This window comes from Paenibacillus sp. S25, from assembly GCF_019454085.1.
GTDB lineage: Bacteria > Bacillota > Bacilli > Paenibacillales > Paenibacillaceae > Paenibacillus > Paenibacillus polymyxa_B.
In genome coordinates this window covers 915,172-972,842 of record NZ_CP073683.1, presented here as the reverse complement: position 1 = coordinate 972,842, position 57,671 = coordinate 915,172, and the positions used below count along the sequence as shown (strand labels likewise).

Annotated in this window: 55 protein-coding genes, 1 pseudogene and 1 riboswitch (2 of these 57 only partly in view); of the genes and pseudogenes, 15 read left to right on the top strand and 41 right to left on the bottom strand. The window is 43.7% G+C overall.

The genetic code is table 11. From position 1 onward, the window contains the following. A protein-coding gene (locus KAI37_RS04395) for a LysR family transcriptional regulator (protein ID WP_220030792.1) crosses the window boundary here: on the bottom strand, nt 1-666 show its 5' portion. It extends 246 nt beyond the left edge of the window; 666 of the gene's 912 nt are visible here — the first part of the coding sequence; it begins with the start codon at nt 664-666; the stop codon falls past the left edge of the window. Nucleotides 667-882: 216 nt separating this feature from the next. On the opposite strand from KAI37_RS04395, the gene KAI37_RS04390 reads away from it, so the two are divergent. Both KAI37_RS04390 and KAI37_RS04385 read left to right on the top strand, forming a co-directional pair. Then, the gene (locus KAI37_RS04390; RefSeq protein ID WP_071639680.1) at nt 883-2,073 is read left to right on the top strand and encodes an MFS transporter; all 1,191 of its coding nucleotides are present in this window, start codon (nt 883-885) and stop codon (nt 2,071-2,073) included. Between the two features lie 29 nt (nt 2,074-2,102). After that, nucleotides 2,103-2,993 (top strand): shikimate dehydrogenase, encoded by an 891-nt coding sequence (locus KAI37_RS04385; protein WP_071639679.1) that lies wholly within the window; start codon nt 2,103-2,105, stop codon nt 2,991-2,993. A 116-nt stretch (nt 2,994-3,109) separates the two neighbouring features. Here the strand turns inward: KAI37_RS04385 and KAI37_RS04380 are convergent, their stop codons facing one another. The 12 genes from KAI37_RS04380 to desA all read right to left on the bottom strand — a co-directional run bounded on the left by KAI37_RS04380 (nt 3,110) and on the right by desA (nt 14,523). Then, entirely contained in the window at nt 3,110-4,318 is a 1,209-nt protein-coding gene (locus KAI37_RS04380) for an RtcB family protein (protein ID WP_220030791.1), read from the bottom strand. Nucleotides 4,319-4,526: 208 nt separating this feature from the next. Further along, the gene (locus tag KAI37_RS04375) at nt 4,527-5,963 is read right to left on the bottom strand and encodes a purple acid phosphatase family protein (protein ID WP_071639677.1); all 1,437 of its coding nucleotides are present in this window, start codon (nt 5,961-5,963) and stop codon (nt 4,527-4,529) included. Nucleotides 5,964-6,218: 255 nt separating this feature from the next. After that, a complete protein-coding gene (locus KAI37_RS04370; RefSeq protein WP_220031436.1) occupies nt 6,219-7,415 on the bottom strand; it encodes a M20 family metallopeptidase in 1,197 nt (398 codons plus the stop codon). Nucleotides 7,416-7,490: 75 nt separating this feature from the next. Next, a complete protein-coding gene (locus KAI37_RS04365) occupies nt 7,491-8,492 on the bottom strand; it encodes a Gfo/Idh/MocA family protein (protein WP_028542036.1) in 1,002 nt (333 codons plus the stop codon). A gap of 197 nt (nt 8,493-8,689) precedes the next feature. Next, complete coding sequence (locus KAI37_RS04360) at nt 8,690-9,331, bottom strand: deoxynucleoside kinase (RefSeq protein ID WP_013308920.1); 642 nt, start codon at nt 9,329-9,331, stop codon at nt 8,690-8,692. After that, nucleotides 9,331-9,951, bottom strand: coding sequence for a deoxynucleoside kinase (locus tag KAI37_RS04355; RefSeq protein WP_023987130.1), 621 nt, complete (start codon nt 9,949-9,951; stop codon nt 9,331-9,333). The genes KAI37_RS04360 and KAI37_RS04355 overlap by 1 nt, the downstream gene beginning before the upstream one ends. Before the next feature lie 146 nt (nt 9,952-10,097). Continuing rightward, nucleotides 10,098-10,697: a response regulator transcription factor gene (locus KAI37_RS04350; RefSeq protein ID WP_013308918.1), complete on the bottom strand. Its 600-nt coding sequence runs from the start codon at nt 10,695-10,697 to the stop codon at nt 10,098-10,100. After that, a complete protein-coding gene (locus KAI37_RS04345) occupies nt 10,694-11,827 on the bottom strand; it encodes a sensor histidine kinase (protein WP_220030790.1) in 1,134 nt (377 codons plus the stop codon). Before KAI37_RS04345 ends, KAI37_RS04350 begins: the two co-directional genes overlap by 4 nt. Nucleotides 11,828-11,973: 146 nt before the next feature. After that, nucleotides 11,974-12,150 (bottom strand): hypothetical protein, encoded by a 177-nt coding sequence (locus tag KAI37_RS04340; protein WP_220030789.1) that lies wholly within the window; start codon nt 12,148-12,150, stop codon nt 11,974-11,976. Nucleotides 12,151-12,153: 3 nt separating this feature from the next. Beyond that, entirely contained in the window at nt 12,154-12,651 is a 498-nt protein-coding gene (locus KAI37_RS04335) for a hypothetical protein (protein WP_104496658.1), read from the bottom strand. Next, complete coding sequence (locus KAI37_RS04330; RefSeq protein WP_220030788.1) at nt 12,629-13,174, bottom strand: PadR family transcriptional regulator; 546 nt, start codon at nt 13,172-13,174, stop codon at nt 12,629-12,631. Before KAI37_RS04330 ends, KAI37_RS04335 begins: the two co-directional genes overlap by 23 nt. Before the next feature lie 287 nt (nt 13,175-13,461). Next, complete coding sequence (gene desA / locus KAI37_RS04325) at nt 13,462-14,523, bottom strand: Delta(5) desaturase DesA (protein WP_071639671.1); 1,062 nt, start codon at nt 14,521-14,523, stop codon at nt 13,462-13,464. Nucleotides 14,524-14,736: 213 nt separating this feature from the next. Continuing rightward, a riboswitch (ZMP/ZTP riboswitch) is annotated at nt 14,737-14,821 on the top strand. Between the two features lie 110 nt (nt 14,822-14,931). On the opposite strand from desA, the gene KAI37_RS04320 reads away from it, so the two are divergent. Together KAI37_RS04320 and KAI37_RS04315 are read left to right on the top strand one after the other, a co-directional pair. Continuing rightward, a complete protein-coding gene (locus KAI37_RS04320; protein WP_023987125.1) occupies nt 14,932-15,798 on the top strand; it encodes a bifunctional 5,10-methylenetetrahydrofolate dehydrogenase/5,10-methenyltetrahydrofolate cyclohydrolase in 867 nt (288 codons plus the stop codon). Then, a complete protein-coding gene (locus KAI37_RS04315) occupies nt 15,795-16,430 on the top strand; it encodes a cyclodeaminase/cyclohydrolase family protein (protein WP_076293358.1) in 636 nt (211 codons plus the stop codon). The genes KAI37_RS04320 and KAI37_RS04315 overlap by 4 nt, the downstream gene beginning before the upstream one ends. A gap of 218 nt (nt 16,431-16,648) precedes the next feature. On the opposite strand, the gene KAI37_RS04310 is transcribed toward KAI37_RS04315, so the two are convergent. Then, nucleotides 16,649-17,641, bottom strand: a complete 993-nt coding sequence (locus KAI37_RS04310; protein WP_081366803.1) for an ABC transporter substrate-binding protein — start codon at nt 17,639-17,641, stop codon at nt 16,649-16,651. 194 nt (nt 17,642-17,835) lie between these two features. Continuing rightward, the gene (locus tag KAI37_RS04305; RefSeq protein ID WP_025721270.1) at nt 17,836-18,228 is read right to left on the bottom strand and encodes a winged helix-turn-helix transcriptional regulator; all 393 of its coding nucleotides are present in this window, start codon (nt 18,226-18,228) and stop codon (nt 17,836-17,838) included. 143 nt (nt 18,229-18,371) lie between these two features. Here KAI37_RS04305 and KAI37_RS04300 point away from each other — a divergent pair, with 143 nt between their 5' ends. Beyond that, on the top strand, nt 18,372-19,046 hold the full coding sequence (locus KAI37_RS04300; RefSeq protein WP_023987121.1) for an NAD(P)H-dependent oxidoreductase: 675 nt from the start codon (nt 18,372-18,374) through the stop codon (nt 19,044-19,046). Nucleotides 19,047-19,153: 107 nt separating this feature from the next. Here KAI37_RS04300 and KAI37_RS04295 read toward each other — a convergent pair whose 3' ends face one another. From KAI37_RS04295 to KAI37_RS04270, 5 genes are all read right to left on the bottom strand, one after another. Then, entirely contained in the window at nt 19,154-22,054 is a 2,901-nt protein-coding gene (locus KAI37_RS04295) for an S-layer homology domain-containing protein (protein WP_220030787.1), read from the bottom strand. Between the two features lie 383 nt (nt 22,055-22,437). Then, the gene (locus tag KAI37_RS04290; RefSeq protein ID WP_220031435.1) at nt 22,438-23,160 is read right to left on the bottom strand and encodes a hypothetical protein; all 723 of its coding nucleotides are present in this window, start codon (nt 23,158-23,160) and stop codon (nt 22,438-22,440) included. Between the two features lie 800 nt (nt 23,161-23,960). Then, nucleotides 23,961-25,340, bottom strand: coding sequence for an amino acid permease (locus KAI37_RS04280; RefSeq protein WP_028542026.1), 1,380 nt, complete (start codon nt 25,338-25,340; stop codon nt 23,961-23,963). 514 nt (nt 25,341-25,854) lie between these two features. Then, complete coding sequence (locus KAI37_RS04275) at nt 25,855-26,301, bottom strand: GNAT family N-acetyltransferase (protein WP_220030786.1); 447 nt, start codon at nt 26,299-26,301, stop codon at nt 25,855-25,857. Between the two features lie 49 nt (nt 26,302-26,350). Next, a complete protein-coding gene (locus KAI37_RS04270) occupies nt 26,351-26,818 on the bottom strand; it encodes a MarR family winged helix-turn-helix transcriptional regulator (RefSeq protein ID WP_071639663.1) in 468 nt (155 codons plus the stop codon). A gap of 197 nt (nt 26,819-27,015) precedes the next feature. Here KAI37_RS04270 and KAI37_RS04265 point away from each other — a divergent pair, with 197 nt between their 5' ends. The 6 genes from KAI37_RS04265 (at nt 27,016) to KAI37_RS04240 (ending at nt 32,374) form a co-directional block, all read left to right on the top strand. Beyond that, on the top strand, nt 27,016-27,891 hold the full coding sequence (locus tag KAI37_RS04265; protein WP_076293355.1) for an SDR family NAD(P)-dependent oxidoreductase: 876 nt from the start codon (nt 27,016-27,018) through the stop codon (nt 27,889-27,891). 166 nt (nt 27,892-28,057) lie between these two features. Then, nucleotides 28,058-28,738 carry a hypothetical protein gene (locus tag KAI37_RS04260; protein WP_220030785.1) on the top strand — a complete coding sequence of 227 codons (681 nt, stop codon included), beginning with the start codon at nt 28,058-28,060 and terminating at the stop codon, nt 28,736-28,738. Continuing rightward, a complete protein-coding gene (locus KAI37_RS04255) occupies nt 28,735-30,150 on the top strand; it encodes a phage baseplate assembly protein V (protein ID WP_071639660.1) in 1,416 nt (471 codons plus the stop codon). Before KAI37_RS04260 ends, KAI37_RS04255 begins: the two co-directional genes overlap by 4 nt. Nucleotides 30,151-30,162: 12 nt before the next feature. Continuing rightward, on the top strand, nt 30,163-31,425 hold the full coding sequence (locus KAI37_RS04250) for a pentapeptide repeat-containing protein (protein ID WP_220030784.1): 1,263 nt from the start codon (nt 30,163-30,165) through the stop codon (nt 31,423-31,425). Further along, entirely contained in the window at nt 31,422-31,952 is a 531-nt protein-coding gene (locus tag KAI37_RS04245; protein ID WP_199767833.1) for a hypothetical protein, read from the top strand. Before KAI37_RS04250 ends, KAI37_RS04245 begins: the two co-directional genes overlap by 4 nt. A gap of 5 nt (nt 31,953-31,957) precedes the next feature. Next, the gene (locus KAI37_RS04240) at nt 31,958-32,374 is read left to right on the top strand and encodes a DUF4280 domain-containing protein (protein WP_013308879.1); all 417 of its coding nucleotides are present in this window, start codon (nt 31,958-31,960) and stop codon (nt 32,372-32,374) included. Between the two features lie 104 nt (nt 32,375-32,478). On the opposite strand, the gene KAI37_RS04235 is transcribed toward KAI37_RS04240, so the two are convergent. Beyond that, nucleotides 32,479-33,957 carry a protein adenylyltransferase SelO gene (locus KAI37_RS04235; protein WP_220030783.1) on the bottom strand — a complete coding sequence of 493 codons (1,479 nt, stop codon included), beginning with the start codon at nt 33,955-33,957 and terminating at the stop codon, nt 32,479-32,481. 107 nt (nt 33,958-34,064) lie between these two features. Next, nucleotides 34,065-34,511, bottom strand: coding sequence for a VOC family protein (locus KAI37_RS04230; protein ID WP_023987105.1), 447 nt, complete (start codon nt 34,509-34,511; stop codon nt 34,065-34,067). A 112-nt stretch (nt 34,512-34,623) separates the two neighbouring features. Between KAI37_RS04230 and KAI37_RS04225 the strand changes: the two genes are divergently transcribed. Then, on the top strand, nt 34,624-35,562 hold the full coding sequence (locus KAI37_RS04225) for a helix-turn-helix transcriptional regulator (protein ID WP_220030782.1): 939 nt from the start codon (nt 34,624-34,626) through the stop codon (nt 35,560-35,562). Nucleotides 35,563-35,694: 132 nt separating this feature from the next. Here the strand turns inward: KAI37_RS04225 and KAI37_RS04220 are convergent, their stop codons facing one another. The 3 genes from KAI37_RS04220 to KAI37_RS04210 all read right to left on the bottom strand — a co-directional run bounded on the left by KAI37_RS04220 (nt 35,695) and on the right by KAI37_RS04210 (nt 39,432). Continuing rightward, nucleotides 35,695-36,066 carry a hypothetical protein gene (locus KAI37_RS04220; protein WP_233901821.1) on the bottom strand — a complete coding sequence of 124 codons (372 nt, stop codon included), beginning with the start codon at nt 36,064-36,066 and terminating at the stop codon, nt 35,695-35,697. Between the two features lie 159 nt (nt 36,067-36,225). Next, complete coding sequence (gene gnpA / locus KAI37_RS04215; protein WP_220030781.1) at nt 36,226-38,400, bottom strand: 1,3-beta-galactosyl-N-acetylhexosamine phosphorylase; 2,175 nt, start codon at nt 38,398-38,400, stop codon at nt 36,226-36,228. A gap of 12 nt (nt 38,401-38,412) precedes the next feature. Then, nucleotides 38,413-39,432 (bottom strand): glycoside hydrolase family 88/105 protein, encoded by a 1,020-nt coding sequence (locus tag KAI37_RS04210; protein ID WP_071639654.1) that lies wholly within the window; start codon nt 39,430-39,432, stop codon nt 38,413-38,415. A gap of 316 nt (nt 39,433-39,748) precedes the next feature. Between KAI37_RS04210 and KAI37_RS04205 the strand changes: the two genes are divergently transcribed. Further along, nucleotides 39,749-40,690, top strand: a complete 942-nt coding sequence (locus tag KAI37_RS04205) for a helix-turn-helix domain-containing protein (RefSeq protein ID WP_220030780.1) — start codon at nt 39,749-39,751, stop codon at nt 40,688-40,690. Nucleotides 40,691-40,692: 2 nt separating this feature from the next. Here the strand turns inward: KAI37_RS04205 and KAI37_RS04200 are convergent, their stop codons facing one another. From KAI37_RS04200 to KAI37_RS04160, 9 genes and pseudogenes are all read right to left on the bottom strand, one after another. After that, nucleotides 40,693-41,946, bottom strand: a complete 1,254-nt coding sequence (locus KAI37_RS04200; protein WP_258383044.1) for a metal-dependent hydrolase family protein — start codon at nt 41,944-41,946, stop codon at nt 40,693-40,695. Nucleotides 41,947-42,153: 207 nt separating this feature from the next. Continuing rightward, on the bottom strand, nt 42,154-42,771 hold the full coding sequence (locus tag KAI37_RS04195; protein WP_220030778.1) for a TetR/AcrR family transcriptional regulator: 618 nt from the start codon (nt 42,769-42,771) through the stop codon (nt 42,154-42,156). 269 nt (nt 42,772-43,040) lie between these two features. Then, entirely contained in the window at nt 43,041-43,610 is a 570-nt protein-coding gene (locus KAI37_RS04190) for an SF0329 family protein (protein ID WP_220030777.1), read from the bottom strand. 63 nt (nt 43,611-43,673) lie between these two features. After that, nucleotides 43,674-44,666: a tRNA dihydrouridine synthase gene (locus KAI37_RS04185; RefSeq protein ID WP_220030776.1), complete on the bottom strand. Its 993-nt coding sequence runs from the start codon at nt 44,664-44,666 to the stop codon at nt 43,674-43,676. 360 nt (nt 44,667-45,026) lie between these two features. Further along, nucleotides 45,027-45,318 (bottom strand): annotated as a pseudogene (locus tag KAI37_RS04180) (N-6 DNA methylase); the annotation flags it as partial. Nucleotides 45,319-45,337: 19 nt separating this feature from the next. Then, on the bottom strand, nt 45,338-47,134 hold the full coding sequence (rlmD, locus tag KAI37_RS04175) for a 23S rRNA (uracil(1939)-C(5))-methyltransferase RlmD (RefSeq protein ID WP_220030775.1): 1,797 nt from the start codon (nt 47,132-47,134) through the stop codon (nt 45,338-45,340). 206 nt (nt 47,135-47,340) lie between these two features. Further along, a complete protein-coding gene (locus KAI37_RS04170; protein WP_013308843.1) occupies nt 47,341-48,222 on the bottom strand; it encodes a diacylglycerol kinase in 882 nt (293 codons plus the stop codon). A 173-nt stretch (nt 48,223-48,395) separates the two neighbouring features. Next, on the bottom strand, nt 48,396-49,184 hold the full coding sequence (locus KAI37_RS04165) for a sirohydrochlorin chelatase (protein ID WP_220030774.1): 789 nt from the start codon (nt 49,182-49,184) through the stop codon (nt 48,396-48,398). Beyond that, on the bottom strand, nt 49,184-49,474 hold the full coding sequence (locus KAI37_RS04160) for a YerC/YecD family TrpR-related protein (RefSeq protein WP_007428885.1): 291 nt from the start codon (nt 49,472-49,474) through the stop codon (nt 49,184-49,186). Before KAI37_RS04160 ends, KAI37_RS04165 begins: the two co-directional genes overlap by 1 nt. Before the next feature lie 226 nt (nt 49,475-49,700). Between KAI37_RS04160 and KAI37_RS04155 the strand changes: the two genes are divergently transcribed. Next, the gene (locus KAI37_RS04155) at nt 49,701-50,216 is read left to right on the top strand and encodes a tyrosine protein kinase (RefSeq protein WP_075153753.1); all 516 of its coding nucleotides are present in this window, start codon (nt 49,701-49,703) and stop codon (nt 50,214-50,216) included. 6 nt (nt 50,217-50,222) lie between these two features. On the opposite strand, the gene corA is transcribed toward KAI37_RS04155, so the two are convergent. The 7 genes from corA to KAI37_RS04120 all read right to left on the bottom strand — a co-directional run bounded on the left by corA (nt 50,223) and on the right by KAI37_RS04120 (nt 57,075). Further along, nucleotides 50,223-51,182: a magnesium/cobalt transporter CorA gene (gene corA / locus KAI37_RS04150; RefSeq protein WP_071639592.1), complete on the bottom strand. Its 960-nt coding sequence runs from the start codon at nt 51,180-51,182 to the stop codon at nt 50,223-50,225. Between the two features lie 180 nt (nt 51,183-51,362). Further along, nucleotides 51,363-51,533: a GNAT family N-acetyltransferase gene (locus KAI37_RS04145; protein WP_345945617.1), complete on the bottom strand. Its 171-nt coding sequence runs from the start codon at nt 51,531-51,533 to the stop codon at nt 51,363-51,365. 230 nt (nt 51,534-51,763) lie between these two features. After that, nucleotides 51,764-52,492, bottom strand: a complete 729-nt coding sequence (locus KAI37_RS04140; protein ID WP_061830844.1) for an amino acid ABC transporter ATP-binding protein — start codon at nt 52,490-52,492, stop codon at nt 51,764-51,766. Continuing rightward, the gene (locus KAI37_RS04135; protein WP_220030772.1) at nt 52,485-53,933 is read right to left on the bottom strand and encodes an amino acid ABC transporter substrate-binding protein/permease; all 1,449 of its coding nucleotides are present in this window, start codon (nt 53,931-53,933) and stop codon (nt 52,485-52,487) included. Before KAI37_RS04135 ends, KAI37_RS04140 begins: the two co-directional genes overlap by 8 nt. 240 nt (nt 53,934-54,173) lie before the next feature. Next, nucleotides 54,174-55,163: an inorganic phosphate transporter gene (locus KAI37_RS04130; RefSeq protein ID WP_071639590.1), complete on the bottom strand. Its 990-nt coding sequence runs from the start codon at nt 55,161-55,163 to the stop codon at nt 54,174-54,176. A 14-nt stretch (nt 55,164-55,177) separates the two neighbouring features. Further along, nucleotides 55,178-55,792 (bottom strand): DUF47 domain-containing protein, encoded by a 615-nt coding sequence (locus KAI37_RS04125; protein ID WP_007428879.1) that lies wholly within the window; start codon nt 55,790-55,792, stop codon nt 55,178-55,180. Between the two features lie 188 nt (nt 55,793-55,980). Beyond that, nucleotides 55,981-57,075: a DUF3048 domain-containing protein gene (locus KAI37_RS04120; RefSeq protein ID WP_220030771.1), complete on the bottom strand. Its 1,095-nt coding sequence runs from the start codon at nt 57,073-57,075 to the stop codon at nt 55,981-55,983. Between the two features lie 249 nt (nt 57,076-57,324). Between KAI37_RS04120 and KAI37_RS04115 the strand changes: the two genes are divergently transcribed. Then, on the top strand, nt 57,325-57,671 hold the 5' portion of the coding sequence (locus KAI37_RS04115) for a DoxX family membrane protein (RefSeq protein WP_071639588.1). The gene runs 172 nt beyond the window's last position; only the first 347 of its 519 coding nucleotides appear in the window; the start codon lies at nt 57,325-57,327; its stop codon lies off the right edge, out of view.

Genomic DNA, 57,671 nt, shown 5'->3' with positions numbered 1-57,671 from the left:
CTCGCAAATAATCTGTGGCGTAACGCCCGCTTTGACAAACAAATTCTCAATAATGGGCCGAACTCCACTCTTTTTGTTGAAGAAGATCACCGGATAATCCGCTGTATCCTTGAGATCAATTTGGTCTAAAGTCCCCAGTGGATGATCAGGCGAAACAATGACAACCAGTTCCTGCTGAGCCAACGGAATAAACTCCACATCCGGTACATTTTCCATGTGAGAGCAGAACGCCACATCATAATGTTCCTGCTTCAGCCCCTGGATAATATCGTTCGTATTCCCTTGGTGAAACGAAAAGGAGATATCTTTACGGGCATCCAGAGCTGAAAAGGCTTGAATAATCGCTGGAATGAAGTGTGAGCCTAACGTGTAAATGAACGCCAAATCTATATTTCCATGGCTTGGACTCACTAGCTCCCGTAAATTGTGTTCTCCCTTTTCTAATTCATCCATCGCGTGCTCCACATACTTCAGGAAAAATCGTCCGTATTTGTTTAACCGAATATTTCTCCCCTGCTTCTCAAACAGATGAACTCCCAAATCTTTTTCTAATTCTGAAATCGCATGACTTAAACTGGGCTGTGTAATACATAGTCGCATAGCTGCCTGGGTAAAATGCTCCATCTCCGCAAGTACACGAAAATATTGTAAGTGCTTCAGGTTCATAATTATGTAATCTCCTTCTTTAATTCATATTTTAAATTATAGACCCAAACTATGAAAAACGATAGAAATATGCATTGGATTTATAATAACACTCCTTATATAATAATGACATAGAAAGAATGTGAATAATTTCACTTATCTGTAGGCGTAATGTAATACCGCTGGACGATGCCTACCTAGGCCATTGATCTAAAACTTAAGTTGGGAGTTACACTTATGAAAAATCCTTATATCAGAATGGCAGCAGGGCTTTACATCAACTATTTTCTTCTGGGTATGATCAATGTTATTCTCTCGTCGAATATGAGCTTCCTGACCGTCCAATTGAACACGGATAAAGCAGCCATCGGCTATCTGGTGTCCGCGATTGGGATCGGTAAGTTGCTCGCTCTCGGGGTAGCCGGAAAAATGTCAGACAAATACGGAAGAAAACCACTCATTGTTATTGCATCATTTGCTTATTTAATCTTTCTGATTGGCATTCCGCTTGCACCTAACTATTCGTTGGCATTCGTGTTTGCCATTATCGCAGGGCTTTGCAACTCTATGATGGATTCGGGAACGTATCCTGCATTAATTGAAGGCTTTGGAAAAAAAGCCGGATCTGCAACTGTACTGGTCAAAGCATCCATCTCTATCGGTGCTATTGTGATTCCGTTCATGATTGCATTCTTTATTAATCACGATATGTTCTATGGATATTCCTTCTTTATTCCAGCAGGAATTTATCTGCTGAACGGTATCTTCTTATCGATGACAGCTTTCCCTAACCACAAAGCAGAGGAACAAAAGGCTCCAACCGAGGCTGCCCAATCCACAGATATTTTCCGCAGCGAGCCTAAGTTTTGGCAAGAAGGTTTATCTCTAATTATTATCGGTTTTACTTCTACTGTATTGTTCATGATCGTGCAGCTATGGCTTCCTACCTTTGGACAAGAGGCCCTGGGCATGGACAAAGCCAGTGCCATTAAACTGCTGAGCTACTATAGTATAGGTTCATTGGTTTCCGTTATTCTGTTAGCTGTGGTACTTGGTAGATTCATTAAACCGATTACCGTCATGATTGTATATCCGTTTATTGCCCTGCTTTCTTTGCTAGCTTTAATTACATGGCACAATCCTGTCGCTACTTTGATCAGTTCATTCTTGATCGGCTTGTCTACCGCAGGCATATTCCAAATTGCCCTCACGGTTATGACGGAATTTTTCCGCAAGAACAAAGGCACTACGACTTCTCTCGTGAACATAGCAGCCAGTCTTTCGTTCATCCTGATGCCTCTGGCTACCGGGGGCATGTCCAAAAGTTTGGGAATTACCTCGGTATTCATTCTGGATATTGCGATTGCTGTAGTCAGTATTTTGCTGGCCGTGTTTGTTGCTTATCGATATAAAAAAGTATTTCATTAAACTACACAGATTACTTGGAGGCTTATATCATGAAAAATGCTGGACGTATTGACGGAAGAACACAATTAATCGGACTGCTTGCTACACCAATCGGACACTCTTTATCCCCGGCTATGCATAATCTTGCGTTTGAAAAGCTGGGCCTGAATAACGCTTATATGGCCTTTGAAGTAGGAAATGAACAACTTGAAGAAGTGGTACGGGGGATGCGCGCTCTGAACATACGTGGTTATAACGTGTCCATGCCTAACAAAACAGCTATTTTACAGTACCTTGATGAGCTGGACGACAGCGCTAAATTTACAGGTGCAGTCAACACCGTCGTGAACACAGATGGTAAACTGAAAGGCTATAGTACAGATGGATCTGGTTATGTTCGTAACTTGCGTGAACACGGCATTGACCTGAAAGGTAAGAAAATGACACTTGTCGGCTCTGGCGGCGCAGCTACACCGATTGCTATTGAAGCGGCTCAAGCAGGTCTGGCTGAAATTTCAATCTTTGCCCGTAACGATCAGTTCTTTGCTCGTGCAGAAGAGAATGTCCGTATTATTAATGAAGATATGAAACACACCCAAGTTAAGGCGAATATCTATCCATTGGAAAATCAAGAACAGCTACGTGAAGAGATCCGCACAAGTCATATTCTCGCTAACGGTACAGGTGTTGGTATGAAACCACTGGAAGGCAAAAGTGTGATTGAAGATGTGTCCATGCTTCGTTCCGACCTGATCATAACCGATGTAGTGTACAGCCCAGCTAAATCCAAGCTGATGGAACAAGCCGAATCCGTAGGTGCAACTGCCATTAACGGTCTGGGCATGATGCTGTGGCAGGGCGCATTGGCCTTCGAACTGTGGACAGGCCAAGAAATGCCAGTCGCTTATATTAAAGAACAGCTTTTTGCTGATAAGCTGTAAACATAAAGCTACTAACAAACGCATCAAGCAATGAATTCCTTCTATTATATACTCATTTATGTACTCAAAAGACTATGCTCGGCGAATGAACACTTCTACCGGGCATAGTCTTTTTATTAATCCTTATAAGGGTCAAATTCATTAGCCCCAGCCATGCATACCCCAATAGGCTTCAGTTCATGCATAACCTCCACGGTCTCGGAATGAGCGTCCAGTACCTCGCGAAGTTTACGGTAGACGAACGGGCTTTCATCTGTACCAGCTCCGCGCAGCTCGACACCATAGTTCCGAACGGCCTCCTTCATTTGTACATCCGTGATTTGTCCACCACTCCGTGTGCGGGTTTTCCAATTCATTTTACCGGCTGCCTGGGTACGACTCATAATACGACCTGCCCCATGAACTGTACTATAGTAGGAATCCCGATTTTCTACCGTATCTTTTCCGCGTACAATCACCGAAATATCGCCCATGCTTCCTCCAATAAAGCCCATCTGGCCAGGTGCCGAGGGAGTAGCGCCTTTGCGGACCACAATGGTGTCACGCCCATCATGCTGTTCTTTCCATGCGTAATTATGGTGGTTATGCACAGTAAAGTCTGCTTCGGTCCCCATAATACCAAGCACTTGTTCTATCACGTAGTCACGTCCAGCAAGGCGCATCGCACGGTAGTACATGTCCCCCAGCTCACTGTTCATATCCAGCAGCACAGGCGGCTGATCCATATGCTCTCCCGGCGCCTTTCCGAGAAACTCTCGTCCAGCGGCCAAGTTTAGAAACCCACTTGCTGTTTTGTGTCCAAAGCCCCGGCTACCAAAATGATTGGCAATCCAGACCTGTCCTGTCGCTTCCTCCACAAATACATCAACAAAATGATTACCACTCCCTACTGTACCCAGCTGTTCTCTCGCCAAGGACTTCAGTTTGTCATGTTCTTGTTTCCCAATCGCCGCATATACTGCCCAATCCGGGTCATCGAACAGCTCATGGTCTACCTGAATCGCATTCACACGGCCTACGCCGAACGAAATATGACGTGCAATCTCATCCATCACAGCTGAAATACGCGACATAATATCTGCTGCAAACAGCTTGGTTCTTACTGCCTTATTCCCGCAACCGATATCATACCCGACACCTGAAGGCGAAATTTGTCCGTCATACACCATCACACCGCCAATCGGCTGACTGTAGCCTTTATGATGATCTGCCATCAGCAGCGCTTGAATCACATTACCGTTTTCGGCACATGTACGAGCTTGAGATAATGCCCCTGGATCAGGTGCTCCCCATACTCGTACTCCATTGATTTCTTGATAAACCATCGTCGTTTCATCCTCCTGTAAGTCACTCCATGTTTCAACTTGTAAAGTCGTTAATTGCATTATGTACGTTTTACCAGCTTCCGAACAGGGCGTAAGTATTACAAGTACAATAGTAGATATCCCCTAAGAAAATGAAAAAGGATACCCATGCAGCCAAACAGACTGTAGGATATCCTTTTATGATCATTTAGAAACCATTAAATCAATTTTACTGATATTTTTTGATGATTCCGAATTGATCCACAATAAACGGTTTAGCATCATTTTTGTTTTGATCAATTTCGTACGTTACGGCTGTAAGTTTATTTTCGTCTACAGTGATGCCAACAAAATTCTGTACTTGTCCTCGTGTGGGTCTACGATTGTCACTCGGATCTGGGCCATATACTGCCGCATGATTCTCTTCAGCTAGTTCAAAGAGATTATAATACTTATCTCCAAGTTTTTCGCTTGGATTCTTGTAGTAGACTTTGGGGCCAGCGGTTGCTGGGATGACATAAATACTTCCATCTGGATTCACACTATATTCAATCGTCTTATCATTTAATGTATCTTTTAATTTGGTTGACGTTGTTGCTTTACCCTCTTTGTTGATTGGCTTCGTACGAGCGTAAATATGATCGTGCCCTTGCACAACAAAGTCGATATCTAGCTCGGCCATTAATGGCGCGATCTGGTTACGAACTCCGTTATTATCTATGATGTCAGAGTCTGTTGCATGATTAGAGGTAGTGTAGGGACCTTTATGAATGTTAACAATGATCCACTTTGCACCTGCCCTTTTGGCTGCCGCAGCATCTTTCTTTAACCATTCAACTTGATCTTCAGAAAAATTGGCATATTTCTCTGAGTCCTCATTGGAGTTCAGTACGATAAAGTGAGCATTGCTGTAATCAAAGGAGTAGTACGCTCCTGTTTTAGTAGCAGAACCAGCTGGTTCATTGATATTAAAGTGATCATAAAAAGCGTAGTTCTCATCCTCGTGATTACCTGCTGAAGGAACAATGGTTGTATTCAAAAGACTTTTTTGTGAATGTCCCAACAACCAGTCCCACTGCTCTTCTTTGGTACCCGTGTCTACGATATCTCCGTTGTGGACTACAAACTGAGCATTACCTACGGTTTGTAGTGCTTTTTCGAGCGTTTGTGAAGATAATATGGCTTCATCTTCGCTTTTTGCTTGTGTATCAGCTAGATCAATGAAGGTAAATTCGCCGCTCTTAGGAGCCGTTTGAAACGTGCCTGTTTCGCTCCATATCCCGCGCGCTGCATCACCCACACGATAATAATAAGCTGTGTCCGCTTGAAGACCTGTAGCTACAGCTTTATGGACAAGCTCTTCTGCAGAATTGGTCGATGGAGAGGAAGTGCCTTCAAATGTAAGAGCACTCGTAAAATCAGCTTCAGAAGCCGTTTTCTTGATTACTTGAACAGTGCTCTTCGTGAAAAGTTTTGAAGTATACCAAGTAAATCCTTTGGAGACTTTTGTGTCTCCATAAAATGTAGCTGTAACTTTACTAATCCCTTGACCTGTATTCCCTGATGACTCCGCATGTACAGGTAAGGCTGACATGCCAGTAATCAAACCTAGTGCAAGAGCAACAGACATAGATGTTGCTGACCACTTTTGAAACTTCTTTAACATGTGTACACTCCTCTGTGCAGTTAATATGTAAAAGTTATAAATACGATCATAACAATCAAATGTTAATACGTTGTTTTTGGAAATATAGTACTTTGTAAAAATGAGGTTATGAGTGATCTAGCGATTGAGGAGCAATGATAGCAGCTTATAAGAAAATGAAAAAGGATATCCATGCAGCCAACCAGACTGTAGGATATCCTCTTCAACTATAACATTCATATTAGGTGGCTCTGCTATGCCATGTGTGGACTTGGCTTACTGTGCCGCTGAATGCGTACGCTTAAAATCTTCCTTCACCGCAACCAGTAGTGTTTCATTCACCAGTAGCTCCAAGCCTGGCAAGGCTAACGCCTTGGCTCCAATCACTAAGGCTTTCTCACCCTTCTCAGAGCCAGCCGCTTCCCTGAATTCCACCGTATGAGCGATGAGATCATCTGGACCGATCTTAATGTAAGCATGTGCAGTCGGGATAACATGGCTTACATTTCCCGCATCCGTCGAACCCAGTCCGGCACGAGGGCCACGATCCAGCTGTTCTCCCAGCGCTTCCAGTTCACGACCTACTACCTCATCCAGGGTATCGTTCAGAATGAAATCACGCACTTCATTTTGAAAACGTTCGATTTTCACAGTGGCTCCTGTTGCCAAAGCAGCAGCATCTGCGATATGGCGAACTTTCGTGGAAACCTCCTCTGTGCGCTGCCAAGTACTTGCCCGAATGAAAAAGCGTGCCGACGCATAGTCCGGAATGATATTGGGCGCGTCTCCTCCATGCGTAATGATGCCATGAATACGCACATCGGTCGGCAGTTGCTGACGCAAAGCATTGATACCACTGAACAACTGCAGCACCGCATCGAGCGCATTGATTCCCTGCTCTGGTGATCCTGCGGCATGAGCCGCTTTGCCGTAAAAATGAAAATCTAGCGGATCAACTGCCAGACTTGGTGAGGTCAGCCGGGTCACACCGGATGGATGAATCATCAGTGCAGCATCAATCCCTTCGAACAGCCCGTGCTTCACGAAGCTGCCTTTTGCACTGCCATTAGGACCGCCTTCTTCCGCTGGTGTACCGAACACATACACCTCACCTCCCGTTTCGTCGATCACCTGCGCCAAGGCGATGGCTGCTGCCGTGCTTGCGGTTCCGATAATATTGTGGCCACAAGCATGACCCAGACCGGGCAATGCATCATATTCAGCCAAGTATCCGATTTTCGGACCTGGTCTAGCAGAAGCCTTACGGGCAACAAATCCGGTTTCGTGTCCCGCTACATTACGAGTTACCTCAAACCCCGCTTGCTCCAAAATACCCGTCAGTGCCTGGGAAGCTTGAAATTCTTGATTGCCGATTTCGGGATTAGCATGAATAAACCGGCTCGTTTGCGTGTAAAGCTGACGAGACTCCTCAATTTTCTCATGCTTACACTTTTTAGGGCTACAAAGCCAAATAAGGCTAACCGTATATTTGCAAAGTTTGCAAAATCGGCAGCCCTTTGTACATTGTACTCTCGATCATTCCACTGACTAATGTGTAGAAGTATTTTTCAAATCTGCTTCATAACGAAGGCCGAATTGTTGTCTTGCCTCCTCCATCACTTCAGCGACTGTAAGTGAACACTCCAAGGAGTTAATGGAACTGTTGCGTTCACCACTCTTGATCAAATCAATAAATTCCTGAATTTCATAATACATTGGCTCACGCGTCTGAGCTTTGGTTAGATCCTCAATCGTGCCGTCCCGATAATGAATTTTCACCTCATAGGGCTGACTAATTTTGTCGATCACCATCGTTCCATTCTCACCCTGAATTTCAGCAGGCAGATAGGAATCTGTAATTTTGGAATACATGACGGTAGCATCCATATCAGGATACTTCATCACGATACTGCCCTCGCCATCGACACCAGAGGATAAAAGTACACCAACCGCCCGAACCTCCTCAGGTTTGCCAAACAAAGTCACCATAGGATACAAACAATACACTCCAAGGTCCATCAAGGAACCATTGGAAAAGGCCGGATTAAACGCATTCAATACCTTACCTTGCTTAAAAGCATCAAAGCGTGAGGAGTATTGACAGTAGCTTGCAAAATAACGCCGAACCCGGCCTATTTTATACATATGATCCTTTATTATTTTAAAGTTAGGCATAAGTGTGGATTTAACGGCCTCCATCAGCAGAACATCGTTGTTGCGCGCGGCTTCGATCATGCTCTTCACCTCTGCTGTATTAGACGCAAAAGGTTTCTCACACAACACGTGCTTTCCGTGATTCATACATAAGATCGCCTGCTCCGCATGTAAGGAATTGGGGCTGGCAATATATACGGCATCGACCTGATCACTTGCCGCCATTTGCGCCAGGTCTGTAAAAACCTCCGGCTGGCTATTATATTTGTCAGCAAAAGCTTTGCCCTTATCCTCTGTGCGTGAGTACACCGCCGTCAGGGAAAATTCGTCCGTCTCCATCGCAGCTTGAATAAACCTCTCTGTTATCCAGTTGGTTCCAACAATACCAAAACGCATCACAGTATCCCATCCTTCCCGTGAGTCATTACAATTCATATGTACCTATTCTCGCATTCCAGCCTAAACTTGTCCACTATACCGTTAGTCATATCTCATGCTTTAACATGTTCATTCAACAAAAAAAGACTGTAGTCTATCAGCATGATTTATACTGATTGTACCACAGTCCCTGTTATTTATTTGGGGTTATATCTCTATTTTTTTGATATCACTTTTCCTACTTCTTCCAAAATGGCATCCATGGAAGCTGGGTCGTGTACATCATATTCATCAATGTTCAGACGCAGTACAGGACAGGCATCAAATTCGTTGATCCAATTGGAATATCTGCGATGCATTTGCTCCCAATAAGAACGCTCGGTCTGGATCTCCATCTCGCGACCGCGCTCCTCAATCCGACTCAGTATGGAGGGCAAGCTGCCTTCCAAATAGATCAACACATCAGGGTGCGGGAAAAACGGTGTCATCACCATCGCCTCAAACAGGCTAGTATACGTTTCATAATCGGTAGGGTTCATCGTTCCCTGATCGGCATGCATTTTCGCAAAAATGCCTGTGTCCTCATAAATAGAACGATCCTGCACAAAACCTCCACCAGACAAGAAAATATTCTTTTGTTCCTTGAAGCGTTCCGCGAGAAAATAAATTTGCAAATGAAAGCTCCATCTTTCGAAATCGTGATAAAATTTCTCCAGATAGGGATTATGATCGACCTGCTCCAAAGAGGTTTTAAAACCAAGGCGTCCGGCCAAAGCACCAGTCAGCGTGGATTTACCTACACCCACTGTACCCGCTACCGTAATCAGGGCATTCGCAGGAATATTGTAATTATTCACTATATAAGCTCCTTTACATCGGAAACAATTTGTTTAAATTGTGCCTGATTTTCTACAAAATCAATTTCATTCCCGTTCACGGTCAATATACGAGGGGAAGGGGACTGTTCAGCGAGAAACTGAATGCCTTTATCATAATCTATTATCAATTGCTCCAGATAGGCGGGGTCCATCTCCTGTTCAAAAGAGCGTGCACGCTTGCGAATTCTCCCCAGCAAGGTATCCAAATCTGCTTTAATATAAATGATAATGTCCGGCTTAGGCATATCATCTGTGAGCAGATGATAGATTTGACGATATTTTTCGAGCTTCACACCCTTAAGCGTACGTTCAGCAAAAATTAAATTCTTGTAGATATGGTAATCAGAAATAACGGGCTGAGCTTTCTCGATATATTGCAGACCAGTATCCTCCAACTGCTTATACCGATTGCAGAGAAAGAACATTTCCAGCTGAAAACTCCACTCATCTATATTTTGATAAAATTTATCGAGAAATGGGTTCTCCTCGACAATCTCTTTGATTATCGGTAAATGTAGCTCGGTTGAAAGCATCGAAGCTAACGTCGTTTTACCTGCTCCGATTGGCCCTTCAACGGCTATAAATGGGGCTTGTTTCATGCAGTTCTGCTCCTCCTTGTACTCCAGTCCATCCTGTGGACAACTATCCTATTGTATCACAAGGTAGTACGCTAAAGGCATACCAAATCTATGGATAAAACAAAAAAAACAGAGCGCTACATTTTGCTTCATAGCGTCCCTGTTTCTCATTTAAACCAACCTTTTTCATTAAAACGTGTAATCGCCTCGATCCGGTTACTGACACCCAGCTTATCGAGAATGACTGAAATATAATTGCGCACAGTCCCTGTCGTTAAATACAGTTCACCAGCAATCTCTTTTGTATTCTTTCCGTCAGCGATGAGCGCCAAAACGGTCTTTTCACGCTCTGTTAGCGGGTTGACTTCGGCATAAGCATCATCGACCAGTTCTGGAGCGTAAATACGTCGACCTGCCATAATACTTCGAATGGAGGAAGCCAGCTCTTCACTGGGACTGTCCTTGAGCAGATAACCGTGTGTCCCCGCCTTGATCGCTCGTTCAAAATACCCGGGGCGAGCAAACGTAGTTAAAATCAGTACCTTGCAGTTCAAGGCTTTGAGTTCCTCAGCCGCATCCAATCCGCTCTTTATCGGCATTTCGATGTCCATAATGCATATATCTGGCTGGTGCAGCTTCACCAGTTCTATAGCTTCTTCCCCGTTGCTTGCTTTTCCGACTACTTTCATGTCCTCTTCCAAGTCTAGCAGGGAGGCTAGAGCACCCAGCAGCATACGCTGGTCCTCCGCGATAACAATTCGAATCATGGCCCCACCTCCTCATTTGGCTTTTCAGGGATATTGGGCACTTTAATGACCAAGGTCGTTCCCCGATCTGAGCGAAGCTCCATACACCCGTTCACGAATTCGAGCCTTTCCTTCATTCCTTGCAGGCCATTTCCCCGAAAGGCCCCATTTTCCCCCGTAGCACCGACTCCATTATCCTGAATCCGAAGGGTTAATTCCTTACGAGACGGCTCAATGGTGATGGAACAAGCGGTGGCTCCACTGTGCTTAACCACATTTGTCACTGCTTCCTTCATACACATACTAAGTACATTTTCATTCATTAATGATGTATGCTCCAGCTTCGGGTCGCCCTCCAAGGTCAATTCAATGTGAGCAGCCTTTAAGATCTGCCGAATACGTAACAGCTCATCCTCTAGTCGCATACCGCGCATTTGAGTAACCATTTCCCGCACCTCTTTTAACGCGCTTCTCGCCGTGAGACGAACATCGTTAATTTCAGCATGAGCCCGCTCCGGGTACTGATCCATCAGTTTGCCCGCCAAATCGCTCTTCAACCCGATGAGTGACAGCTTCTGACCTAAGGTATCGTGCAGATCACGCGCAATTCTTTGCCGTTCCTCCAGCTTAATCAATTCCGATATTTTCTTATTGGCATCCTCTAATTGGACCTGGAGCCGATCGCTTTTGTTGCGATTAAAATTCGTAATCGGAAGGAGAATCACACCGATCAGATTGAGCAGGATAAAAGGAATCTGTTTAATAAAGACGGGATTCTGAGATACAAAACCGTAATTGATCAATCCAATCGTAATAACCATTAAAATTATATACAGCGTCGTAAATGCAGCCTTACTTTTAATATTACCGATCAAATAGGCGATAAATATGGAAAAATACATATAGCTAAACAGCAGTGTCATGGTAATCGATATGGCAATCTGTACACTGGTCCAAAAGTATATGAGCCAGCCTTTTGAGACAAAAGCCAATACATAACATGCAAAGAATACCAAAATAATAGCAGTACCCAGAATAATATGACTTGTAGATGAAGAGCTAAAGTAGTAAAAGGGCAGGATATAAAAGACGACCCACACGTAAGGACTAAGCCCTGTATTTCTTTGGAAAATCTGATACCATTTTTGCATCCTGCCACCCTCTTCTACTTCACATGACTTATATCCTTTATCTTATCATACCACTGGTCTCGTCTGCTCGAAAGCACCAAAGGTGAAGCCTTTCCTGGGGGTGCCCGCCGCTTACGCACTCATGAATGATAGTTCACCCATGCCCCTCATTCGAGAAATAGCTGCCGATCAATAACTGTGAACCGCAAATGAACACTTTGATTAGAAGCGTCCATTTTGCGGGAACTGATCTCAAGCTTAAGCCATTCGCTGTACACTCCACCCACTGCACCAGATCGTGCTTTGAAATGGGACTGGTCTATATTTCTGATCAGCTCGTTCATGAATTATACATACCTGACATTATTAAATTTCTTTTCTATATCTTTAGCAAATTTTCCGCCCTCATCGGCTAAATGTTTTCTCATAAAGAATCCACCAAAACCATTTATCCATGCTGCAAAAGCCAGTAGCCGAGATGGAAAGTCCGCTCCAATCGTACAACTAAATTCGCAAGAGTTGTTATCAACAGGCGTGACCTTCATTTCCCATGGAACTCCAACGATGGCAGGTATCCATCGCCATATATATGCTTCTGTCTTGTCAGAGTAGAAACGCAAATGATCCTTTGTGTACTCTTTTAATTGATAGTGCTGAACAATCATCTCATTCCCCATATTTTCCACATTAACCATATAGAATTCACCATTTTCAAAATAACTGCCCATTGCCTTGTGAGCTTTTGAAAATGATTCATATTCAGCTGGAGTCATCTCAGTTACCCATTTGTACAAATCCACATTTTTAGCTGCAATCTGCAATTTAAATTTCTTTGTCATTCTCATCTTCACTATCCTTCTTTCCTGTAATTTTTCTTGTGAGTTCATCGTGCCAATTCATAATCATTTGAAAATATTCTTTGCCAAACATCAACGTCGCGTTCTCATATACATCCATCTCATGAACGTGCTTCTCTTCTATTAAGGCAAGCTTGTTATATTCACAGGCGACAGTGGTTTGAAAGCTGGCAATCAAACGAACAACCTCAAGGTCGTCAAGATATTTATAGAAGAAAAGTTTACTCAAATACTCATAATTAAAAGGGGAAAAAGTACATGGTGTTTTTAACCATTCTATAAATTCAACCTTCCCTTTTTCCGTAATACCATATGATTTTTTGAATCTGCCTTCCTCTACCACTTCTTCATAGTTGATAAGCTCCCCCTTTTCCATTTTTTTCAGCATAGGATATATGCTTCCGAAGCTGGCATCAATAAAGTTGGAAGTGCTTATCGTCATCTTCTGCTTGATTTCATATCCTGTCATATCCTTTTCGCAGAGGAACCCAAGTATTACATAAATCAACATAAAAACTATTCCTTCTTTCCTGGCATAGTGAATTATCCTTCTGAAATCAAAGGGAACTTATCTCTGTTTATATGTAGTTAATTTTTTATATATAATCGATATATATCGTTTCGATATATAAAAAGTAAAGGTTGACGATCGATTTGTCAATAGCGCTTGCTAAAAAAAGAATGAAAAGTACTGTATTTTCAATATAAACAAAAAAATCCAAAAGGATGTTATCCCTTTAGATTTCTCAAAGTAAACTGCAATTTTTCAACATCTCTTCAGAAGAGTTTTGTACAAAGTTATTTTCTTTCTGTGCTTACAACAGGTGTAGGGATGGGTTTCGTAACTGCAACACGTTTGCTGAGGAGCGGCTTCACTTGTTTAAAGGTCAAAAAGGTTTTCGTATTTTCATCCCAAAGTCGGAACTTCAAAGATTGCAGACTGCTACTCACTGTGATCGTGGTTGCCTTTTGAAGTAACGGTGTCGCTTCATGCGCTTTTTCCAAATTATAATTTGGCACTTTAGGACTCAAGTGATGAACGTGATGAAATCCGATATTGCCCGTAATCCATTGCAATACTTTAGGAAGCTTGTAGTAAGAACTGCCTTCTACGGCTGCATTAATATAACTCCACTCTTCATCATGCTCAAAATACGAATCCTCAAATTGGTGTTGTACATAGAACAGCCAGATTCCCAACATACCAGATACAAAAAAGATAGGTGCCTGTACCAGAAGGAAAGCCTGCCATCCAATAGCCCATGACAACAGTGCGTACAATACAACGATGGATATATTCGTCACATAGGTGTTCATTTTTTCCTTGCGTTTGGCTGTCTTGATATTAAAGCGATAGGAAATCAAAAAAGTATAGATCGGACCTAGTCCGAACATAACCCAAGGATTTCGATATATGCGATAGGCCAACCGTGTCCATGTGGAAGCCTCTGTGTACTCTTCTACCGTAAGCACCCACATGTCACCTGTGCCTCTTTTATCCAGATTACTGCTGGTTGCATGGTGGATCGCGTGACTATTTTTCCATTGGTGATAAGGACAGAGCGTAATAATGCCTGTAATCGTTCCCACAATGTCGTTCAGCTTGCGGCTTTTGAAGAAGGATTGATGACCACAATCATGAAAAATAATAAACGTCCGTACCACAAACCCCGATGCAACAATGGCAATTGGAAGTGTGAGCCAGTACGAAACCGACAGACTAAGATAAGCAGCATACCACAATAGGATCAGTGGACCCAAGGTATTGATGAGTTGCAGAACGCTGGATTTTGTGTTTATTTTCTCGTAGGGAGCCATATTTTTTTTCAATTGGGCTAATGGGAGTTGTGTCATACTCATTATGATCCTCCTTTAAAATGACGCCTATACCTTGATCCTGTTAGGCGTACATGTTGATCTAATCTCAGTATAAGGTAAAGCCTCTAGGCGCTGTAGTCATAAACGTCAGCTCGGGTATATGACATTTGTCATATAGACAAGTAACACAACCCGTTTTCCAAATGTTCGCGGGTTTCTTTTCTGATGATTATTTGTTAAAATATAAGGTATAATAACGCTGTATGTGACTGGCGAAGTCAGTGGAATGAACCACGAGGGAGCATACAAAAAAAGCGTACCGTTCGCCTGGGAGAAGTATTTGCAGAGGATTCGTCTGTCTTGACGACCTTGTGCAAATACTTTTTTTCGTTTTAAGACCATGACACCCTGTTGATAAATCATGCGATAAATTCAGAGGAGGCTCGGACGATGGCTATAATCATGAAATCCAAAGAAGCAGCTGAGCAAGTATATGCAACGATCCGTTCACAGGTAGAAAAAATGAAGCAGCAAGGACACCGTCCCCATCTGGCGACCCTATTGGTAGAAGGCGATCCGGCATCTGCATACTATGCACGGACCAAGCAAAAAATAGCGGAGAAGCTGGGCATCTCATTTCATCTCCATACTTTTGATCGTCATGTTAGCGAAGCCGAGCTACTGCACCTGATCGGCAGTCTGAACGATGCATCCCATGTACATGGCATTATGCTGGAACTGCCGCTTCCCCAACATCTTTCTGCCTCCGTTATTAAACAATCCATCGCCCCCTACAAGGATATTGATGGAATAACACCTGATAACAAGCTGGCTACCGTAACAGGTGACGCCGGACTATATCCCGCAACACCTCAAGCCTGTATCGAGCTGCTCAAGCATTACGGTCACACCTTGGCAGGCAAAAATGTCACTCTCGTGGGCATCGGGCAGACAGTGGGACTTCCCCTTTTCCACATGCTGCAAAGAGAAAATGCCACCGTTACCGCCTGTCATGCAGGTACGCGTGATATCGCAGAGCATCTGAGCCATGCAGACATTGCCTTCGTTGCAGTCGGATGCCCTGATGTGATTACGCAGGATATGGTCCATCCTGGTCTGATTCTCGTGGATGCAGGAATTAACGAGACGCTGGAAGGAAAAATCGTGGGTGACGCTGCTTCAAACGTGGGTGAAAAGGTACATGCCATTTCTCCGGTTCCCGGCGGTGTTGGCACCTTAACGACTGCGATTTTGTACAAAAATCTGCTCAAAGCGATACATCTGCAACACTACTCCAGAGAGGTGGTCTATTCATGAGTGAACTGTCGTGGAACAATTCCATCGGACATTTTCTGCAAGAGGCTGCAAGTGCAGCGCCTACCCCCGGCGGAGGAAGTGTATCCGCATTGGCTGCGGCACTAGGCGCGGCTATGACCTCCATGACCGCCAACCTTTCACAAGGAGAAAAATATGCGCACATCCATGAACAAATCACGGATGTCATTAGTAGCATGGAAAGATTGTCTACACATTGTGAGGAACTAATGGTCGCAGACATCCAATCCTTTGAACAGTACATGACCGCACTGCGCTTGCCCAAGGAAACAGACGAAGAAAAGCGCTATCGTACCCATTCCTTACAGACAGCGGTGATCGCTGCCATTGAGGTACCCATGCGTCTGCTGGAAGTATGCCGGGACGGATTGTCGCAAGCCTACAACATTGTGGAAATGTCCAATAAAAATGTGATTTCGGATCTTGGCATCGGCGCGATCCTGTTCGAAGCAGCAGCTCAATCTGCCCTGCTTACCGTCGACATTAACCTTGCTTCGCTGAAAGACTTGGACGTCAAATACTCCTATGAGACCAAGACAGCCGCACTCATCCGTGAAATCGGACAAATCAAAGACCAAACCTTGTTGATGGTGCGCAGTCGAATAGCGAATTAGTCTGCTCATAACCGTGTTTAACCTGTTCCAAAACATTTCTTCAAAAAATAACTGATTGGATACAAAAAGAAGATACTATTGAAATTACGACGAAATAGTCAATAAAAAACCAGTCCAAACATGATTCATGTTGGACTGGTTTTTTATGCTATATACTGCGTATATTATACGACTTCCTATCTGTTTTGGACAATTCGTCACAACGCAGAATCTCACACCTATTGTTTAGCTTTATTCTCTTTTTCTCTTTCGACCAGCATATCTACGATCATATCAATTTGCCCGGTAATAGCGATTGGATCATAGCGATAATATGTATCAAAATCGTTAAAGAACACTCTATTGTTCTTTACCGCAGGAAGATTCCCCCATACAGCGGACGATTTCAGTTGCTTGAGCGCGTCACCCTTTTTCTCCGGGTCATACGTAGTCAGGAACATATAATCTGCGTCATACTGTGGCAATACCTCCATCGAAAGCTGCACCGTTTGTTCCTTGGAGTTCGCTGTTTTCTTTGGCATGTTCAGTTTGAGCGCATTGTACACAGCTTGACCGCCCCGCCCCGCATTGTCGCCAAAGATCCAAAGTGCGTTTTTGTCCGTCAGCTCATACAGACCGAAAGTCGCCTTTTCGTCAATCACACCTTTAAGACGTGCGCGACCTTCAGCGGCCTTTTTATCAAATGCAGTAATAAATTGCTCAGCCTTCTCCTTTTCCCCGGTGATATCGCCGAACAGCTTGACCGTATCATAGATATTAGTCGTCGTACCGTACGGAATGTACAGGGTAGGTGCGATTTTTGAAAGAGCCTCATAATTCGTATCCTTCATAACCACGATCAGATCGGGTTTGAGTTCCAGCGTCTTTTCCAAATTGGTCGGATCACCCACCTCTTTGGTTCCTTTTTCCTTCAGCAAATCGGTCAGAAAAGGATTTTGAAACGCAGTCGGCTCCACACCCACCACGTTAGCACCCACGGACAGCAATTCTCCGCCGTAAAAATCCGTTACAATGCGCTGGGGCTTAGCAGGAATTTGAATATCCCCTTTAACCGTTTTAAAGCTTCTAGTCTCTCCAGTAGTAGCCGACTCTTGCTTATCTCCTGAAGATGAAGCCGGATTACTTCCATTGTTATTTCCGCCGCAAGCGCTGATGAATACAGACAATACAAGTAACATAGCTGTCATCATAAAATACGATTTTCTTTTCAACTGATTAGCCCCCTATATATTGTGAAGATGATCTTCCCGATACACATGATAATGATTATCAATATCGTAAGAAATATATCAAGCGTCGTCCTTACTGTCAACTGAAAAACGAACTTTGCATCATTTCACTTTAAAAATGAAAAGACCTGCCAAAATGATGGCCAGGTCTTTTTTCGTGGAGCCGTCTCAAAAACCTACACATTGGGGCTAGGTTGCTGAAGGCTGCTTTCTGGTGGTCGCTGTTTTGTTTTATATTCTTCTCCCCAATCCTTCATCAGGTTAATAATCGGGATCAGCGTTTTTCCAAATTCAGTTAGAGAGTATTCGACCTTAGGAGGAACCTGTTGGTAGACTTCACGGTGAACGACTCCGTCCTCTTCCAGCTCACGCAATTGGAGTGTCAGCATACGTTGAGTAATTCCCGGACAGATCCGCCGAAAATCACTAAATCGCTTAGTCCCATACATAAGATGATATAAAATAATCCCTTTCCATTTGCCCCCAATCACGTCCAGCGTGAACTCAACTGGACACGCCTGATCATTTCCAGCGGTACATTCCCCAAAGCCGCCTTTCCGATTGCGCATAGGCTTTTCTCCTCCTTGGTATCATTTTATATACTACAGCACATTAATGTGCGTACTTCAAAAACGATCATGTATATTCTAATATTAAGCATGTCACTTGGTAAGCGTCAATTTTAATCACATCCATAAGGAGTGGAATAACGATGGAAACCTTAACTACTACTAAAGATCAAATCTTATCTGCATACGAGTTCAGACATGCAACGAAGGAATTTGATAGCCATAAGAAAATTAGCGATTCTGACTTCGACTTTATTCTTGAAACAGGCCGTTTATCCCCGAGTTCGTTTGGCTTTGAACCCTGGAAATTTGTTGTCGTTCAGAGTAACGCTATGCGTGAGAAGCTGCTGCCTTACTCTTGGGGGGCCCAAAAACAACTGCCAACAGCCAGTCATTTTGTACTCATCCTCTCTAGACTTCCTGAAGATATGGTAGCCTCCTCCGATTATATCAAGAGTATGATGGAGAACGTGCAGCAATTACCCGCTGAAGTGATTCAAGGCAGAGAGAAAGTGTATGATGCCTTTCTCAAATCAGATTTTGGGCTGGAGGAAAATAAAAGAGCCTTGTTCGAGTGGGGCTGCCGACAAACCTACATCGCACTGGGTAACATGATGACTGCCGCAGCTCAAATCGGCATTGATTCCTGTCCTATCGAAGGTTTTAATAAACAGGAAATCGAACGCATCCTCTCCGAAGAAGGCATTATGGATGCCGAACATTTCGGTATTTCCTGTATGGTGGCATTTGGATACCGTCTGAACGAGCCGCGAGGCAAAACCCGGCGATCTGTAGATCAGGTTATTGAATGGGTGTAAAACCTTTTCTCTAAAACAAAGGGGCGTCCCACAACCATTTCCATGGCTGTTGGGACACCCCCTTTTCATAAAACCTCAAGTCTTAAAAATTCTGTCATTCCAAACCCTTACTGATAGTTTACTTCTTCTGCAAAGTAAATCTCCTTCAAACGATCCTTTACGCGCTGAATTTCATCTGCTGTTAACGGAGCTGTAGGATGCAGCTTAAAGTTCCTTCCAGTGACATAGCTTACATCCGTGTTCTTATCCAGATTGTATGCCATCTTCGGAACCGGACTTCGGGTATAGTCAGTAAAGTCAATAATGGACCATGCCGCATCTCCATCCTCCTTGGATAAAATAATCCGCTGTGAGGCGTTTTCAGTCCACAAGTAACGCAGATTGGCTGGTGAATTATTGGAGTCCATAACTGCCTTAAAGCCTGAGCCTCTAAACATGAGCGAAAACTCCGTATGATCATTACTCAATCCAGCTACCGATTCATAAATCTGTTTCAGCCCGTCCACGCCCACAATCTCAACCTCACGGTCAACAGGGAAGTGATTCACAAAGTTCTCCCATATTTGAGACATGTTATGGTTTTTGGCAAGCCAGTTGACATCCAAAATAATGGACATGTAGTTTACTGTATTCAAACGTTGATACGGGTTATCTAAATACTGCTGCGCTATATACAGTTGTGGTGCCGCATCCGTTTCGGTCACATATGGATCGCCCGGATGGAGAGTCCAACGTGAGGAATCTTTGGTATAACGTGATCCAATCGGATCAATCGTAATCGAGTTCATAAATACGATACCGCTATTATTTGTAAGCCCCTGTGCCGGAACAATCGGATTATCCTTATGGGACCAGTAAGGCATCAAAGGTGACCCCTCACCATACATGTTGTTCACATTATACTGTGTAGCCGACCACCCCATCGCTGAGGTGATCTTAAAATGATCCTTAAGCCATTGGGCCTGCTCAGGATTCACCGTAAAGCCGGTCAATGATTTAGGCAGATACTTTCGATATTGGTCTGTATCCATGCTTTCAAACACCGAAGGTGATCCCAACGAACCAGATTGGTGCAGCTCATTGAGTGCATTATAACGATACATATACAACCACTCGTTCATCTGTGCTTCCCATTCAGGGAGACCAAACAGATTATTCGGATACCCATCCAAAATTCCGACTTCATCGCCATACTGATCCACGTATTCCAAAACCTTTTTAAGCTGCGGACGATTTGATTCCACGAAAATAAATCTATTTTCCATGGCCCACGTCACTTTTACGTTGGGACCAAAGTGATCCATCAGTAATTGACGTGACTGCTCAATTTGCTCTACCGTGGTCGTACTGCCCGCATCTTTTCCCTGCAGCATCATGGAGATAGCAAAATATTGCTTTTTGCGTGCTCCTGGTACTACAGTTAACTCGGCATTGGATATAAAGTGAATTCCCTGAGAGGGTGACTCAACCTCAATCTTGAATGGAATGACAGAGTTCAATGCAGGAATCAGATGCAGATTGGCAATATGTCCATCCTCGTCAAATATCCCTCTGGAATCCTCTATCCGAAGCTTTAAATCTGACGGCAATAGACCGGACGGTATGACCTCTCCCTTTGCATTTTGAAATACATAGGGCATGCTCCAGCCATCAGGGTCTAGAGTCGTGGCCTGTGGAATGGTGTACGTCGCCAAATATACGGACCTGATTACACTTGGGTCCTCTACCGGAGGAGTCATTCCTTTCACGATCAGCTTGGTCTGTGCTTTAAGCACCTGATGGGGTTTAGCAATGATGACTTCCATCTCTACAGGAATGTAACCATCAGCAGCAGGTATATTTTCGGAATGCGCAATTTTCCCATGTTCATCAAATACACCTAATGTGTCACTAAATGTGTAAGTAACACTTGTGACGCTTACAGCGGGAATGCTTACCAAGTGCCCTTTATTGTAGAGATCAAAGGACAGCTGATACGAAGGATACGTTTCCGGTTGATTGACCAACTCGGGCGCCTTGATTACGACCTCATCCACTAGAAAATCCGAAGAATGGTCCGGTGGTTCTGAGGGAGTCACTGGTGGTATCACTGGCGGTATGACTGGTGGTGTCACTGGTGGTTTAGGACCGGGATCTGGTCGCACAACTGGCGGTTCCGGGTTCGGCTCTGTAGGTGTTACCGGAGATACCGGTGGATCGGGTCTTGGACTGTGGCCTTTAGGCTCTTCGATCTCCGGATTCGCACGCTGGTGACTAATTTCTGGCGCCAGGTCGACCACGATCTTCTTCGATTCCAGTGGACTGGCTAGCTGATTCGTCGTTGCAGTTCCATTTCCTAATGACTCCAGCAAACGCTTGGCACGTTCTCTCAGACCGTCGCCACCTAGCCATATCCGATACGCTACCAGTGTAGCATCCTGCCGTCTCACAGACTCTTTGGGATGGAAATAATGATTCGTATCCCCCTCGATCAGCTCCAAACGTTCCATCAGCCATACGCTCGTTTGTGCATAGTCTGATATATCAGACTGATCCACAAAACTGGATCTATCGGAAGCGCGGGTATCTTCAGAGACACCGAAATACCTGGCATACCACACTGCCATATCCTGACGAGTCATATTGTGTTTTGCACCAAATAACTGATCACTAATTCCTTTGGTAATGTTCTCTGCTTGCAAGGTCTGCACATAGGGCAGAGCCCACGGTGACACATCACTAAAAGGAGTAATGCTTTTGTTAACCGAAGTTCGTTTTAAGGTTTTAGCGAAAATACTCGCCCATTCCTGCCGCGATATAAAATGTACAGGTCGAAAACTACCATCCTGATAACCCGTAACATACCCTTGAGCAGCCATGGCTTCAATTGCATCAGCTGCGTAGGAATGTTCAATATCGTTAAAGGCCCTGTCTGCAAAAACAGGCACAGTATGTATACAGAACAACCAAACAGCCAGTAAAGCAGCGATGTACTGCCTAATTTGTTTTAACTTTTTTTCACATTTCATATTATTTTGGATTCTTGCACCTCCTTTACAATATAGCATCAGGTTACTTGCACCTGGACTTCTGTGTAAATTCCGAAAATTATTTCTTTTGTTTTCAAACGGATTTCATTTCAATTAACACCAAACTGTATATACTTGAATTATCGGAATAATATCCCTAGGATTGAATAAAGACAGCAAAAAAAGTAGTTATATATTACGGTTCCATCCGTAAAATTGTCATTATTTTAAAGGCATATATCCCGATCTTTTAAAATGGTTTTCATTGGGAATTAAATTTTCAGCATTTTTTTCATTACTAAATTTTCTAATGCGAGCATCACAATAAAAAAGATAACATCATGTATAAAGCACCATACACAATGTTATCTCTTCTTTTGTTTTTATTGGCTATCTCCATCATCTGTTGATTCTTTGTTGCCAGCACCATTTAAAACATAATAATAACCTTCTGAAATCCCATCTTGCGGATAAGCTGCAGGATCTTCGCTGGTTACTTGACCTACAAGCTCCCGATTGTTAAACGTGTGAGGACCTTCCTCTATTAGCGCCTCAGCAGACATCCCACTGATAAGTCTTACGGTACTGGACCAGAATGTAACTAAATATATATCGTTAGCATTAAATTGAAAGCGTCCTTCACTGGGTGTCCCCTCATAAAACAGCTCAGACAAAGAAGCCGCTTCTGACCCTCTCATAAAAATTTGAATATCACTAGTTCCATTCCATCTATGAGGAATTCCGCCTCTTGGATTTATATACTCTACAACCTCAGGCTCTTGATCGCGAAGAAAATCAGTAACTGTAAATTTGTACACATCATCCGTTATACTCTCGGTTACAACTCCAGTTGTTTTCCCTGTTTTATAGCCACTAAAATCTCCATACACATTTGGGGTTTGACTTAAAGCTGCAAAAAACCTTTCCTGATCCATATATTCGACTCTTCCAGGTACCGCAGTCAATCTATATGTCCTGACCTCAGTGCCCTTGTACTTATCCCAAGTATATTCTGTAGCTGCATAAGATACTCCACTATTCCAGCTCACAGATGCCACCATGAGAATACCTATCATCAATAATAATGGCCATTTTTTCAACACTATACCCTCAACCTCTTTCTCCAAGTACACTCAAATCATTATTAGCATTATAGCTTTTCAATAATTCTATTAACAGTTAAATATTAGAAGAAAATAAGTTCAATCATAAATACTTGAACATGGAATGTATGAGTATACCTTCGCATTCTCTCTTGTAGCTTAGTCTGTATTATTGCTCACAGCAGCATCCACACCAGCCTGTCCCGTATTGTCCAAATTGGTGGTCTATGTAGTTGTTGCTTCTTGGAGTCATCGCCTGTGCTCTTTACCTATTAGTGCTACTTACAGTCGGATGGTTCTTCGTTTAGCGGGTACCATTCTCCCTCCTTTTTTTGTATTTATTTGAAGTCCCACGGTCTGACCTTTAAAATATATAATGTACTAGGCGTTATATAGGAAGGGGGAACTTATCTATGTTTAAGAAAATGGATATTTACAGAATCCTCACTTTAATATTTGCTGTAGTTGTTATGATCTCTTCCTCTTTATCACTCGCATACCCAGACACCTATAGGGACTCATACAAAATCGCGCAATTTTTTCTAGGGTTTATATTTTTATTTTCTGGAATTACAGAGTTTAAGGCTAACCGTAAGAGTATAGCAATAATGAACTTCTCAGTTTCCCTTCTCACTTTTTTTGTCTCTATATTTACACTTGTAGTGCGAACAGGATAACCACACGGTTCTATACCTCAGTAACAACCCTCCCATAGCCCTCTCCCTCGTCATGTAAAAGAAAAGCCGAGCGAACTCAGGATCATCTGAATTGCGCTCGGCAAATGTTACGTATTTAGCAATCTTTTAGTTTTCCTCTAATTCTTCAATTCTCTGCCGCTTTCCTATGCCAAAGACAAAATATCCAACAATGACGATCGCCATGAATGATGCCCCGACAATCAACGACAAGCGTGTGTCTGGATTAAACCACATTCCAACGATCACCAGCAACAAAAAGATAATGGTGATGTAATTACTGATCGGAAAAAAACGAGACTTAAAGGTGTGATCCTTCATTTCGTCCTTCCACTTTTTCCTGAATTTAAATTGGCTGATGGCTAATGCAAACCAAGGCACCATACCCGGGAGAACACTGGCGCTGTAAATGTACAGAAACAGTTTGGAATCAGGCATTAGGTAGTTAAATAACACTCCTACCAGCAGCAAAGAAATGGTCGTAATAATACTATTTCTAGGAACACCGCTTGGGGAAACTTTCCCGAAAAACTTGGGAGCTTGTCCGTTCTTAGCTAATGTATATAACATTCTGCCCGCGCTGTAAATACCACTGTTGCAGCCGGACATCGCAGCTGTAAGTACAACAAAGTTAATGATACCCGCAGCAGCCACAATTCCTACCTTGGCAAAAGTCAGAACAAATGGGCTACCGATCTCGCCTATTTGGTTCCAAGGATAAATCGTAACAATAACAAAGATTGCACCCACATAGAAAATCAAAATACGCCAAATGATGTTTTTAATAGCTTTTCGCAGTGTCATTTTCGGATTTTCAGCTTCACCTGCCGTAATACCTACCATCTCTATCCCTTGGTAAGCCGCTGTTACAATGCAGAGTGCAAATAGAAACCCTTTCAAACCACCTGCAAAGAAGCCGCCCTGGCTGTACAGATTGGATAGACCTATCGGTTGCCCACCGTTACCGAGTCCAAAGAAGATCATCCCCGTACCCACTACTAGCATGAAGATGATGGCGACAATCTTAATCATCGCAAACCAAAACTCAAATTCCCCATAAAATTTCACAGCCGCCAAATTGGCCAATGCAATAATAATTACACCTGCCAAAGCCGGCAACCATTGCGGGATATCAGGGAACCAGTAGCCCACATATACCCCAATCGCAGTGACTTCCGCCATCCCTACGGTAACCCACAAAAACCAATAGCTCCAGGCGGTCAAGAAACCGGCTAAAGGGCTAATATATTTATGAGCAAATGTAGCGAATGAGCCTGTCACCGGTTCAAGAATCAGCATTTCCCCCATGATCCGCATGACAAAAAACATAATAATCCCAGCTAAGAGATAAGCCAGCAGCACTGAGGGACCTGCCCATTTTATCGTACTTGCCGATCCCATAAACAAACCGACGCCAATCGTACCTCCAAGCGCAATCAACTCAACGTGCCGTGGCTTTAGCCCTCTCGTTAATTGTTTCGATTCCAAAAGAACGCTCCCTTTCGTATATGTTCATCATCAAACGCTAATGATCCGGAAAACTGTCCCCAAACATTATTAACTTTTCAGACTGACGTGGTCGTGAGTGAACGACTACAAAGTAGTTCCACGATTCGTAAATATACAAGAAAACCACGTCCTATTTACCGTCCAAACCTTACTGTTTCTAAGACCGAGTCCGTAGCATTAGATGCATTGTATGACAAAAAACGCCTAAATACAACTGCTAATTAGCAGACATTTTTATGCATGAAATGGAAAGGAAGGCTATTCATATTTTCTGAACAATGGTCAATTTAATGCAATGCATTAGAGTGCTAAACAAACATATTTCTTCAATGATAAATATCACGATATTAAGTCTATTTGAAATCTGAGATGAAGATATAACTGGTCAATGGATTGATGCAAGTCGCAGATCTCATCTAAAATTGAAGGGTTCAAAGCCTAGCTAAAGATCAGGCTTTTGAACCCACTTATTCAATGATGAATGAATATGTATTTATTTGAGTTTTTTTATAAAATTTTTTTGATCCTTGGTAAACATATAGCCACGTCGTTCATAGAACCTGTGAGCTTGTATCCGACTTGGGTGAGATAACAGTTTGATCCCAGAAAATCCATGGGACTTTCCCCACTGTTCAAGACGCTCAATCAACATGCTACCTACACCTTGATTTCTATACTTTTCTTTTACAACAAATCCTATTACATTTACCAAAGATTCAGAAAAAAGTAATTCATATGGGTTTCCATGAATATATCCTAATACCTCGTTATTTTCTTCATAAACAAAGATCATATCTTTTGATTCCTTTGTAATCAATTCAATCTTCTCTTTTACTTTTTCTTCAGGAAATAGATATAGATTGGGGTTAAAATCTTGGTTCAACAAATAAATATCATGATAATCAGATACCCTAATTTCCCTAACATTTTTTTCTTTCACTTTTGAATGCCCCCTATTTTCATCATACGATGCTTTATGTCTAAACTCATTAATCCTCGCAATCTTGACCGTTAAAACAATTCAGCATCCCAATAAATGCTTCAAGTTTGGAATCCTCCCATGTTGAAATACGTTGATAAAACTCATTTTCTTTTTCTTTTAAAGCTTCCAAGGCTTTTTCACGACCATTAGCTGTCAGGGATATCAACACTCCCCGGCGATCCTCAGGGTGAGTTTCACTTTTTACATAATCCAATTGCTTAAGCTGAGTAACAAGACGGCTGACAGAGCTTCGATCCATAGCGGTGGATTCCGCCAAAAATGTAGCGCTTGCCGGGCCGTTCGAAAGAAGACAGCGTACGATCAGAAAAGCCGCAGGTTGTAATGATGGATCGAAAAGTGCCGCAGTTCTTACATTGAGTGCATGTGACGCGCTTATAAGTGCATTAAGTTGTTCACCAAGATTCAGTTCTAATTGCTCTCTTGTAGAATTTGGATGTTTATTTTTACTATCCATATGTCTCCACCTTATTTGAATGAGTTCGAATATATTTGACATATATCAATCAAAATACATATACTTGATATATGTCAATCATATTTTCAACTTTGGTAAGTGTCAAGCAGAAGATCTACAGTATAAAGCATCCACAACCGTAAAGCGTAGACATGAATAAGCATGTAATTGGATCGAGAATTTGGAGGATGATGTATATGTCGACATACCCGATTATTGTAATCACTGGTGCTACTAATGGTCTTGGACAATGGGTAGCAATTGAATTAGCCCGACGCGGAGCACATCTAGTCTTAACAGCCAGAAATGAAAAACGTGCTGAAACGACTAGAAATATTCTGAGAGACCTAGCGCCAAGTACAAAGGTAGACTTTTTTTTCGGGGACCTGTCTCTCATGAAAGATGTCAAACGTATTGGGGATGAAATTAAAGCTAATTATCCAAAGATTGATGTATTAGTGAACAATGCTGGATTACATGGGTTTGAACAGCGAATAACCTCAGAGGGTTTGGCAGAAATGATAGCAGTCAACTATCTTGCCCCGTGGCTGTTAACGCATACACTACTCAATTTACTAATGGAATCCACAAATGCTAGGATCGTCAATGTAGCTTCTGAAGCGTCACGCAACCATGGTGAATTAAAATTACCGGAGGATTTAATAGATACATCTGCATTTACCGCAAGAGGTTCATCTAAGATATACGGAAAGACTAAACTTCTTAATATCATGTTTTCAGAAGAACTTGGACGTCAGTTGGATGGAACTGGGATCACAGTTAACGCACTTAATCCAGGGTTTAACGTAACCGGCCTTGGTCGTGAGTTAGGATTTTCTTCGGTACTTGCAAAAATATTGAACGCTTTGCATATCGGAGACCCACGGAGAGGAGCAGAAATTATTGTTCGTTTAGCAACAGAATCCCAATATCAAGAAGTGACAGGTGGATATTTTAATGTTGGCACTGGTAAGCCGATTGTGCCGACATATCCTGGTGGGGATAGCAAGATGCAACGCCTACTTTGGAATACTACTACCGAATTATTGCGACAAAAAGGGGTTATGGAATGAAATAGGACCTAATATCGAACAAAGCTCCTCCAACAAATGGTTCATTTTGTAAACTAAATCTCTCTTTTAACCGATAAATACATATGCTGGTTCTGTACTTAAATATCTCCTCCCATCTTTACATATTCAAGTACAAACGCGCATTTTTCCTAAAAGGGGACTTTCTATGAACTATCTAGACGAGCATATACTTAGCCTCAAAGCTAAAATGATGGATCAAAAGACAACTAATAACGATAATGTGAAATCCACCTCAGCTCAAACCCAAAAATCGGAACAGGACGGTTCCATGTTTGAAGAAACAAAGCTACTTCATATTGAAAATGATTATCTCACGCTGGAGCCCATTACAATACTAGACGGAGAGATTGGTTTCTACATCCCCAAGTCCTTTACTCCTATGCCAATGGAGCAAGCTATAATCAAATATCCTTCAGAGCATCGACCAAAGGTCACTTATACCTCGTCTGAGGAGACCATCAATATCACTTTTAATCCTACAGATACTTCTCTGGAAGCGGAAGAGTTGCCTGATTTTGTAGAGCAAATGGCGGATATTTTACGGTCTGTACAACCGATTCGCAACTGGTTAGGTACCGAAATGGTCACCAACAGTTCCGGACTTTCAGTTGGACAGATTCGTTTTGTGGCGGCGGGGATCGACGGTAATCTATACAACGAAATGCTCCTCTTTATCCACAATGGACGAGTTGTCATAGGTTCCTTTAGCTGTATGGAGGCAGATCTCGAAGTCTGGTTACCTGTAGCAGAATACTGGGTTCAGTCCCTTTCTGTCCTTCCACCCTCCATCTATTCTACAAATGAGAAAGGAATGACTACACCATGAGTCTGGGATACGATCAAATTCAAATTCACCCTTATGAACAAATTGATCTGGAGGAGCTTACCTTAACGAAAAAAATCAATGAGCATACTCGGCTTTATTTTACAGGTATGATCCCCGAAGACTTGCAAGACAGTTATGTGGAAACGACAGAAAAAAATACCATCATTGAAGTCAGCCAACAAGATGAATCTGGCGCAAGCAAACCGCTATTTAGTGGGATTGCCCTCTCGGTCGAGGTAAAAGTCGTGCGAGGTGTGTACTATCTGGAGGTGGAAGCTATTTCCCATACTTACCGGATGGATATGAAGCAGCGTACTCGTTCTTTTCAGTATACGAAAATGACGATTCCTCAAATGCTGGAGCACATAGGTAAGGACTATGAAGGACTGGATGTGATCGACGGGGCTACTGGCGGAGAAGCCATAGGACGGCTTGCCATTCAGTATCAGGAGACAGACTGGGCGTTTTTAAGACGCATAGCCTCCCGTTATCATACGAGTCTGATGCCTGTAGCCCGTTTTGACAGTCCCAAATTTTATTTTGGTATTGAGGACAGCCCTGCACAGGCGATACTGGATCATACCCGTTATACCGTACGTAAGCAATTGCTTCCTTTTCGTTATTTTCAGGAGAATGAACAAACCAAACTGAGTGAACACGATTTTATTTTTTATGAGGTAGAAACGGATGAGGTACTCGACTTGGGCGCTCAGTTGAATTTTCAGGGGCATAACCTATATGTGATGGAAGCCTACACCGCCATGAGTCAAGGACTGCTGCGGCATCAGTATGTGCTGGGTTCTTACCAAGGATTTCGGCAAAAAAGCTACTACCAGGATAAGCTGGCGGGAGCCTCATTAAGCGGTATTGTGCTGGACGTACGTCAGGATCAGGTGCGCATTCATCTGGATTGTGATGAACAACAGGACACAAACCAAGCACACTGGTTCAACTATTCTACTGTGTACAGTGGCGGTGGCCATACCGGCTGGTATGTCATGCCAGAAAAAGGCGATTCAGTTTCCCTCTATTTCCCCGGTAGTCGGGAAGAAGACGGCGTTGCAGGTAGTGCCGTGAGAAGGGCAGATCGCAAGAGTACGCATAACCATTTTTCCAATCCGCAAATGAAAATATGGCGTACCCCGCATGGCAAGGAAATTCGACTGGGACCGGATGAACTGGTCGTTACAGGTAAGGACGGCGCTATTTATATCAAACTGGACGATAAAGAAGGCATTCATATTGCGAGCAGCAAACAGGTGAATATTACGGCAGGAGGCAATCTCAGCCTGTCTGCGGGGAAGACGATGAGTCTGTCCGCAGGTAGTCAGCTCCGTATGGATTGTAATGGCAGTCATATTGAATTAAGCGGATCGGCGGATATGAAAGGCAGCGAAGTGAAGTCGAATTAAGGATGATTAGAAATGGAAAAGCAAACAGATGTGTTAGATCAGCAACAAGCGGCTCTTCATCAGGCTTGGTCTTTCATTCGCAAAGAATGGGCGTTGAAATGTAAATCAACACACACACAAAGATTACAGCATATAGTAGAACATTTTCGCGCCTTTTGTGAGCTGGTTCGGCAAAAACAACTCACAGGTCGTAAAGGTCATATCGGTTACATCACCTACTCTATGCTGCGCACCACATGGCTTGAACAGAAGCCCGTTTATCTTGTTGAAGCTACGGATACCTTATGGATGCTTGATGCTGAGCCCGTTCAGTTGGAGTACGATGCAAGTTGGATTTTTCTCTATTGGACTCAATTACGTGAACAGCTTGGGGCTGAAACTTTGAAGCAACAAGTCTCCCTTTCCGAACTTGAACTGGAACAGATCATGTTGGAAGCAGCGGGATATCTTCATACGATGATCGTTAGTCTGGTTCGTCAGGCTATGAAGCAAGCAGTCCACCTACCAGAGTTTGAGGCGTTGGATTGTGAAGAAGCTTTTGAGATTCGCGTCGGAGAGTATATGGATCATAGTGTCTCCGTGTATCGGGAAGATCGAAGACCCGTGGATGCAAACATAATAAAGTCTTGGCTGGAGGAAAAAGAAGAATCGGCCTACAGCTACCAAGCACTGTCTCAAGTTCAACTGTCAGATGGAAATTACAGTTCCTTGGATTTTCGCTATACAGTCTTTCGCCAGATCGGGATGCAACAAAGTCGATTGCATCAATGCATCCTCGTAGGTACGGTATGGCAAGAAGCTCAGCTAGATGGAACCGACTTTTCGCACAGCCTGCTTCATGGAGCCGATTTCAGTGGCTGTTCCCTGCAAGAGGCTGTACTGGATAAAGTTATAAGCAATAGCGAATATGGATCGGATGCTTGGCTGGATTGGGAACCGTTAGGATTGGATGGAGTGAATTTTACAAGAGCTAATTTACAGGGAGCTAGTTTTCAACATGCACAGCTTCAAGGAGCTACTTTTCAAGATGCCGCGCTGCAAAGAGCTTTATTTAACGGCGCGGATCTAACAGGTGCCTGCTTTGTAGGAGCCGATGTTACTGACGCTTCTTTTATAGGTGCATGTTTAGTAAAAGCTAATTTTACAGGAGCAAAACTACACCGGGTAAGCTTTACAGATGACCAACTAAGCGAAGCTATTGGCCTTACTGCTATAGAAGCGCCCCTGGCTACACAGATAACAGATGCAGTGAGTAAAGGGGAGTGGTTGTCATGAGGTATTACCGACTCATGGTGGACGAGCGCGTAAAGCATCGGGTGGAGACTGCGCCCCTGTCTCCCTTGCAGGTGGAAGATATCCTTTCGAGTCATACCTTTCAGCCGGAGGACACTCCCCTGTTTTTAACAGTACATACAGATCCACGAACCGTATATCCGGATTTTCTGGAGTTCCCTTTGCCACTGGTTTCAGACTCCATGAAAGCCCTGTTGGAAAAATATATGCCGGAGCTGGAATGGAAGGTCGCTATACTTACCGATTTTCAGAAAGCCAGGCAGGATGTGTACTGGGTACTGCGTCCACCTGTGGTGGATTGTCTTTCCTCACAAACCGAGTGGTATCCTGACCACACCTTGAAGCAATTGGTACTTAAACACAGGAAAATCGAATCGTCTATATTTCGGATTGCCGGCTTGTTGGAAGCACATATCTATATCAATCTCGCGGTAGCGGAAAGTCTACTGCGTCGTCCATTTACAGGTGTTCGTGTGCAAAAAGTAGAGATGGCCACAAAGGAGGAATAATCCGTATGGAAGAAGCAAGTGTGCAGCCTGGAACAGGTGCGAAAAAAAGCTATGTCGTGGCAGGTGCGATTTTAAGCTGTAGTTACGGTACACAGCCTACGCGTTTGAAGCGCCCTTTTAGCCATGGGGTGTATGTCAAAAATAAAGCTCAGATGAATATTGGAGATTATGTGCCCGGAGTGAACATAAAATCTTTTGGGAATTGCTCCAGTCCGCTGAATCCGGCTGTGCAAGCCAGTGAGATGGTCGATATTTATGGGGTGAAAAAGGCACCGTGTATTCCTGTCCTTACGATGCCTTGGCTGAACGGAAAAAGCGACATGCGCATCGAAGGCCAGCCTGCTCTTACGCAGAACTGTACGCATCAATGTCTTTATTGCGGACACATACAGATCGAAAATGACGGTCAGGAACTGGATTAATCAGTCGCAACCTACCACTATAAAAACAAAATGCGTTGGTGAGAGATTGGCTATCTTCTCCACCAACGCATAATATAGGTTATCTTCAAATAGTTCGCTCCACATCAGGTACCGCAAAAGGTTCGGTAAGGACAGGTGGATTCCTCAGGCAATGTAGAGTAAATTTCCTGTTCGGTAGAGTAGGCATAAGGGTTCGAAAGAACTTCAAGAAGCTGCTCCATCACACGGTAGTCTTCTCGTTCCACCGCAGCTTCCAGTGCTTCTTCTACCCGGTGGTTGCGTGGAATGATTGCAGGATTGCTGCTGCGCATCAGCTGATACGAGGAGGCTTTTGATTCCTGCTGTCTGCCCAGTCTCGCCTGCCACTGCTCGTGCCACTGGGTGAATTCCGCAGTGCTGAACAGAACCGTATCCTCCAGCTTGTTCAAAGTTAGGGCACGGAAGGTATTGGTGTAGTCGGCACGATGCTTCTGCATGATACTCAGAAGCTCCTCAATAAGAGATTCATCCTCCTGCTCTTCGTTAAAGATCCCCAGCTTCGCCCGCATTCCTGCAAGCCAATGATGGTGAAATATTTTTACAAAATCTGAAATTGCATGCTCGGCCAGTGTGACAGCCTGCTCCCTGTTGTCATGCAGTAGTGGCAAGAGTGTCTCAGCAAATCTCGCGAGATTCCACGCAGCAATATGCGGCTGATTGGCATAAGCATAGCGGCCCTGCCTATCGATGGAACTGAACACCGTCTCGGGATTATAGGTATCCATGAAGGCGCAAGGACCATAATCAATGGTTTCTCCGCTAAGGGTCATATTGTCGGTGTTCATCACCCCATGAATAAAACCAACTAGCTGCCATTTGGCAATCAGCTCGGCCTGACGCTTAATCACTTCCTGAAGAAGTGAAAGGTAACGGTTTTCGTCATTGGCAACTTCCGGGTAGTGTCTTTCCAATGTATAATCAGCCAGAGCACGGAGATCTTGGGACGTGCCCCATGCTGAGACGTATTGAAAGGTGCCGACGCGAAGATGACTGCCAGCCACACGGGTCAGAATGGCTCCGGGCTGCTCGGTTTCCCGGATGATCGACTCACCCGTGGATACCACCGCCAAGCTGCGGGTGGTAGCAATACCTAGCGCATGCATCGCCTCACTGATGATGTATTCGCGAAGCATCGGCCCAAGTGCCGCACGACCGTCACCACCACGGGAGTATGGCGTTCTGCCTGAGCCCTTGAGCTGAATATCAACCCGTTCACCCAAGGGAGTGATCTGTTCGCCAAGCAGCAGAGCACGTCCGTCTCCTAACATGTTAAAATGCCCGAATTGATGCCCTGCGTAAGCTTGAGCAAGAGGCGTAGCCCCTTCAGGAACCTGGTTGCCGGCCAGCTCCGCTACACCATCATTCCTTTGCAGCGCCGTGCCGTTCAACCCCAGTGATGCTGCCAACGGATGATTAAGAATGATCAGCTTTGGTGAGCGGACAGGAGTTAGGTTGAGCTTTGTAAACAATGATTCCGGCAAACGAGAGTAACTGTTGTCGAAGTTCCACCCTATTTGATCTGCTATTTCTTTTTTCTCCGTCATAGTGTCTCCTTTTCTGCTGCGGTATCTTAGGTTTTCCCATTTTAGTTTTTACTTCTGCCCATTTATTATCCAATTATGAAACATGGAACATAGAATATGCTTTTTTATTATAATCGATTATCAAACATTAATTGTATTTGAATACCGAATGGGTCTTCAATAATACCGTAGGCTTGGCTAAACACATTATTAGATAAAGGCACAATAATTTTCACTCGATCATCTGTAATTAAGCTATCATAAAAACGTTTAATTTCTTCTAGGTCAGCACTTTGAATACATAATGAAGTATTATTCCCTACTGTATATTCTTCACTGGGATTCATTGTATCTTCTGCTATCATTACTTTTGTTTTTCCGATGGATAAGACTGAATGAGAAATATAATTTTTATTTTCATCTGTAAGCTGTATGGAGCCGTCACGTTGGGCCATGTCTTGATAGGTAACAAGAAACAATTCCTCTGCGCTGAAGTGTTTTTTGTAAAAATGTATAGCTTCTTTTGCCTTTCCGTTCATGGATAAGAAAATAGCTACTTCTAATGTTGTACTCATGGTATCAATCTCCTTTTATATGTGTAGATATCTTATGAATTTGATATATTCCCTTGAACTTATTATCATATAAAAAGGTATCAAAACATGACACCTTTATAAGGAGATTTAGATGAAAAAATCGGAAAGATTAAATGATATGATCAGATACTTAAACAGTCGAGAGTTCTTTAATTTAAATGACCTAATGGATAAATACCATATTTCAAAAAGTACAGCTCTACGTGATATTAATTCATTAGAACAATTAGGTATGCCTATTTTTTCGGAACATGGCAGACATGGACGATATGGTATCTTAAAAAATAGATTGTTATCCCCCATTATTTTTACAATGGATGAGGTATATGCTCTGTACTTTGCAATGTTGACGTTAGAAGCTTATCAATCCACCCCCTTTCATTTAAGTGTTAATAAACTAAATGAAAAGTTTGAACACTGTCTTTCTAAAATACAACTAAACCAGATTCATAAAATGAAAAAGGTTCTACAATTTGAAATATATCAGCATAATCATGTTAGTCGTTATTTAGATAAAATTCTAACAAGCATTCTTAATGAGAGCACCTGTAAAGTTAAATATGTAAAAAATAATCATAACAAAAGTTACTATATTCAATTTTTCAAAATTTCTGCTAAGTTTGGTCAGTGGTATGCTACTGGAATAGAGTTAAATACGAATAAATATAGAGTTTTCAGATGTGATCGAATCACCTTTATAGAAGAAGAGGCGAGCAATTCTCGCTTTTCTATAGATGAACTCCTTAGTCGTTCATTAGAAATGTATCAATCCGAGAAGAGCATTGACTTTGAAGTAGAAATTTTAGAACAAGCAAAGGATATTTTTTATAAAGAACACTATCCTTCTATGAAAATAGAAAATGGTGATAAGACAGTCATTAAGGGATTTTATAATCCTGGAGAAGAGGAGTTTATAGCTCAATATTTGATGAGATATGGTCATTATGTAATATCAGTGAAGCCTGAATCTTTAAGACAAATGATCCAAGATAAAGTAAAGAACCTCTTACATCACTATCAAAAATTATAAGGTAAAAAGGCTTTTAAGGCAGAATCCAGAAAACTTCACACCCTTTAGGAGATCTTTGGTCTATTTCATTTACATTCTAGTAAAGAAAAGGAACCTTCAAGCTCCTTTTCTTTACTAGCTATGACATTTGAATTATGGCTTCCGTTTGGCGATAACAGCATAGGACACCGTTCTTGTGAATCCAGATGGATTCCATGCAGTAAATACCCATCTGTCTTCAGCCGCGGAATAATTATTGAGAAGAAACCCTTGTTCATTACCAGAGAAAGTCCATGCACCGCTAATCAGATTGTAGGCGTTACCGTTAATCGTAGTGCTTCTAAAGCTATTAGGAGAAATAGTGATCGGTGCGAAAGTGAATCGTGCGAATCCATCTCCAAGTTGAGTTACACGAATGGCCTTTTTAAGATTCATAATCACGTGACTATTTTTTTTCAGTTTTTTTCCCAACTTTGCTTCTGTTTTTTTAATTTTCATTAAGGTTGCCTTTCTCAAAGAAATCATCTCCTTAATTGTTTTACTTATAGTTAATGATGGAGTAGATACTTTTGAATGGACAAAATCCCCGGTAAATTGGCTTGATTTTCTGGAGGTGCTGAAACAAAAAGCCCTTCCTTAAAATAAAGGAGGGCTTGATACCGCTACTTCTCATATTTTCCGTTCCTATACCGATTTTGTTAAGCCGATATGGGTGATCATGGTGTCATACGGTTCTAATTCCATGGTTTGTTTGCCATATTCCGTATCAATCGTCGTTCTTTGAAGTTGATCGCTATTGTTAATAACAACCAATATTTTACTTTCTGGATAATAAGCACACTCTGTATATAGGTTATCTGTAATGTACTTCGTTTCATGTAACTCATTACCCGCAAACCGAATCATATTCAGCAGCAACCTTGTGTTTTCCCAGCTGAATTCGAAAGAAGGAAGGTATATCCCCTTTCCTTTACCAAAGGCATTTGTAGACAGTGTTATCATACCACTCGTTTCTTCCACTACCGCAGCTGACCCATCAGTAAGATAAATGCTATTCTTTGGCGTTATACTGGCTCCTTCAGGCACCAAGCCATGCTCATCCCTAACCTCATAAGTCCATCTTCCATGACCTACTCTGGAGCCTGTATCCTCATCCAGTCCAAGAACATGGGCCATTCTGAAAAAGCTGTCGTGGCCTTCGACCGCCGAAGGCTGGTTGATGCCAATAAAGGTACCACCCTCATAAACCCATTTGGTCAGTAAGTCCACACACTTGTTGTCATTCCAGTACTCCCCACCACTCCATGCTGAACCAGCAGAGCCGGCATTGATCACTACATCACAATTCTGTAGAATTCCCTGACGGATATCTTCAAAATCAATGAACTGCACTTCAATCGGTAATCCGGATAAAGCTTCATTGACATGGATCAAATCATGCATATACGTTTCATGGAAATGTCCGGACAAGGTCCACGATCTCAATTTACCCCAGCAGTGCAGAATAGCTACCTTCGTCTTGATGTGATAAGGTTTGCCTTCATGATGTAGTTCTTTAATTTCTCTGAATTCATTGGCAATCTTTTCGATGTAATCACAAAAATCCGGGTAAGGCTCTACAAGATGTAAATATCCGCCCAGTCCAATCCGGTCAATCGGCTCCCGCAGCAAGGCGCGCCGGATATTAATCCAATACTTTTTGGCATCCAGCGTGGGGTTTCCCCCTTCCATAAAGGTAGGAAGCCCGCCTAAACCAACCGGAAATAAGTATGGATGCAGCCGAATTTCATGCGTATTCACTTTTACACCTGAACAAAGCCTCGCCTCGTAACCTGAAAACACACATTTAATCAACCCGTCAAATCCAAACTCTTGAAAACGATCATTGTAAGGCTCCATGCCAACCCAACTATCATCATAAAACACATAGGCCAGCTTGTCGTGCCTATGCACAATGTCAATTAATTTCTTGCCAAATTCAATCACAAAATCATTGATAAATGCCATCCAATCCAGCTTGCGCTGCTCAGCCGGGATATGACTGACGCGGTATTTTCCGCCATTCACAAAATCCTCGGCAGTCATCGAATACCCGTATTTCTTGGCAAACAGATCAAGCGCTCTTGAACTTACCGTAAAATCATATGAACCCCAGTCAGAGAACAGATGGCGATTGCGCTCATTACTACCCCATATCCAGGCGAAATTATAAAATAAGGAGGTAAACCGAACAACCGTGGTTTCCTTATGATGGAGACACCAATCTTCCATCCAATCCAGCAGATACTTTTGCGTTTCTATATAGATGGGATCTATCTGCATCAAATGCTCTTTGTCCCAATGATTGGTGGTGTGATTGTACATGGAAATCTCTTCCCAGATCCGGTAGGCCATGAAGCTTACGGTGTATTTATGCCAAGGAACAATTCCGGTAATGACTACATTTCCAGATTCCCTTTCATAATTCCACTGTTCTCTTGGAACTTCCTCTCCAGTCGTTCTGTCAAAAACTTGCCAATAGTTAAACGCCTCTTTGGAATCATTCACTTTGAATTGTTCAGCAAAAAAATCCTCCATCAGATAGATGGATACATAATCTTGTACAGCTACCTTTGGATTTGTAATCAAAAAACACTGCTGCAGCTTATCCAGATTGTGGGACGCCCACTCATTATGATCTCTGATGATACAGATTGTCGAATATATGCCGTACCCAGCGTTAATAATCTCATCGGACAATTGCGTGCCGTCACTATCGCGGATGACATCGGCACCCCACCGTTCAGCTAATTTTAGGGTCAGCGCCTCATAACCAGATTCACCCGGTAGTGTAAAGCCCCCCGTTGTTTGTTTGGACAACTTGGTTCCCTCCTAATTTAACATATCGGATAGAAAAGCCAATGCCAGGCCTTGACCCCAGCCCTGAATCCAGTCTTTTGGAATATTGCGATACCCATCCCGATCTTTCATAACCGCTGTGCCGCCCGACACACCTAGTACCCGTCCGTCCTCGCTAATATGGTTCAAGATGCCGTCCAATGCCTTTTGCACGTATTTGGTATGCAGTGGATTGCCGTTATTGATCATGGCCGCCGCGATGCCGCAAGATGCAGACACTTCCTCGTAGGACTCCTCGTCATCCAGTACCGTCCGCCACAGGCCGTTCTCCGTTTGAACACCCTTCAGTGCCGACAGTTGATCCCGAAGCGAACACTCCACGTCCATGCACTGCGGATATAAATACCAGTCTTTCAAATGAATTTTAACTTGCGACATGGTATAGGCTCCCCAAGCATTCGCTCTCCCCCAGAAAAATCCGGACATGTGATCCTGCTTGACATTATTGTAGCCATGGTACCAGAAACCGCTACTAGGGTCTTGCAGGTATTTGATATGCCAGTAATATTGGTTTAAGGCGTCCTGGATCATTTCCTCATCCTTTAATTTGGTTCCTACACGGAGCAGAAAAAATGCCGCCATAAACAATGTGTCCGCCCATGCCTGCTCTGGAAAATCATTAGCAACGGATACCGTATGCTGCAGAACATTGTCTCCAAACCTGAGAGCATGGTTCCGAATATAATCCACCTTGCTCATCACAATATCCCAATATTTCTGGTCCCCTGTTTCTTCATACAATGTGATCAGCATATGGCCCATGGCACATGTGTTTACCGTCCAGTGCGGCAGACCCAGCTCGATATATTCATCTGCCCATTGTACAAGCATATTCAAATACTCTTTATTTCCAGTTTTTATATAGGCTCTGGATACACCATAATAAGCTACACCGCAAGGCCAATCCCACGTCAAATCCATCGCCATTGTTTTTCTGACGACTTTGTCGATGACTCTTAATATTTCTTCCTTGTCATAAGTTAATTGAAGCATCTATGTTCTCCTCTCTTTCGCACACGCCCCCAAAGGCGCTTGAGAGCTGTTCGTCACCGTTTTGAAAACGCTTTACTTATTCCATTGTACGCAGTAAAATAGTCTCCATCTAAGCATATTCGCAACAAAACTGCGCAATTCCAATCATTTATGAGATGATTTTGCAAAAATCCAATAAGCGACTTCCAATAAACAATATATAGATCGAAATGGTCTAGTTCGTCTATATATTGCACCTTGGAGCGATTGGAATCGAATTTTGCAAAATCCTGATGTATATCTGCTGGTTAAAATCAAAGTCATGGGGGTATTGAATATGCCCAGAAAAAAGAAGCCCGTTATAGAATACCGACACTACAGCTTGCCTATAAACTTCCCTGTCTTGCTGTTAAGCGGTGAACGTTGGAAGATTTCAGATATTAAAAGTGAGCATCTCCATTTTCATAACCATTTGGAGATTGGTATTTGCTATTCGGATAGCGGCTTCATGGAGATCAAAGGAGAATCTGTCCCCTTCAAAGCCGGTGATGTGACCTTCATCCCCAGGTATCTTCCTCATACCACGTACAGTTCGCCAAATACAGCCAGTCTTTGGTCTTATATCTTTTTTTCGCCAGAGGACCTTTTTCAATATTCATTTAAAAGCGCTTACAGCAACTTCGAGCCGAATTTGTGGGTGGTGAAGGGAATGAACTGTATATTGAATAAGGAGCAACATCCCAAGGTTTATACACTTGCGACTTCAATCGTAGAGGAATTAAAACATCAGAATCCTTACTATCAGGAAAGTGCCTACGGCTTATTGCTATCCCTTTACATAGAACTCCTTAGAATTCATTCCAGGAATGAACTGTTGGCAGATCAAAAAACAGAGCATAGCCTGAAAAGCGATTTTGTCATTTCTCCGGTTCTGGAGTACATCACGAAAAACTATATGAACCCCATTACGATGGATTTTTTGGCCGACCTGTGCCATTTAAGTACAACTCATTTCCGAAGAAAATTCCATGAAATTATGGGGACGTCACCTCTCGATTTCCTAAACAGCACCCGAATCGAAGAGGCCTGCAAGCAGTTAAAAAGCACGGAGGATTCTATTCTTTCGATCTCTGAACAAGTCGGTTTTCACTCCATTTCCAGCTTCAACCGATGCTTCTCCAGGCTTATGGGAGAGCCCCCCAAAGAATGGCGTAAAGGTGCTCAATCCGAAGCGCAATCGGCCAAAGCGTCAATACTGGAGTTTACCGGGTGGGTTTGATTTTACCAAACGGAATCAAGCAGCTCGTCCAGTTCTCGAATTCTGGTGACCGATGGTGTTTGTATAAGATTGCCTTTGACCATGACCATAGCTACATCCGACAAAGCTTTTATGTTGTCCAAAGGGTTTTGCTCCAGCACGATTAAATCCGCCTGTTTTCCGATATCAATGCTGCCTGTAAGGTGATCGATGCCTAAGATTTCCGCATTAGATTTGGTTACCCGTTCGATGACCTGACTCGCGTTCAGTTTCGTTTGTCTCATAAAGTGGTCCAGTTCCCGCCAAATATCATAGTGGGTGACGTAGGACATTGCGGCATCCGTTCCAACCCCAATTTTGATATGATGTTCCACAGCCTGTCGCAGTCCCTTCAGCATAGAGTCGTACACAAGCCGGGAATTTTCCTTAACAGTCTCATTCACCTTCGTTAGGCTCGTGTCCAATTTCGCAGCAGGATACGCAGCCTGCATCGTAGGAATCAAGGCGGTATAGCCCTTTAATGCCCTAGGATTGTTTTTGTACAGACTTATGATCTCCTCATCCATCTCCGCACCGTGTTCAATGGTATCCACTCCGCCCTTTAGCGCGATTCTAACGCCTTCGGTACTTTCCACATGGGCCGCTACACGCATACCGATTTTATGGGCTTCCTCGCAGATGGCGGCAACCTCTTCCTCCGTCATTTGCAGGCGGCCTGCTTCGCCGACCATCTTGGCATCGGTAACCCCGCCAGTCACGCATATTTTGATTAGATCTACTCCGTTTTTCACATTAATTCTTACATTTCTTCTCGCTTCCCATGGCGAATCGCCGACCAAAGCCAAATAGGGTGCCCCATGACCGCCTGTTACGCTCAGAAAATACCCGGACACCAAAAGATTGGGGCCAACAAACCGGTTTGCATTAATTTCATCTCGGAGCTGTACATCAGTGTAAAAAAATTCACCGACGCTGCGCATCGTGGTTACACCGGAATGCAGTGCCGTTAGAGCATTTTTCTTCACCCGTTTCTTTAACACACTTCGGCCCAGCCTCGTATCCAAAATATGACGGAATGTAAAATTCAGCAGCCCTTCGCTTGCAGACAGCGTAAATGGCTTTCCATCTGCAAAAAGATGGACGTGCGCGTTGATGAGGCCGGGCATCACATATTTCCCCGATACATCGATCGTTTGATAATGGCTGGGGATAGCCAAATTGCTTGCCTTCCCAATCTCCTGAATCAGCCCGTCTTCGTGAATTAAAATCGTCATCATTTTTTCAACGTCTTTTTTCGCGTCTCCATAAATCACATTGCAGTTCTTAAATGCATAACCTGTTCCCGTCGTTTCTCCCTCCTGTTGCGCTCATGGTGTTTAATAATGAATTATCCATTCATTTTTGAGATAAAAAAATATAGGGACAGCCTTGATGCCAGAAAAATGATGGACCGTCCCGCAAATAATCATCCCTACTTGTCGACATTATTCATTCAAGCTTTTTAGTCCATGCAGTCTGTATAGGCTAAGTGCCTCAAAAATCCGTTTCCGACTATCGACGCTCATATCCCTCTTCAATAAATCCAAAGTCATATGGATGACATTATTGGCAATAATGTTCAGCAAAATCATATTCTCATCAGTTCCGATTTCATACCTTTTATAAGTGTTTCTCAAATAGGGCTTCTTGGTTTCAATCATCAGATCGACCAGTTCGTTTTTTGCATTGCTGTAAATCGTCCCTTTATTTTTTTCGAAAATAATGACGATCTGCTTGCTATATTGAGTTAGTAGGTTGATTTGCTCCTGAACAATGGCCGACTTTTTTTCGTTACGGGTTTCTTCAAAAAAAGTCTGGTTATCGATATGAATGCTTTCCACTAACACATTCTTCAAATAATCCACTAAAGACGGCGGAACAACCGTATAAAATAACTCTTTCTTATTTTTAAAATAAGTATAAATATTTCCGACAGAAATTTGGGTTTCATCCGCAATATCGCTCATTTTGGCATCTACAAAGCCTTTTCGAGAAAATACCTTTAAAGCGGCTGACTCAATTTCTTTTTTCACTTCATCTTTTTTGGCCTGTATAATAAACACCCTCGATCAATAATGAATAAACCATTCATTTTTAGTGTAATTCAGTGGCTTAGATCTGTCAAACCAGAGCAAAACAACAGAAACTTTGACAGTTACGATAGGTGATAATTCCATTGCCGAATATAAAAAAACAGGGAAAAGACATGACGGAAGCGGGTTTGCCCCGTTCTCCATTCAACCTTTTCCCCGATTTTTTTCAAGTCTCTATCATGGCTTCAGTGAGGACAACCCTGATATGACGTGCCCCCATCAATGAAAGTTATTTATTTTCATAGAGTGCTACGCCGTAGTTCATAAAAATACTGCACAATGGGATGCTTTAACTTCATCTTCCCGGTCATGTTTAAAATTCGCTTTTTTCCTACTCGTCTGTCCACTAAAGCTAGAATATTCAATAAGATATCATTACTCTCTAAGCTTTCCTCTATAGAAGTAGTTAAAAATTTATTAGCTACAACATTAAAATTAGACTTGCTTAATGAGGCCTGTGCTGACAAAAGCTCCTTTGCATGCTCTGATATTTTTCTACCTCTTGCAATTACTTGTAGACGATCCTCCGGAACATTCCCATTAGTATCTTTTCTGACCGCTTCAATTTCTTCATTGCTGATAGGAACTTGGATATTGGGATCATTCCTGATTTCCAACTCCGTCTGATACCATCTGATTGGACTAGTGATATCATTCATATTGAGTATGTTCTTCTTATCTACAGTTATATAACAAATTCCAGACTTATCAGGCAAATAACGGTAACTGGTAGCTCGGTATTCGACCCTTCCGTCTAACGCAGGACAGCGGAAGCTATCCAGTTGTTGCTTCAATTTGCTCCAGGACATGTATCCTCCTATGTTTTCAATGCCTACTAGCAGCCTGTGAAAACTCCTTTTTTTCCTTCTAAATCAATTGCAAAACTCACAATCTACCTCATCATGATCCTTGCTTCCAAACTCATCAAGCAATGTACGCACTTCACTTGTTGATTTGGCGTTCATTAAGCTGTTTCTGAGTTCACTTGCCCCTCGGAATCCACGGACATATATTTTGAAGAAGCGGGCGAGAGGGCTGAACGAACGTGGCTCCTGCGCTGAATACTGATCATGGAGATCTAGATGAAGCCGCAGCAGTTCAAGCAATTCCTCACTGCTGTGTTCCTTCGACTCCTTCTCAAACGCAAATGGATTCTGGAAAATACCACGCCCAATCATAATGCCATCCACTCCATATTGCTCAGCGAGCTTCAAGCCGGTCTGACGGTCCGGAATATCTCCGTTAATGGTCAGCAGTGTGTCTGGTGCCACCTCATCACGAAGTTTCTTAATCTCCGGAATCAGTTCCCAGTGAGCGTCTACTTTGCTCATTTCCTCTCTTGTCCGCAGATGAATAGAGAGATTAACAATGTCTTGTTTCAAAATATGGGTTAACCAGTCGCGCCATTCATCTACGGCAGTGAAACCGAGCCTTGTTTTTACACTGACGGGCAGTCCCCCGGCTTTGGCGGCCTGGATAATATCCGCTGCGATTTCGGGACGGCAGATCAGACCGCTTCCCTTCCCATTCTGGGCTACATTCGCTACGGGACAACCCATATTAATATCGATGCCTTTGAAGCCTTCTTTCGCCATACCGATGCTCATTTCACGGAAATATTCCGGCTTATCTCCCCAGATATGGGCCACCATGGGCTGTTCATCCTCTGTAAAAGTCAAACGCCCGCGTACACTTTTGTTCCCCTCCGGGTGACAATAACTCTCTGTATTTGCAAACTCCGTAAAAAACACATCCGGTCTGGCTGCTTCACTTACGACATGGCGAAACACAACATCCGTCACATCTTCCATCGGTGCCAGTATAAAAAAAGGTCGTGGCAAATCACGCCAAAAATTATTCGTCATATCAAAAACTCCTCTATAAATACCAGGACAAATCTTTGGTCCCAAAATGGTAAAGCTAACCTGTTCATGTCCTTGCTTCTTCTTCACATATAACATGTTTAAGCAACGTAGTTCAAACGGCAGTATATGTTAAGCATAGACATCTAAATGAGTATATCATACCCAAGAGAGGAGCAGACTCCCCAAAAGACTCGCAAAAAAAGGAAGAGCGCCGCCTCTCCTTGCCATTTTCTATAACCTACTGCGCCGCAGTTCATAGAAATACTGCACGGCATAACTTCCCCCAGCTTACGCCGTTCCCATGCGAATGGCTTAAAAAAAGAGCCGAGGAATAATATCCTTGACCCTTTTCGTCAATTTCTACACATGAATACCCAAAATTTTCAGCTGTTCATTGATTTTGGCTTCAAGTTCTGCGATTTCTTGTTTATCTTGCTCTAATAGCTTATTTACTTCGGCAAGGTCAATGACTTGCTCTTCTTCAAACGTATCCACATAGCGAGGAATATTTAAGTTAAACTCGTTTTCTTTGATTTCTTCAAGTGATGCCACGTGAGCATATTTATCAACATCTACACGATTTTCGGTACGTTTCGATAATCTTATTGATGTTTTTATCAGTAAGTTTGTTTTGATTTTTACCTTTTTCAAACGCCAATACACCTCAACTATTAGTCTTTCCTGACCAATAGTGAACAGCACTCCACATGCACCGTATGCGGAAACATATCTACAGGCTGTACTTCCACTGTTTTATACCCGCCATCCTCCAATATCCTTAAATCCCGTGCCAGTGTGCTTGGATTACAGGATACGTACACCACGCGCTCTGGCTTCATCTCCAGAATGGTGTCGAGCAGGCGTGGATCACAGCCCTTACGGGGCGGATCAACGACGATAACATCGGCGGTGATGCCTTGCTCTTTCCATGCAGGAATGACGTCCTCGGACGCGCCTACCTCAAATTTCACATTGCGCATTTCATTCAATAGCGCATTGCTCCGTGCATCGTCGATGGCTTCTTTGACGATCTCCACCCCATACACCTGGTCCGCATGCTGAGCGAGGAACAAAGAAATCGTGCCGATGCCACAATACGCATCAATTACCGTTTCTTTGCCCGTGAGCCCGGCATATTCGACGGTTTTGCTATACAGCACTTCCGTTTGTACGGGATTCACCTGATAAAAGGATCGCGCGGAAATCGCAAACTGTACGTTTCCAATGTAGTCGTAGATCACGTCACGCCCCCACAGTACACGAGTCTCGTCGCCAAAAATAACGTTCGTTCGCTTCGTATTCACGTTCTGGCATATGCTTGCCACGTGTGGGATATGCTCACGGATACTGCCGATCCACGCATCTGCGTGCGGAATATCTCGTCCATTCGTCACGAGCACCAGCATCATTTCACCCGTGCGAAAAGCAGTCTTTACAACGACATGGCGCAGCAACCCGCGTCCGGTTTCTTCATTATATGCACTGATGCCCAGCATTCGGCCAATCTCTTTGACACGTGCGACAACTTCGTCATTACGCTCGTCCTGAATGAGACAGGTGTTCATATCCACAATTCGATGGCTGCCGCGTGCGTAGAAGCCGCCGACAAGCCCGCCCTCGGTGACACCAATCGGGACCTGAGCTTTATTGCGATACCGCCACGGCTCACTCATACCAAGTGTAGGATGCACAACTACGCCATGTACACGCGACATGCTATCGGCATTTCTATCCGCATTCATGGCCGAATCAGAAGTCGTGACTGTATCGGCCTCACCATCTGTATCCGCAGAAGTAGCCAAAACCTGTGCAGTATGCTCACTGGACTCCGTAGTCACACTCAGCTTCCCGATACGCTCCAGCACATCCACGACATGCTGGCGCTTCCAGCCCAGCTGCGCTTCGTAGCTCATATGCTGGATCTGGCAGCCACCGCATTGATCGTAGATGGCGCACGGAGCTGCAATCCGGTCAGGGCTAGCCTGTACAATATCCAGCAGCTTGGCATAGCCATACTGCTTTTTCGTTTTCAGCACCTTTACCCGTACCTTTTCACCCGGTAACGCACCTGGAACGAACAGCGTAAAACCCTCTACACGTCCTACGCCTTCGCCATCGTGGTTCATGCCGATGATGTCTATCACGGCCTCATCATTCTTTTGCACAGGCAGATCGGTACGCTCTGCACTGGATCGGATACGATTGGAAGCTTCCTGACTCCGTCCACCTCTGGAAGAGCGACGAGAATCTTGTCCATTTTCCCTTTTCTTCCGAGCCACTTCATTCACATTTCCATTTTTATGTTTGATTTCGGCTTGAAGCAGCCCATTTCCAGCTCTAACCCGAGACTGTTCCGGTTCTCTCTCTCTTGTCGCCTTCATAGTCTTTATGTGCTGATTTCCTTGAACAGGAGTTGCTGTCGCTGCATTCCGGCGGCTTTTTCCACGTCCGCTACGGTTATTCGTCATGATTGTCACTTCTTTCTGATCTTCTTTTCATACGGTACGTACAATACTAACGTCATCCAAGTATACAAACATCAACTCGAAAATGCCGTTACTCCCCCACGGAGAACGGCAAGAACCAATATGTTCACAAAAACAACTACCTGCTCTGCATTCCGTATACTATATTGCGTTTTCGCCCGGAAACAGAAGCATTTCCTACTTATTTTTCACCGGAAAACATTCAAATGATGAGGTAAATTCCGGAAAGTCGCTGGTAAGGTACCGCCCAGTTCGCCATCCAGATTAAGCTGGACGTAGCCGGGTGAGGTCACTTCCATGTAATCTGTTTTAAAATAAACAATCTTCTTATCCTGCAAATGCTCACCACGCAGCGCAAGTGTTACCAATCGGATCATTTCCGCCAGATTGCATTTCCGCACAGCGATGACGTCAAGCAGCCCATCATCTATTGTCGCCCCAGGAGCAAGCTTTTCAAACCCGCCGACCGAATTCGTATTCGCAATCAGGAAGAGCATAAACTCGTCGTGGATCACTTCTTGACCCGATGCCTTGATGATCAGCTCCTGTGGAGCAAGGCTTACCATCTTCTCCATGCCTTTAAAATAATACGCCAACTGGCCAATCATCGTTTTTAGCTTGCTCGGAACTTCATACGTAAGCTCGGTTAATGTCCCCCCGCCTGCAATGTTGATAAAGTAGCGGTCGTTCGCTTTTCCGATATCCAGTGGCTTCGGATTCTGACGAATAACTAGGTCGCAATAATCCTCCCAGTGCTTGGGGATGCCCAGTGCCCTGGCGAAATCATTCGTCGTCCCCAGAGGAAACACACCCAGGGGCGGGCGGTTCTCTCTTTCAGCCATCCCGTTAATGACCTCATACAATGTACCGTCGCCACCAGCGGCGATAATCATGTCATACCCACGCTCAATGGCCTCTATTGCGGCACGCGTTGCGTCCCCTTCACCCGTAGTTGCATGGCAAGAGGCTTCAATACCACCTTCATCCAGGCGCTGCAAAACATCCGCAAGACGACGCTTCATTTCCTCACGCCCAGAGGTCGGATTATAGATTAATCTAGCTCTTTTCATTCCGTTACGCCACCCGTATATTTAATGATATTTATATTCACATAGCAGTTCATCACATTCAGTCTGTACAAAATATCATCATACTGGAAAAAGACCTCTTTTACAATAAAAGAAGCCAGACTTTGCCCAAATAAGGAAATTTAAGGCTAAGATGACGCTATAGCCGAACCAGACTACCTATGACTTGACCTTGCTTGCTTCTGCACACTTTGCAATAATTCACGAACTTGTCTATCCATCCAGCTTGTGAGCAAAGGATGCGGCAATAAAGGATCTCCTGAATAACGGTATTCGAGCCCCTGCAAGCGTTTAGGAATTATGTGGCTTGTAAAATATCCAGAACTCAAAAATAGCGGTGCCACAATAACATCATGACCCCGCTCCTGATTCCAATACGCTGCCTTGTCGTACACACTCTCGGGATTTAGCAAAGCGTGGTCCGTGATGATACCGCTCACGCTTTGCACCGTACGGGCCAACGAAGAAATCCCCTGCTCCCAGCGCTGAAAAAAGCCGTTGTGCACACTGCCGTGACCTACGAGTAAAATAACCTCTCTCGCAGGGTCGGCCGATAGCGGGCGAACCTTGTCCCACACCATGCGGGCAACATCTTCTCCGTCATCCAGCGGGCTGCCAAAATGTACTCGCGCCTTCACTCGAAATGGCTCCAAATCTGTTTCTTTGTCCGGCGCATCTTTGACACCCAGCGCATAGCTAATCTCATCTACATGCGTACTGCCTGATGACACAAACAAAGGTATAACCAATATATCTGTTACACCCAAGGCTTCCAAACGGTCAATACCATTTTGAATCAATCTTTCTTTAACCGTTTCCAAAAATGAAACCTCTACTGGTATTTCTTCCGGCAAATGAAGCTTTGCAACTGCCTGATCCACCTGTTCCACCCAATATGGCTCCCTAGAGCCGTGGCTGATTACCAGTATCCCAGGGCTCCGCATTAGCGTCCCAGACGTTCCAAAGTCATTTTATACCCATCATTACCATAGTTCAGACAACGTTTAACACGTGAAATGGTGGCTGTACTGGCTCCTGTCTCTGCTTCAATCTGATTATATGTGCTGCCTTTGCCTAGCATGCGGGCAACTTCCAGACGTTGGGAGAGGGATTGAATTTCATTAATCGTGCACAGATCATCAAAAAATACATAGCACTCTTCCAAATTTTTAAGAGTTAAAATAGCTTCGAACAATTGATCAATACTTTTATCATTAAGCTTCTTAAGCTGCATGGATTATCATCTCCCAAGGTTACGATCTCTCCTCATTGTACCCGAGGAATAGTCGGTTTTTCAAGCATTAACGGTTTCACGCATTACAGAACAACATTATGACCATAGAAACGTACCGTACGAATGCCCAAATCCGCTTTTATACCTGATTCCGGGACACGCGCCTAAACCCACTGTGCGTTTGTAACATACAGTAGAGTATCAACCTGCAAAGGAATGTGATCTCATGCCTGGACACTACTATCATCGGAGGCCGCTACAGCGTTCCCTTTCCGATCCGTATAGTTCATCTCCTTACCCCGGACTCGATCCATACAACGAGGTTCCGCAAGCCGGTTCTTCCGGGCTGGTTCCTTACGAGGCGCCAGCGAGTATTACGGATTCTGCCGTGGTCACACCAGACCCGGTTCCAGCCAAAGGAGGACTGCTTGGAGGTCTTGGCAACCTCAGTAATCTCAACGAAATCAAAGGCTTCATTGACCGTATGGGTGGTATTGATGGAATTGTTGCTACGGTCGGAAAGGTGCAAAAGGTCATGTCCAGTGTGCAGCAATTTGCTCCAATGGCGAAGCTGATTATGGGCTCGCTCCCAGCATTCGGCAAATCCGCGAGCAAAAATTCTGCAACAGATATCGCCGAGGAATTGGATGAATACACACCACCACGCCCACGTCGGAAAAAGACACAACGCAAAAGCACCACCACCACGCGCAGACGTCCGCGCAAGCGCAAAAGAAAGTAGACTAAACTATTTGAACCAGCCTCGGCGCATAAACCAGACCACCATTGCAACACTCAACAAAAACATGAAGAACAGTACGCCAAAATATCCATATTTCCAGCCCAACTCGGGCATATTCGAAAAATTCATACCATAGATTCCTGCAATCAGCGTCAAGGGCATAAAAACGGTCGTAATTACGGTCAGCGTCTTCATAATTGAATTCATGCGATTGGAATTGAGCGATATATAACTGTCCCTCAGGTCGGCTGTCATCTCGCGGTCGGCCTCCAGCATGTCTGTCAGCTTCAATAAATGATCATATATATCGGTAAAATAAGCCATATGATCTCCTTGGCCCTGCACATGCTGCGAATTCAAAACTCGGTACATCAGATCACGCATGGGTACGATGGTACGACGCAGCTTGAGCAGCCTGCCACGCAGGTCAAACACCTGCTTCATTAATTCCTCTACGGATTCGCGACCGCCCAAGCCCTCCAGCTCGGCCAATTCATCCTCAATCATAAAAAGGCTCGGAAAATAGTTATCTACCAGCTTGTCCATCACCGTGTAGGCTGCAGCCAGCGGTCCTCGCGACCATATTTTGCGTTCATTCGCATGCTGGACAATCCGCTCCCAGGCTTGATCCAGCTCCTCTAACTCATGATGGTGATATGTAACCAAAAAACGACTGCTAATAAACATATCCACTTCTTCCGCAGCTAACGTATCTACATCAAGCGCATGCACGACCAGAAACTGCACATCCTCGTAATAATCCAATTTGGGACGTTGCAGAACATGCATACAATCCTCCACAGCCAATGGGTGAAAATGAAAATAACTCGTCAGCAGCTCCGTCTCGCGATCTGTAGGCTCGCTAAAATCTACCCACATCCATATGTAATCGTCCATAACGATCTGATCCAATGGTTTTCCCACTGTTACCTGATGATCATGACCTATAGCCAATGTACGTATCACCGTACGCCCCCCTCGCTTACACTTCCGTCTGATATGTTATTTATATTTTATATAAGCCAATTAACATTATACAAATCTCACGCTCTATATTCCTTTTAATAAAGAAAAGGATATCTCCGGGCCCACATGCCTCCCAAGATATCCTTATAAAATAATCAATTCATTATAATTAAATCTTTTTCACAAGCCCCGTGCTTGTCGCTTCATATCTAAACCGTTCTCTTTAGCCCAAGCTTCCGCTTTCTGATTTAACGCCTTGCCGATGCCTTTATTACGATGTTTTGAATCCATCACAAAAACGACGATACGCACGTAATCTTCATCTCGCTCTCTTCCCCTGCACCCACTCATTCAAAAGTGAGGCAGGCTCTTTGCACGAAAAGGCGCAATCAGCGAGTCGTAGCGTAGCGGTCCATTTGAATCTGTAGAAGCGACAGCGTTCGCCTTTGCCTCTGAATTTTCACCTTATAAGGTCCTATACAATCCAAAAATTCAGGGGCAACAGCGATCGAAAGATCAAATGGATCGCGGAGCGGTCGCACACTACATCCTTACCTGCACTCACGGCAAACCTTGCCCACTTACAATACTTTTTCTAAGAAACTAATGGTCCGCTCATTTTTCGGATTACCAAATACCTCTTGTGGCGTTCCTTCTTCTACGATATAACCACCGTCCATAAACACGACACGGTCGCTTACTTCGCGTGCAAAACCCATCTCATGCGTTACGATCATCATCGTCATGCCTTCACGCGCCAGATCTTTCATTACTCCTAGCACTTCGCCCACCATTTCAGGATCGAGCGCTGAGGTCGGCTCGTCAAACAGCATAATGTCTGGGTTCATGGCTAGCGCACGTGCAATCGCCACACGCTGCTTCTGACCGCCGGAAAGCTGTCCTGGCAATGCATCTGCCTTATCGGCCAAACCTACACGATCCAGCAGCTTCATAGCCGTTTCCCGGGCCTCTGCCTTGGACTGTTTGCCCAGTTCAGTCGGCGCGAACATAATGTTCTTGAGCACGGTCATATGCGGAAACAGATTAAAATGTTGAAATACCATACCTATATTTTCACGGACTTTGTTAATGTCCACGTTTTTGTCACTCAAGTTGTAGTCATCGACAATGACCTCACCTGCGGTAATTTCTTCAAGCATGTTCATACAACGCAAAAACGTACTTTTCCCCGAACCAGAGGGGCCAATGACACACACAACTTCGCCTTCACGTACTTGCATGTCGATGCCCTTTAACACTTGATTACTACCATAGCTTTTTTTCAGGTTTTTAACGATAATTTTACCCACGGCGAACTCTCCCTTCAAGACGGTTGGAAATTTTGGTCAGGACTGTAATGACGATAAGATACATCACCGCTACTACCAGCCAAATATCAAAGGATTGGAATGTCCGCGCAATAATGATCTTACCCGATTGGGTCAATTCGACCAAACCGATAACAGACAAAATGGACGTATCCTTCAACGTAATAACCAACTGATTGATAAACGACGGGATCATGATTTTCACAGCTTGTGGCAAAATGATTTTAAGCATAGCCGTCCGATAGGGTAGACCCAGCGAACGAGCTGCTTCCATTTGTCCCGGATCAATGGACTGAATACCACCACGGATAATCTCAGTTACATACGCACCCGCATTCAGGGATAACGTCAATACAGCCGCAACAAAAAGCGGCATTTTGAAATCCAGTGCCTGTGGAATACCAAAGTAAATAAAGAAAGCAAGCACGATCAGCGGAATACCGCGGAATATATCGACGAATACAGTTGCAATACCACGGAACACCTTATTATGGCTTACTTTCATAAAGCCAAACACCAATCCCAGGATAAAGGCTACGAGTAAAGATACAAGTGTGTACAGCAACGTGTTTCCCATGCCCTTAATCAGTGAAGGCAGCGAAGCGGAAATCAGTCCCCAGCGGCTGGTCTGTACAGGCGCCACACCTTTGCCCGATTCGCCAAGGTATTTAGCCAAAATTTTATCGTATTCCCCGCTATTGCGCAGATTAACAAGCCCTGCATTAAATTTCTCCAGCAACTCCTGGTTCTTGCCTTGGTTAACAGCAAACCCGTAAGAAGCACCTTTTTCCTTATCTGTTACCAGCTTTAGACCGTTATTCTGGTTTACACCGTAAGCCAGTACCGGATAGTCATCAAAGCAGGCAACCGAATTACCTGTTTTAACTTCATCATACATTTGAGAAGAGTCGTCGAACGGTACTGTAGTAAAGCCGTATTTGGCCTTAATGGATTCTGCGAATGTGTAACCTTCCGTTCCTGTTTTGACAGCGACACGCTGCCCTTTCAAGTCTTCATAGCGTTTAACTGTATCATTATCCTTGCGGACCGCCATGACGACGCCTGAATCAAAATAAGGCTCGGTAAAATCAAATTTCCGCTTGCGTTCATCGGTAATACTCATCCCGGCAATGACACCATCCACTTGATTCGTTTCAAGGGCCTGCACTGCCGCGTTAAAGCCAAGAGGCTTAATGGTATATTCAAAATTCTGATCCTTGGCAATAGCTGCCAGCAAATCCATGTCGATACCGACAAATTTACCATCTACATCTTCAAACTCAAAAGGCGCGAACGTTGTATCCGTGCCGATATCATACTTTGTTTTATTTTCTGCATGTGCCACTACACCGAAATTACCGGCCAAGGCAACCACAAAAAACAAACAAATCATGAGTGCTATTAGTTTTCTAGATTTTTGCATAATTTCCTCCAGTCAGTTGAACGGTTCAAAGTTTTCTGTTTATTCTACAGGAGTTATTAAAAATTGACTACTTTGATGTCAGGTATTTTTTGAAAAACGTTTCATGGAACTATCTGGATGTGTAAACTTTAAAGAAGCAGTTTTGTCCCAGAATGCCAATAAGCCCCTGCCGCAAAAAGCGGACGGAAGCTTATTGTGTATTCTATAGTGTGTACCTTTTTTTCAAGAAATAATAATGGACTAGAAAAGAATTTTGAAAATCAATCCAGATAACAGCGCAGCAATCGGTATGGTTATGACCCAAGTAATAATAATTCGACCGGCCAGCGACCAACGCACAGCGGAAAAGCGCTTCGCAGAACCCACACCCAAAATAGCCGAAGTAATGGCATGAGTGGTACTTACGGGCAAATGAAGCAATGTAGCTGTGAAAATAACCGAGGCTCCCGAAATGTCGGCTGCAAATCCATTAATTGGCTCGATTTTAAAAATCTTGGTTCCCATCGTCTTGATGATTTTCCAGCCGCCGATAGACGTACCCAGCGCCATCGCTGTTGCGGCTGAAATTTTTACCCACATGGGCACTTCCAAATGGTCCTGATACCCCGCCGAAACGAGTGCGAATGTAATAATCCCCATCGCCTTTTGAGCATCATTCGTACCATGCGTGAACGACTGAAGCGCTGCCGTAATGACCTGCATTGTACGAAACCCTTTGTTCACCGTATGCGGACTACGATGAGCGAAGATGTATTTTAAAATCATCATCACGATGTAACCGACAACAAAAGCAATCAACGGGGAGAAAATAAGCCCTTCGACAATCCCGATGAAGCCGCTCCAGTTTAATTTATCCGATCCCGCACCTACATACACCGCTCCAGCCAATGCACCAATCAATGCATGAGAAGAGGATGAAGGAATACCGAACCACCAGGTTAAGAGGTTCCAGATAATCGCAGCGATCAGCGTCGCAATGACGATTTCAATTCCATTCGTAAGCTTGGTTGGATCAGCGACACTTCCACCAATGGTCTTCGCAACCCCTGTAAACAATATTGCCCCGAGAAAGTTCATGACCGCAGCCATAATAATCGCACGTCGCGGGGTCAATGCACGGGTCGATACCGAAGTTGCAATCGCGTTCGCCGTATCATGAAAACCATTAATAAAATCAAAAGCCAGAGCAAGAAAAATAACAATACCCAATACCAATAAACTTGTATCCATGTAAAAGGACTCCCTTACGAGTTACGCATAATGATGGATTCCAGCATATTTGCAACATCCTCGCATGAATCCGTTGTCGTTTCAAGGCGTTCGTACAATTCTTTGCGTTTAATCAGTTCAATAGGGTCAGTTACAGTTGCAAACAGGTTTTTAATGCAAATACGCAACAATTCATCCCCCTGATTTTCCAAATCATTCAGGCGAATAGTGTATTCACGAATGGCCAGCAATTTTTTCTGTGAAAGCAAATGCACAGCTTTCTGAATTTCGTAAGCTGATTGACGCAAAATATCAGCGAACTGCACAATATACTCGTCCGGCTCCGTAATATTGTACATATAAAAACGAGAAGCCGTCGCTTCAAGACCGTCCAACACATCATCCATGGTTGTTGTCAGTTCCATGATGTCATCGCGTTCCAACGGCGTAATGAAGGTCTTGTTCAGTTCAGTAATAATCGTGTGTGTGTAATCATCACACTTATTTTCATACTTCTTCATTTCATTTGTAAACAAAGTTACATCCTGAAGATTTGAAGTATGTTGGGCAAAATAATCGGCTGCTTGCACGATCGTATCTGCCATATTTTCCAACGTCTCGAAGAATATATCCTTTTTCTTCAATCTCATAACGATTACCCCTTTACGAAAATATCCGCAACCTGTTTCGACTGCAATAGACAACCTTTGCTATCTTATCACACTCATCAATGTTTTTGTAATGTTTGTAAAAGCAAATTTCATGATATACGTATACAGTGCCCGACATGGAAGGTCATTATCCGACATTTTTTCCCTAAAAAGGTGTATTTCGTTTTCTAATTCGCTTCTATGGTTACATGTTCCTTTAGTGAAGTATCTGAAGGTACCACATGTATATAGGATGTACCTGGTGTTAACGGGATTTCAACCCCATTTTTCATAAAACGAATCGCATCGCCTGGTGTATGTTGCCACTCAGCCTGTATTAACTGTCCTTGTTGAAACACCATGGCCTCTCCGCTAGCGTCCAACTCAACACTTAATCTGCCTACATCATCCAACGTTCGATGTCTAGCGCTCATCACAATGACATTGGCTGCTGAGAGCTGTTGGTTATTATTTTGATCCACATGTGACTTTTCGTTCACAAAACGCTTATATTGTTGATCCGCTGGATCATAGGTATAAGATACCCGATAGCTTTTAAGCAAAAACCGGATTTGTAAAGATACTGCTGTCTCGTCCACCATAACTGGGGTTTCACCGGATTTAAGGTAAGAATATACTGGAACGTCCGTCTGCTTGGCATACCCTTTACTATCGCTTCCTTTGCGCAGTCTGTTCACGTCTGTGTATAAATTATGTGGAGGACGACGATCTTTGCTTCGCCAGAAGTAAGCCCCTCCATTTGAAATCTCATCCAGATGTTCCTTCCGCTGCTGCTGTAAAATCGCATAGGCATCTGTGCTTCCCCCTGCGTGTATCGGCAACGCGCCATAGGTTTCGCCCAGCTCAATCAAATACGGCCGAATGCTACGGACTGGTCCGATCTTTACATCTCCGCCATGACTTTGGAAAAAAGCGACCAGACGGGTAATCCCGCCTTCTGCAAGAACTTCATATACCATGTCTGCCTGGCTAAGTCCTGCCTGTGGACGTGCAGCAGGAGCATTATTGATCATGACAGCGAGCGGTCGCTCCAAAACTGGCTGCTCCACCGGAAGACCGGTGAGCGAAGCTGTAAATACCGGAATAGACTGCTCCTTCGGCGGTTCAAGTGCCTCCTTCTCTGTTTCTTGCTTGGTCAGTTGGGGAACGGATTCAGATTCACCCGTATTGGACATAGCAGAACAAGACATCAGCATCATGCATAACAGAGCTGAGGCCATCACACGCAACCAATGATTTCGTTGGGAAATGGGCCCGGACAAGTTCATCCCTCCACTTAGTTATTTTTCTCATTATAAGCTTTATTTCCTGTTTTTGTCTTGATTGAAGCGTGAGCAATCTATAGAATACTTATCTAAAGACATTAAAATTTAAAAAATATTTAGACTTTGTGATTTTTATCACAAATAACTGTAACTGAACCTACTACAATAAAGGTGTAGCAAAGATGATCATCCCCAACAAAATGAAATACAACCAACATTATAGATTAAGAAAGAGGAGTGGTTTGAATGTTTAACAGCTGGTTACGTGAGAACAAAGTCGCAATGTGGTTGCTGACTGTAGTACGGGTTTATCTAGGGTATGAATGGATGACCCACGGACTTGAAAAGCTGACAGGTGGATTCGATGCAGGCGGATTTATCTCGGGGGCCATTGCTAAAACAGGTGGAGAACATCCCGCTGTACAAGGCTGGTGGGGATCGTTCCTGGAAGCCTTTGCCCTGCCGAATGTAGGTTTGTTCAACGTCCTAATCCCATTGGGTGAGTTCTTGGTAGGGGTTGGCCTGCTTCTCGGTACATTGACTACACTGGCTGCTTTGATGGCTATGGTTATGAACTTCTCGTTCCTATTCTC

Coding starts and splice junctions, on each gene's coding strand:
- KAI37_RS04390 (WP_071639680.1), top strand. CDS start 883: ATGAAAAATCCTTATATCAGAATGGCAGCAGGGCTTTACATCAACTAT.
- KAI37_RS04385 (WP_071639679.1), top strand. CDS start 2,103: ATGAAAAATGCTGGACGTATTGACGGAAGAACACAATTAATCGGACTG.
- KAI37_RS04380 (WP_220030791.1), bottom strand. CDS start 4,318: ATGGTTTATCAAGAAATCAATGGAGTACGAGTATGGGGAGCACCTGAT.
- KAI37_RS04375 (WP_071639677.1), bottom strand. CDS start 5,963: ATGTTAAAGAAGTTTCAAAAGTGGTCAGCAACATCTATGTCTGTTGCT.
- KAI37_RS04365 (WP_028542036.1), bottom strand. CDS start 8,492: ATGCGTTTTGGTATTGTTGGAACCAACTGGATAACAGAGAGGTTTATT.
- KAI37_RS04355 (WP_023987130.1), bottom strand. CDS start 9,951: ATGAAACAAGCCCCATTTATAGCCGTTGAAGGGCCAATCGGAGCAGGT.
- KAI37_RS04350 (WP_013308918.1), bottom strand. CDS start 10,697: ATGATTCGAATTGTTATCGCGGAGGACCAGCGTATGCTGCTGGGTGCT.
- KAI37_RS04345 (WP_220030790.1), bottom strand. CDS start 11,827: ATGCAAAAATGGTATCAGATTTTCCAAAGAAATACAGGGCTTAGTCCT.
- KAI37_RS04340 (WP_220030789.1), bottom strand. CDS start 12,150: ATGAACGAGCTGATCAGAAATATAGACCAGTCCCATTTCAAAGCACGA.
- KAI37_RS04335 (WP_104496658.1), bottom strand. CDS start 12,651: ATGAGAATGACAAAGAAATTTAAATTGCAGATTGCAGCTAAAAATGTG.
- KAI37_RS04330 (WP_220030788.1), bottom strand. CDS start 13,174: ATGTTGATTTATGTAATACTTGGGTTCCTCTGCGAAAAGGATATGACA.
- desA (WP_071639671.1), bottom strand. CDS start 14,523: ATGAGTATGACACAACTCCCATTAGCCCAATTGAAAAAAAATATGGCT.
- KAI37_RS04320 (WP_023987125.1), top strand. CDS start 14,932: ATGGCTATAATCATGAAATCCAAAGAAGCAGCTGAGCAAGTATATGCA.
- KAI37_RS04315 (WP_076293358.1), top strand. CDS start 15,795: ATGAGTGAACTGTCGTGGAACAATTCCATCGGACATTTTCTGCAAGAG.
- KAI37_RS04305 (WP_025721270.1), bottom strand. CDS start 18,228: ATGCGCAATCGGAAAGGCGGCTTTGGGGAATGTACCGCTGGAAATGAT.
- KAI37_RS04300 (WP_023987121.1), top strand. CDS start 18,372: ATGGAAACCTTAACTACTACTAAAGATCAAATCTTATCTGCATACGAG.
- KAI37_RS04295 (WP_220030787.1), bottom strand. CDS start 22,054: ATGAAATGTGAAAAAAAGTTAAAACAAATTAGGCAGTACATCGCTGCT.
- KAI37_RS04270 (WP_071639663.1), bottom strand. CDS start 26,818: ATGGATAGTAAAAATAAACATCCAAATTCTACAAGAGAGCAATTAGAA.
- KAI37_RS04265 (WP_076293355.1), top strand. CDS start 27,016: ATGTCGACATACCCGATTATTGTAATCACTGGTGCTACTAATGGTCTT.
- KAI37_RS04260 (WP_220030785.1), top strand. CDS start 28,058: ATGAACTATCTAGACGAGCATATACTTAGCCTCAAAGCTAAAATGATG.
- KAI37_RS04255 (WP_071639660.1), top strand. CDS start 28,735: ATGAGTCTGGGATACGATCAAATTCAAATTCACCCTTATGAACAAATT.
- KAI37_RS04250 (WP_220030784.1), top strand. CDS start 30,163: ATGGAAAAGCAAACAGATGTGTTAGATCAGCAACAAGCGGCTCTTCAT.
- KAI37_RS04245 (WP_199767833.1), top strand. CDS start 31,422: ATGAGGTATTACCGACTCATGGTGGACGAGCGCGTAAAGCATCGGGTG.
- KAI37_RS04240 (WP_013308879.1), top strand. CDS start 31,958: ATGGAAGAAGCAAGTGTGCAGCCTGGAACAGGTGCGAAAAAAAGCTAT.
- KAI37_RS04235 (WP_220030783.1), bottom strand. CDS start 33,957: ATGACGGAGAAAAAAGAAATAGCAGATCAAATAGGGTGGAACTTCGAC.
- KAI37_RS04230 (WP_023987105.1), bottom strand. CDS start 34,511: ATGAGTACAACATTAGAAGTAGCTATTTTCTTATCCATGAACGGAAAG.
- KAI37_RS04225 (WP_220030782.1), top strand. CDS start 34,624: ATGAAAAAATCGGAAAGATTAAATGATATGATCAGATACTTAAACAGT.
- KAI37_RS04220 (WP_233901821.1), bottom strand. CDS start 36,066: ATGATTTCTTTGAGAAAGGCAACCTTAATGAAAATTAAAAAAACAGAA.
- KAI37_RS04210 (WP_071639654.1), bottom strand. CDS start 39,432: ATGCTTCAATTAACTTATGACAAGGAAGAAATATTAAGAGTCATCGAC.
- KAI37_RS04205 (WP_220030780.1), top strand. CDS start 39,749: ATGCCCAGAAAAAAGAAGCCCGTTATAGAATACCGACACTACAGCTTG.
- KAI37_RS04200 (WP_258383044.1), bottom strand. CDS start 41,946: ATGATGACGATTTTAATTCACGAAGACGGGCTGATTCAGGAGATTGGG.
- KAI37_RS04190 (WP_220030777.1), bottom strand. CDS start 43,610: ATGTCCTGGAGCAAATTGAAGCAACAACTGGATAGCTTCCGCTGTCCT.
- KAI37_RS04185 (WP_220030776.1), bottom strand. CDS start 44,666: ATGACGAATAATTTTTGGCGTGATTTGCCACGACCTTTTTTTATACTG.
- rlmD (WP_220030775.1), bottom strand. CDS start 47,134: ATGACGAATAACCGTAGCGGACGTGGAAAAAGCCGCCGGAATGCAGCG.
- KAI37_RS04170 (WP_013308843.1), bottom strand. CDS start 48,222: ATGAAAAGAGCTAGATTAATCTATAATCCGACCTCTGGGCGTGAGGAA.
- KAI37_RS04165 (WP_220030774.1), bottom strand. CDS start 49,184: ATGCGGAGCCCTGGGATACTGGTAATCAGCCACGGCTCTAGGGAGCCA.
- KAI37_RS04160 (WP_007428885.1), bottom strand. CDS start 49,474: ATGCAGCTTAAGAAGCTTAATGATAAAAGTATTGATCAATTGTTCGAA.
- KAI37_RS04155 (WP_075153753.1), top strand. CDS start 49,701: ATGCCTGGACACTACTATCATCGGAGGCCGCTACAGCGTTCCCTTTCC.
- KAI37_RS04145 (WP_345945617.1), bottom strand. CDS start 51,533: ATGAGTGGGTGCAGGGGAAGAGAGCGAGATGAAGATTACGTGCGTATC.
- KAI37_RS04135 (WP_220030772.1), bottom strand. CDS start 53,933: ATGCAAAAATCTAGAAAACTAATAGCACTCATGATTTGTTTGTTTTTT.
- KAI37_RS04130 (WP_071639590.1), bottom strand. CDS start 55,163: ATGGATACAAGTTTATTGGTATTGGGTATTGTTATTTTTCTTGCTCTG.
- KAI37_RS04125 (WP_007428879.1), bottom strand. CDS start 55,792: ATGAGATTGAAGAAAAAGGATATATTCTTCGAGACGTTGGAAAATATG.